The following is a 55,462-nucleotide window of genomic DNA, read 5'->3' on the forward strand; positions in this document are numbered from 1 at the left end:
TCGACCAAAGTGACCGCCGGCGCGGGCAGGGCCTTGCGCTGATTTTCCAGCCAGATTTCGGTCTTGAGCGGCAGGGCGGTCAGCGCGCTGTCGGCCAGCTTGTCCGGGCTGACCGCGCGCTCGCCCGGCAGCAGCGCGAAGAACAGCGTGGTGACCAGCAGCAGGCCAAGCACGATCATCACGCCACTGGTGCCCAGCGGCATGAACCAGCCTGCGATCATGGCCGCGATGATGATCGCGAAGGCGGCGCCGGCGATCCGGCCCAGCCGCCGCATGATCGACGCGTTGCGCCGTTCGCGCGCACGGCTGGTCAGGCTCTTGCCGCGCTCGCTATGGCGGCGCAGCACCGCCTCGGCATCGGCCAGCACGCGGTCGGACCGGCTCATACCATCAACTCCGGGAAAAAGGGCAGGGTGGGGCGCATCCTTATCCCTCGATCGCGCTCAGCAGCGGGTTTTCCGCGCGCGCTTCCTTGGCGGCCTGGGCCTGGCCCTCGGACCGGGCGATATAGCCCTTGGACTTTTCCACCTCGTTCGACAGCACAGTGACCGTCGTCTTCATATTCTCCAGCGCCTTGAGCTTGAACGTGTCGATATTGTCCATCGTGTCGTAGATATTCTGGAAGGCGCGCTGCAGCGTCTCGATCGGGATCGTGCTGCTGGCGGCCTGCTCGTGAATCTGCGCGGTCTGGCTCTTGAGCAGTTCGCCGGTCGAATCGATGATGTTGGCGGTGGTGGTGTTGAGCGCGGTGATCTGTTCCAGCACCAGGCGCTGGCCGACCAGCGCCTGCGCCACGGTGACGGCGGTGCGCAGCGCGGCGACGGTGGTGGTGCTGGCGCGATCCACGCCCTTCACCAGCTCGACATTATTCTTCTTCACCAGGTCCAGCGCCAGATAGCCCTGCACCGTGACCGCCATCTGGGTCAGCAGATCCTGGGTGCGCTGGCGGATGTAGAAGAGTGCGCTCTCGCGGATCGCCTTGGCCTTGGTCGGATCGGTCGAATCCAGCTCCAGCGCTTTGGACTCGAGGCGCGCGTCCATGGTCTTGCTGATGTGGATCATCTGCTCCAGCTTGCCCATGGTTTGCCACATATTCTGGCGTTCCACGTCAATCGCGGCATTATCCTTGATCAGCACGTCCTTGCCGCTGGCGAGCGATCCCAGGATCGAGTTGATGTGCGTCTGGCTCGACTTGTAGCTGTCGAAATAGTCGCGCATCTTGTTGCCGAACGGGATGATGCCGAACAGCTTCTTGGGCGCGGTCAGGCTGCCGCGCTTGCCGGGATCCAGATCCTCGACCGTGCGGCGCAGTTCAGCGAGGTCCGCACCGACCTTGTTGTCGCTGTCCATCGCGCGCACCGGCCGATCGAGAAAGCGGTTGCTGTGTCCGGCGGCCTCGGCAATTTCCTTGCGACCCATATTGGTCAGCTGGTCGACGCGCTGGCCGAAGGCGGGCGAGTTGGCATCCTGCGCGACCAGATCGTCGATGAAGGCATCGACCTTCTCGTCCAGCTTGGATCGCTTTTCCTCGTCGATCGGCACCAGCCCGGCCGCCTTTTCGGGCGCGACCACCGGCACCGGGTCGGGCGGCGTGAGGTTCAGCGTATCAGCGGTCGCGGTCGGCGCGGTCGAAGCCATGTCATCTCCCAGGGGCCAGATCGGCCTGACTGTCATATGTGCATAAAACAGTAAGGCCGCAAGTCTCTCTCCGTGCAGATATAGGCGCTCGGGCCATGCCATTGCAATCGGGGGGCGTCCGGTTAGCATGGCGCAAAGACCAGAGGAGAGTGAATGACGCAGCAGGAAGGGCATGCCCCGGCCGATCCACAGGCCGCGATGATCGCGGCGGTGGCGGCCGATCCCCGTTATGGTGAACTGGTGGCGCGGCGGGCGCGGCTGGGCTGGTGGCTGTCGGCGATCATCTTCATCGCCTTTGTCGGCTATCTGGCGCTGATCGCCTTCGACAAGGCGCTGCTGGGCATGCCGATCGGCGATGGCGTCACCTCGATCGGCATTCCGATCGGCCTGGGCCTCATCCTGCTCGCGATCGCCCTGACCGGCCTCTATGTCGCTTATGCCAACCGCCATCATGACGCACAGATGGCCGCGATCCTGAAGGATCATGGCGCATGAGGGCGCGGCTTGCCGGCGCGCTCGCCCCCGTTCTTGCCCTGATGCCCGCTCCCGCCTTTGCCGCCGCGCTGGAGGGGGAGGCGCAGCGTCAGCCGATCAACTGGGTGGCGATCGCGATGTTCGTCGCCTTTGTCGGCCTGACCCTGTGGATAACCAAGGCGGCGGCCGCGCGCACCCGCACCGCGTCGGACTTCTATACCGCCGGCGGCGGCATCAGCGGTTTCCAGAATGGCCTTGCCATGGCGGGCGACTATATGTCCGCCGCCTCCTTCCTCGGCATATCGGCGCAGATCTTCACCGACGGCTATGACGGCCTCATCTATTCCACCGGCTTCCTCGTCGGCTGGCCGATCCTGCTGTTCCTGATGGCGGAGCGGCTGCGCAACCTTGGCCGCTTCACCTTTGCCGACGTCGCCTCCTACCGCTTCGCCCAGCCGCCGGTGCGCAGCTTCGCGGCCATCTCCACCCTGCTGGTGGTCAGCTTTTACCTGATCGCCCAGATGGTGGGCGCGGGGCAGCTCATCAAATTATTGTTCGGCCTGCCCTATGCGGTGGCGGTGGTGATCGTCGGCGCGCTGATGATGCTCTATGTGCTGTTCGGCGGCATGCGCGCGACCACCTGGGTGCAGATCATCAAGGCGGTGCTGTTGCTCGGCGGCGCCAGCTTCATGGCGCTGATGGTGCTGGCCCAGTTCGGCTTCTCACTCGAAGCCCTGTTCGCCCGCGCGGTCGAGGTGAAGAGCGCGGCGGCACAGGCCGCCGGTGCACCCCCCGCCGAAGCCGCGGCAAGGGGGCGGGCGATCATGGCGCCGGGCGGCTTCATCAAGGATCCGGTCTCGGCTATCTCCTTCGGCCTCGCGCTGATGCTGGGCACGGCCGGCCTGCCGCATATCTTGATGCGCTTCTTCACCGTCCCGGACGCCAAGGAAGCGCGCAAGTCGGTGTTGTGGGCGACGGGCTGGATCGGCTATTTCTATATCCTCACCTTCATCATCGGCTTCGGCGCGATCATCCTCGTCGGCACGGATGCCGGCTACAAGATGGCCGACGGCACGCTGCGCGGCGGCGGCAATATGGCGGCGATCCATCTCGCCCATGCGGTCGGCGGCAATGCGTTCCTCGGCTTCATCTCGGCGGTGGCCTTCGCGACCATCCTGGCGGTCGTGGCGGGGCTGACCTTGTCGGCCGCCTCGGCGGTCAGTCATGACCTTTATGCCACGGTGCTGAAACAGGGCCGCGCCAACTCGGCCGACGAACTGCGCGTTTCGCGGATCACCACGCTGGCGCTGGGCGCGCTGGCGGTGCTGCTGGGGCTGGTGTTCGAGAAGCAGAATGTCGCCTTCATGGTCAGCCTCGCCTTCGCGCTCGCCGCGTCGGGCAATTTCCCGGTGCTGATTCTGTCGCTGCTGTGGAGCGGCTGCACCACGCGCGGTGCGGCCTGGGGCGGCACGATCGGGCTGTTGACGGCCTTCGTCCTGACGCTGCTGTCGCCGGCGGTGTGGACCACCACCTTCGGCCTCGGCCCGGCACCTTTCCCCTACAGCTCGGCGGCGATCTTCTCGGTCCCGGCCGGCTTCATCGGCATCTGGCTGATCTCCCGGCTCGACCGCTCGCCCCGCGCGGCGGTGGACAAGGCCGGCTATCCGGCCCAACGGGTGCGGGCGGAAACCGGCATCGGCGCCTTCGCAGCCAGCGACCATTGAACCTTCTCCTCCCGCGCCGCGTTCGGCGCGGGAGGAGAGAGGCTATGGACCAACAACTGACACCGGCCGCCGATATGGCGGCGCATCGCCAGCCGGCATTTCCCGGCGAAAGCGCGGACTATGCCAAGGCGCGGCAGCAACTGCTGGCGGCGGAGATCGAATTTCGCCGCCACATGACGCGCCTGACCGCCCAGCGCCAGGCGCTGCCGCCCGGCCCGTTGATCGAAAAGGATTATCGCTTCAAGGACGAGCAGGGCTTCGAGGTCGGCCTGATCGACCTGTTCGGCGACAAGGATGTGCTGGTCAGTTACTATTGGATGTACGGGCCGGAACGCGAGCGGCCCTGCCCGATGTGTACCAACTGGATCGGCGCGGTCGACGGCAATGCCGCCGACATCAAGCAGCGCGTCGCCTACAAGATATTGAGCCGCAGCCCGGTCGAACGGCAATTCGTCTTCGCGCAGGAGCGGGGCTGGCGCAACACCGACTTCATCCAGACGATCGGCGACGATTATGCCCGCGATCTCGACCTGCTCCAGCCCGATGGCGAATATCCTGCGCTGATCGTCTATCGCCGCGACGGCGATCAGGTGCGGCTCTTCTGGATGAGCGAGATGGGACGGGAGATGGCCGATCCGGGCCAGGATCCCCGCGACGCGCCCGACATCGCCGCGCTCTGGTCGATCCTCGACCTGACGCCGCAGGGCCGGCCGGCCGACTGGTATCCGAAGCTGCGCTATTGAGCGATCCAAGGATCGCAGGAAGTCTCCATCCTCCCCTGCAAGGGGAGGGGGACCACGAAGTGGTGGAGGGGTGTCTTCGCTATCGATAACGGAACACCCCTCCGTCAGGGCTTCGCCCTGCCACCTCCCCTTGCAGGGGAGGATGAAAGTGAGGTCAGCGCGCGCCCTCGGCGTAGTAGCGCTCCATGTCGAGGCGCATCTGGTGCAGCGCTTCCGGGTTCAGATAGACCATGTGGCCTGCCGGATAATATTTGAACTGCAGGTTCGGCCGCAGCGCCGGCTCCAGCATCATGTGCTTCAGGTCGCGCTCGGTCGAGAAGAAGGGCGTCGCCATGTCATAATAGCCGTTCAAGGACAGCACGCGCAGATGCGGGTTGATGCGCATCGCGGTGGAGAGGTCGGCGGTGACGTCCGCGACATTCTGCTTGCGGCCCGACGGCGGCTCATGGCTCCAGTCCCAGTTGAAGGCGCCGCCTTCCCGCGCGCTCAGCCGATAGCTGAGGTCGGTCTGATAGCCCAGCTTGTTGGTCAGCTGATCCAGGAAGCTGCCGACATAGAGGCCGCTGATCGCGGTATCGGACGGATCATATTCGGGATCCTCGCCTGCCGCATCCTCGTCGATCCCCTTGTAGCGGCTGTCGAACCGACCCAGCGTCTCGCGCCCGTCGCGCAGCAATTCCTTGCGGAAACGGCTGAGGCTGACGCGCAGATTGGCGCGCTTCAAATAATCGACCGACAGGCCGGTGAAGCGGCTCATCTGCTGGGCGACGGCGTCCTCTTCCTGGGCACTGATGTCCTGGCCCTTCAGCAGCGCGGCGGCATAGGGACCGTTGGCGAACTGGCGCGCTTCCTCGACAAAGGCTTCCAGGCTGGCCGGGCGGCCGCCAGGTACCCGGTTATGATACCAGGCGGTCGCCGCATAGCTGGGCAGATAGCCGATATGGATGGTGTCGAAGCCCGACTGGCGGATGCCGTAATTCATGATCGAGGACAGCAGGATGACGCCGTTCAGCGCCATGCCGCGATCTTCCAGCTGATAGGCCAGCGCGCCCGATCGGGTGGTGCCATAGCTTTCGCCGAAAATATATTTGGGGTCGCCCCAGCGGCCATTCTTGGTGGTGTAGCGCAGGATCGCCTTGGCAAAGGCATCGACATCCTGGTCAACGCCATAGAAATCGGCGCCCTTGGCATCGCCCAGCGGCCGCGAATAGCCCGATCCCACCGCATCCAGGAACACCATGTCGGTGCTGCCGATCAGGCTGTCGGGATTGGGGCCGACATCGAAGGGGGCGGGCGCGACCGCTTCGGGATTGCCGGTGCGGACATGGTCGGGCGCAAAGCTGCCCATGCGCAGCCACAGCGACGCCGAACCGGGACCGCCATTGTAGAAGAAGGTCAGCGGGCGATGCTTACCGGGCGCGGTATAGGCGGTGTAGAAGACGCTGGCGGTCGGCTTGCCCTGGGCGTCGCGGATGGTCAGCGTGCCGGCGGTCGCGGTGTAGGCGATCGACTTGCCGTCGACGCTGGCCGTGCCCTTGCTGGTCTTGGTCACTTCCTCGACCGGGGCACTGGCCCAGTTCTTGGCGATCTCGTCCGCCGTCTGCTCGGCATGCTGCTTGGCGGCGTCGGGCGCGCCATCCTTCTGGGCGAGGGCAGGGTGGGACAGGGAAAGGGCGAGGAGGGAAGCAAAGCCAAGGGTGGCGGTCAGCCGCATGGGGTGTCCTTTTCTTTTCAGGGTGCGAACCTGACGCGGTGTCATAGGCGGCTGCCACAGCGGGGCAAGGGAAACGTCATAACATGACAGGATATTCATCTGCGCTCCGGCCGATCCTTCTGCTGCCCTTGCCGCATCGCGTCATTTCCTGTAGGGGCGCGCCCGAAGCCTCTGCGCGGCCTTGTGTCGGCCAGGGGAGCCCCATATCCCAAAGGCAAGACATGTCCCTGCGTAATATCGCGATCATCGCGCACGTCGACCATGGCAAGACCACGCTCGTCGACCAGCTTTTCCGCCAGTCCGGCACCTTCCGCGACAACCAGCGCGTCGAAGAGCGCGCCATGGACTCGAACGACCTGGAAAAGGAACGCGGCATCACCATTCTGGCGAAGCCCACCTCGGTCGAATGGAACGGCACCCGCATCAACATCGTCGATACGCCCGGCCACGCCGACTTCGGCGGCGAAGTGGAGCGCATCCTCTCGATGGTCGACGGCGTGATCCTGCTGGTCGACTCGTCGGAAGGCGCGATGCCGCAGACCAAGTTCGTGACCGGCAAGGCGCTGGCGCTCGGCCTCAAGCCCATCGTCGTCGTCAACAAGGTCGACCGTCCCGACGAGCGCATCCAGGAAGTGCTGGACGAAGTGTTCGACCTGTTCGTGACGCTTGACGCCACCGACGAACAGCTCGACTTCCCCGTCCTCTACGCCTCGGGCCGCAACGGCTATGCCAGCGAGGATTCGCAGCGCCGTGAAGGCACGCTGGAGCCGCTGTTCCAGAAGATCGTCGACCATGTCCCGCCGCCGTCGCTGGATCAGGACGCGCCGTTCAGCTTCCTCGTCACGCTGCTCGACCGCGACAATTTCCTGGGTCGTATCCTCACCGGCCGCGTCCAGTCGGGCACGGTCAAGGTGAACCAGCCGATCCACGCGCTGGATGCCGAAGGAAACGTGATCGAAACCGGTCGCGCCTCGAAGATCATGTCGTTCCAGGGCCTGGACCGCGTGCCGGTCGAGGAAGCCAAGGCAGGCGACATCATCTCGCTCGCCGGCCTCACCGTCGCGACCGTGGCCAACACCATTTCCGACCCGCAGGTCAGCACCCCGATCAAGGCCCAGCCGATCGATCCGCCGACCCTGTCGATGCGCTTTGCCGTGAACGACTCGCCGATGGCCGGCCGTGAAGGCAGCAAGGTGACGAGCCGCATGATCCGCGATCGTCTGGCCCGCGAAGCCGAATCCAACGTTGCCATCAAGGTGACGGAATCGGACGACAAGGACAGCTTCGAAGTCGCCGGTCGTGGCGAACTCCAGCTGGGCGTGCTCATCGAAACCATGCGCCGCGAAGGCTTCGAACTGGGCATCTCGCGTCCGCGCGTGCTGTTCGGCGAAGACGAAAATGGCGGCAAGACCGAGCCGTACGAAACCGTCGTCATCGACGTGGACGATGAGTTCTCGGGCACGGTCGTCGACAAGATGAACATCCGCAAGGCCGAGATGACCGACATGCGTCCCTCGGGCGGCGGCAAGACCCGCATCACCTTCTCCGCGCCCTCGCGCGGCCTGATCGGCTATCATGGCGAATTCCTGTCCGACACGCGCGGCACCGGCATCATGAACCGCCTGTTCGAGAAGTACGGCCCCCACAAGGGCAAGATCGAAGGCCGCAAGAATGGCGTCCTGATCTCGAACGGTGCCGGCGAAGCCAATGCCTATGCGCTGGGTCCGCTGGAAGATCGCGGCATCCTGTTCGTCGGCGTGGGTGAAGCCCTCTATGAAGGCATGATCATCGGCGAAAACGCCAAGCCGGAAGACCTCGAAGTCAACCCGATGAAGTCGAAGGCGCTGACCAACTTCCGCGCCAGCGGCAAGGACGACGCTGTCCGCCTGACCCCGCCGAAGAAGATGACGCTGGAACAGGCGATCGCCTATATCGACGACGATGAAATGGTCGAAGTCACGCCCAAGACCATCCGTCTGCGCAAGCGCTACCTCGATCCGAACGAGCGCAAGCGCATGAGCCGTTCGAAGGCCGCCTGATTTATCAGGGCGGCCCTATTAAGGCCGCCTGATTTTCGGCTAGACAAGATATGAAAGGGCCGGTGTCGCGAGGCGCCGGCCCTTTTCCTTTATCCAGGAGGCTGCAATGGCCGATCTCTATCTCAAGGCGCTGGAATCCGAGCGGCGCAAATTATGGGCCGAATGCCGCCTCAAGGGCCTGCCCAAGGGCACGCCGGAACGCGAGCGGATCGTCGAGATCGACGCGCTGCTCAAGGCGCACAAGGCCAAGAAGGACGGCAAGTCCGCCAACCCGTGACGGCCGCCATTTTCCGGTCGGCTCAGCATAAATCCCGATAGGCGGGAAGGGCATGCTTCCTATCGTCGCGGTTCTCATGAGCCGAGGCGAAGCGGAAGGGCGTGCAAGTGACCAACGAAGCGGACGCGGAGGGGCACGACCTGTTCGAATGGGGGCCGCCGCGCGGGCTGCCTGGCCTTGTCCGCCTGTCGGTGCCGGCCCTGCCCACGGTGCGCGTCCGCGCCCTGCTTGCGCTGGCGGTCGGCTGGCTACCGCTCCTGCTGCTCATCCTTGTCCTGCCGGGCCATGACCGGGCCAGTGACCTGCGCCATTTCCTGCGCGACGTCGGGGCGCATGCCCGCTTCGCCTTTGCCGTGCCGCTCCTGCTGGTCGCCCATGTCGAAACCGCGCGGCGGCTGGGCGCGGTGGTGCGCCATTTCGCTATTTCGGGGCTGATCCCGCCTGATGCCGGGGACGGATTGAGGGCTGAACTGGCCAGGGCGCGCGCGGCGGTGCGTGCGCCGGTCGCCGAACTGCTGGTGCTGCTCGCCGCCTATGCGATCATCCTGTGGCTGTTCGCGACCGGCATTTCGAACCATGGCCTGCCGGCCTGGACCATCGCCGGGCCGGGGCGGCTATCGGCGGCCGGCTGGTGGCATATGCTGGTCAGCCTGCCGCTGTTGCTGACGCTGCTCATGGGCTGGCTCTGGCGTATCCTCATCTGGACGCGGCTGCTGCACAAGGTCGCGGCCATGGACCTGCGGCTGGTCGTCGCCCATCCCGACAATGCCGGCGGCCTGGGCTTTCTGGCCCAGTCGGTCCGGGCCTTCGGCACCTTTGCGCTGGGGATCGGCTGCATCACCGCGGGCCGTTTCGCCAACGTCCATCTCCAGGGCGCGGCGACGCCGATGACCGGCGGCTTCCTGATCGGCGGCACGGTGGTGCTGGTGCTGCTGCTGTGCGTGGCGCCGCTCGGCGTGTTCCGCCCGGTCATGGCGCGGGCCTGGCGGCGCAACGCGATGCATTATGGCGCGCTGGCGGTGACGCTTGGCCGGTCGTTCGAGGATCGCTGGTTCGATGGCAGCGCGAAGGAACAGCCCGATCTTCTCTCCGCGCCCGATTTTTCGGCGGCGGCCGACCTCTATGGCGTGGTCTCCAACGTCTATGCCATGCGCTTCCTGCCGGTCGACCTGCGCAGCCTGCTGATCCTGATCGCGGCGACGCTGGCGCCCTTTCTGGTGGCGATGTTCCTGTCGATGCCGACTGCGATGGTGCTGCAGGAACTGAAGGGGATGATGCTTTAGCGATCGAGCGGCAGGATCACCGTCGCGCGCAATCCGCCCTCGGCCCGGTTGGCAAAGCCGATGCTGCCCTCATGCCCTTCGGCGATGGTGCGGGCGATCGACAGACCGAGGCCCACGCCACCAGTTTCGCGATTGCGCGAGGCTTCGCCGCGATAGAAGGGCTCGCAGAGCCGGTCGAGAATCTCGGGCGGAACGCCGGGGCCGGAATCCTCTACATCGACGATCGCCCGGCTACCCTCGACGCGCAGGCAGACCCGCGCCGATCCGCCATAGCGCACCGCATTCTCGACCATGTTGCCGATGCAGCGGCGCAGCGCGAGCGCGTCGCCCTCTATCACGGCGCGCTGGCTGGCGGTGACGACGACATCATGGCCCATGTCGGCCAGGTCGTCGGCCAGCGTCTCGACGATCGCCGACAGGTCGATGCGCGCGCGCTGGCGCCCTTCGGTCCCTTCGCGCATGAAGTCGAGCAGGTCGGTGACCATCGCCCGCATTTCCTGCACGTCCGCCTGCGCCTTGGCGCGCGGGCCGTCGGGCAATTGTTCCAGGCGGAAGGACAGGCGCGTCATCGGCGTGCGCAGGTCATGGGCGATGGCCACCAGCATGGCGGTGCGTTCCGACACATAATCGGCGATCCGCGCGCGCATATGATTATAGGCGATGCCCATGGCGCGCACTTCGGGCGGGCCGCCGATCGGCAGCGGCTCGGCGCGCTCCGGCCGCTCGCGCGCGGCGCCTTCGGCCAGCAGGCGGATCGGCTGGGTGATGCGCCGGGCCACCCAATAGGCCGGCAGCAGCAGCAGGATGAAGATGCCCGCCATCAGCGACAGGGTGATCGCATACCAGCGCCAGTTCGGCCCTTGCCGCCCCAGCAGCACCGACCAGTTCCTGCCATCCTCGCGCACGGCCAGGGCAAAGCTGCCGCGCAGCATCATCCGGCCGGGGTCGAACTCCATCCCCATGTCGGGTCGGGGCCCGATCTCCGGTCCGGGACGCGGCATGCCGATCGGCGGCCGTTCCTGGATCAGCGCCACCGCATTGGCCGGCACGCCCAGCAGGCCGGCAATGCGCTCGGCTCCCGCACGGTTGCTTTCCTGCCCCGCGTCGGCCGTAGGCGCACGATCCGATTGATAGCGGCTGATCTGCCAGCTGCCGGGTGGCTGGGTGCCGCCGCGCAGCAGGCCGGTCGCCTCCACCAGCATCATTGGCCGGGCATGGGGCGGGGGGCCGCGAAAGGCGACCAGCATCATCGCGCCCAGCGCCAGCAACAGGGTGGCGGCGACCAGAAAGACGATCCGGGTCAGGATCGAGGGATTGTAGCGCCCCCGCTCGCCCGCGCCCGGCAGCATCGCCGGGCTCACGCCGGGCGGACCTCGGCGGTGAACATATAGCCTTCGTTGCGGATCGTGCGGACCAGTTCGTCGCCCATCTCGCCACGTTCCAGCTTGCGGCGCAGGCGGCTGACCTGCACGTCGATCGCCCGGTCATAGCTTTCCGCGTCGCTGCCGGCCGAATAGTCGAGCAACTGGTCGCGGCTCAGCACCCGGCGCGGATGCTCGATGAAGGCGCGCAGCAGGCGGAACTCGCCATCGGTTAAGGTGACGACGACATTGTCAGGGTCGGTCAGCAGGCGCACGCCCATGTCGACCTGCCAGCCGGCAAAGCGCAGCCGCTGCCCGGCGGGCACCTGCGGTTCCGATGTCTGGCGGCGATTGCGGCGCAGCACGGTGCGGACGCGGGCGAGCAGTTCGCGCGGATTGCACGGCTTGGGCAGATAATCCTCCGCCCCCATTTCCAGCCCGACGATCCGGTCGATATCGCCGCCGATCGCCGACAGCATGATGATCGGCAGGTCGCCGCTCGCGGCCAGCCGCCGCAGGATCGACAGCCCGTCCTCGCCCGGCATCATCACGTCCAGCACGGCGATGTCGAATGTCTGCGCCGCCAGCGCCTGATCCATCGCCACGCCGTCCGCGACCGCGGTCACGGCAAAGCCATGCTGCTCCAGAAAATCCGACAACAGGATGCGGATGTCCGCATCATCGTCGACCACCAATATGCGCGATCCGTCCATATTGGCGGTCAGCATATCGATTGAAGGCGATCCCTGCAAAGTCATCCGCATAATTCCTGTCAGATGGCGATGCCGACCGTCACCGTGCCGGTGAAGCCATTGGTCGTATCGCCGGTCATGGTGGGCGTCATCGCCGCGACCTGGGCCGACGTGTTGTCGCCGAACACATTGTCGCTGCTAGTGGTGATCTTGGCGAAGTTGGTCTTGCTGCTGGAATAGCCGCTGGTCGCATAGACCGTGTTGCAGGCATCCGTCGGCATCGCGAACTGCGACGTCAGCACGCGATTGGCATAGCTGGTCGCCTTGGCCAGGCTGGGATAGACCTCGAAATGGATATGCGGGTAGCGGCCGTCATAGCAGCCGGGGAAGATGCTGGTGAAGGTCACCTGGCCATTGGCATCGGTGACGCCGACGCCGCGCAGGTAATTTTCGCCCGGCACGGTGTAGAGCGAATAGAGGCCGTCGCGGGTGCAATGCCAGATATAGACGGCATAGCCCTCCAGCGGCGCGCAGCTGCCATTGACGTTCACCACCGTGATGGTCAGCTGCATATAGATGCCCTCGGCGGTGCCGCTCGACGATCCGAAGCTCGACCGTATGTCGGTGCGCACGATGCCGGTATCGTCCAGCACATTGACGACGCTGCCATTGCTGCTGTTCGATCCGTCCGCCGGATAGGGGCCGTTGGTTTCCTCCGGATCGGCGATGCAACTGCTCGACGTCGGGGTCGGCGTGGGTGTTGGCGTCGGGGTAGGGGTGGGTGTCGGCGTGGCGGTCGATGTGTCAGTGTCGCTGTCACTGCCGCCACCACCACAGGCGGTGATCAGCGCGGCGCTGCCGGCCGAAAAGAGCAGGCGCAACGTGCGGCGCCGGCCCATCGCCTCGCCGGCCAGCTTGCGCATCTGCGCCAGGTCATCGGCCAGGCCATGGCCATGGTCGTCATGCGCGCCATCCTGCATCATCTCGCTCTACCCTTCTGTCGTCTGTGGACTGTCAGAAGGGCAGGACTAGGCGCGCCATATATCCGCGCGATGTCTCGACGTGGCGGCTTTGTAGCGCTTTATGTCAATGGTCCCTTCAATGGCCGCGCGGCCGGGCAAAGGCCGGGCGCGGCAGGCTGGCAAGCGCCAGGCTGCTGCCGACCATCAGGACAAGCGTTATCCACAGGAAGGGCGCATAATTGCCGAAGCGGTCGAAAATCGCCGACGCGCCCAATGGCCCGGTGGCGGTGCCGACCGATAGTGCCATCAGCAGTCCGCCATAAAGGCCGCCAAAGGTCTTGAGGCCGAAATGCTGGGTGGTGAGATAGACGATCACATCGACCTCCGCACCCAGTGTCAGGCCGATCAGCGCTGCCGCCGCGATCAGCAGCGCGACATTATTCCCCGCGCCCAGCAACAACAGGCTGGCAGCCGCCGGCAGCAGGAAAACGCCGGCGCCGACCAGCGATCCGCGGAACCGGTCGAGCAGCAGCCCGGTCGCCAGCCGGCCGATGATCGAGCAAAGGCCCACGACCGAGGCTATGCCGGCCGCCCGCATCGGGTCCGCGCCGCGATCGGTCAGGATCGGCACGAAATGCACGACCAGCGCGATGATGGTGAAGGTGAAGAGCAGGCTGGCGAGCAGCAGGCGATGATAGATGGAGGATCGCACCCCTTCGGCCAGCCTGGCACCGATCGCGGGCGCTGCGGCATTGGCCGTCTCGGCCTCGCCGCGCCGCCGATCTCGCGCGCCGCGGAAGAAGAGGAAGATCAGCGGGAAGCTGCACGCCGCCCAGATCGCCGCCTGGATCGGCGCGGCGCGTTGCCAGCCATATTGGCCGATCAGCCAGCTGCCCATCAGCGGAAAGATGGCGACCGCGATCGATGCGCCGCACAGGGTGATGGCAAAGGCCAGGCCGCGTGACGCCTCGAACCGGGTGGCGACGGCGCTGGTCCAGATCGTCGCCTGCACCGGCAGGGTCGCGAGCGCCAGCAGTGCCCAGAGCAGATACCATTGGCCGGGGCTGCCGGTCGCCGTGCCCAGCAGGGCAAAGGCGCCGCAGGTCAGCAGCACGCCGACCAGCCCGAACAGGCGTGGCCCCAGCCGGTCGACCATCAGGCCGATCGGCACGGAAAAGACCGCCTGGACCAAGGTGGACAGGGTCAGGCCCACCGTCACCTGCGTCCGCGTCCAGCCAAACTGGTCGCTGATCGGCTGGATATAGGGGCCAAGCCCATAGATATGGATGACGCTGGTGGCATAGCCGAGCGCGGCCGCGATCGGCAGCATATAATGGCGCCGCCATTCCGTAGCGGCACCGGGCGTGTCGGTTTCCATCAGCATCGCCTCTCCTCATCGCATCTTCTGTGACGCCATCGTTCTGATCGATTTGCCGACAAAAAGCGAGGCTATCTCATTTACATCGCGGGGCGGGATTCCCTGCTGGTTTCCGCGCGCTGGCCCTGTATAGTCGCGCGGTTTGCCCATTCCCGCGAAAGCGCTTCATGCATCTTCTTATCGGCCTCGCCGGCATATTGCTGATTCTTGCCATTGCCTTTGCCCTCTCTTCCAACCGCCGCGCGATCCGGCTGCGCGTGGTCGGCGCGGCCTTCCTGCTGCAGGCGGGGATCGCGCTGCTGGTGCTCTATGTGCCGGCCGGACGCGCCATCATCGCGGGCATGTCGCACGGCGTCGCCAATCTGCTGGGCTATGCGCAGGCGGGGACCAATTTCATCTTCGGCCCGCTGGCCAAGCCGGAAATCGGCGGCGCCAGCTTCGCCATCGCCGCGCTGCCGGTGATCATCTTCTTCGCCAGCCTGGTGTCGATCCTCTATTATCTGGGCATCATGCAGTTCATCGTCCGCTGGGTCGGCGGCGCGATCGAGAAGGTGACGGGCGTGTCGAAGGTGGAAAGCCTGTGCGCCGCCGCCAACATCTTCGTCGGCCAGAGCGAAAGCCCGCTGGTGATCCGTCCCTATCTCGCCGGCCTCAACGGGCCGCAGCTGTTCGCGGTGATGACCAGCGGCATGGCGGGCGTCGCCGGCACGATCCTGGCCGCCTATGCCTCGATGGGGATCAAGATCGACTATCTGCTCGCGGCCAGCTTCATGGCGGCGCCCGGCGGCCTGCTGATGGCCAAGATCATGATGCCCGACGAACCGGAATGCGAACCGGAACTGCCGCTGGAGGATGATATCCACCTGCCCGAAACGCGCCGTGCGGCTGCGGTCGCGGCGGTGCTGAATGCGGAAACCACGCCGGGCGAACCCATGCCCGTCGCCACCCATGACGAGGAAAAGCCCGCCAACATCATCATGGCGGCGGCGCAGGGCGCCCAGACCGGCGTCAAGCTGGCCGTCGCGGTCGGCGCCATGGTGCTGGCCTTCGTCGCGCTGGTGGCGCTCGCCAACGGCATCCTCGGCGGTATCGGCGGCATCTTCGGCTATCCCGAACTCAGCTTCCAGCAGCTGCTCGGCTATGTCTTCTCGCCGGTCATGTATCTGCTCAACATCCCCTGGAACGAGGCGCAGGTGGCTGGCGGCCTGTTCGGCACCAAGGTCGTGCTCAACGAATTCGTCGCCTATATCAACCTTGGCCAGGTGCAGGACGGCCTCTCGCCCTCGACCATCGCCATCATCACCTTCGCGCTGTGTGGTTTCGCCAATTTCAGCTCGATCGCGATCCAGATGGCGGTGACCGGCAACCTTGCCCCCAATCAGCGGCCGATGATCGCCAAGCTGGGTCTGAAGGCGCTGGTCGCCGGCAGCCTGGCCAATCTGATGAGCGCCGCGCTGGCCGGGTTGATGTTAAGCCTTTAACCAAATCATTTCGATTACTTAACAGAGGCCCTACCCCCGGCTTAACAAATCGGTTATGGTTAACCGATGGGGGAACTTAGATTTTTCGCGGCCGTCTTAACGGCCATCGGCACCATTGGCATGGCAACGGCGCAGACCAACGCGCCTGCGCCCAAGCCTGGCACGCTTGAAACCTACAAGGACTGGACCATCGGTTGCGACAATCGCAACCGGTGCGAGGCGGTGTCGCTGCTGCCCGGTGGCGACTGGCCCGACAATCCGGTGATGGTCGGCGTCGCCCGTTCGGCTGGTCCCGATGCCGCGGCCGAAGTCTGGGTCAGCCGCGATGCCAAGGGTTCCTCCGACGTCAGCTTCCTGGTCGACGGCCGCAAGGTCGCGACGGTGACCGCGCGCGATGGCGATGCCACCCTGCGCGGGCCGCAGGCGTCGGCGCTGGCGATCGCGATGGCACGCGGCAGCACGATGGAAGTGCGCACCGGCAACCGGTCGCTCGGTCGTCCCTCGCTTGCGGGCGCGGGCGCGGCAATCCGCTACATGGATGCGCGCCAGGGCCGGGCCGGCACCACCACCGCGCTGGTAGCGACCGGGCCGCTCGGTCCGCTGGCGGTGCGCGTCGCGCCGCCGACGCCGGCGATTCATCGCGCGATCATCGCGACGGGCGATGCCCCGGCCGCACTGTGGCGCGAGGAGCGGACCGCGCTCGGCAAGTTCACCGGCTGCACCGACGAGATGGCGAACGGCCAGTCCGAACTGCATCGCCTGTCGAAGAATGACACGCTGATCCTGGTTCCCTGTGGCTCTGGCGCCTATAATTTCACCACCGTGCCGGTGATCGCCAGCGGCATTCCGGGTCGCCGCAGCTTCCGCTTCGCGCCGTTCGACTATGCGCCCGGCTGGGGCACGGAGGAGATCGGCCATCCCACCCTGGTCAATGCCGGCTGGGCGCCCGAAAAGTCGCTGCTGCAAAGCTTCGCCAAGGGGCGCGGCATCGGCGATTGCGGCACCAGCCAGACCTATGTCTGGGATGGCAGCCGCTTCCGCCTGACCGAAGCGACCAGCATGGGCGAATGCCGTGGCGCCTGGCGCTGGATCCCCGTCTGGACCGCGCAGGTCGTCGAATAGCACGCGGCTGCAATAGGAAAATTGCAGCCCCGATGGCGCGCTTTGCAATGGAAATATTGCAAAGCACACACCATATGAAGGGCATGGCAAGCATCGCATCCCTTTCCGACGCGCCGCCGCAAGCCGCCGCTGCGCTGCCCAACCCGATCCGCGCCGTCATCTTCGACATGGACGGCACGCTGCTGGACACGGAGGCCGCGCATCGCGATGCCTTCGCCCGCACCGGCGCGGCGATGGGCTGGCCGATGTCGGACGAGATGCTGCTGTCGATGGTCGGCATCCACCGCGACGAGAATCTGCGGATGCTGGCCGACCGCATGGGGCCGGACTTTCCGGTCGATCAATTCTATGCCGACAGCGACGCGCTGTTCGTCGCCGCGCTGGAGGCGGGCATTCCGCTGCGGCCGGGCGCGGAGGTCATATTGGATCATCTCGCCAGGGCCGGCATTCCGATGGCGATCGCGACCTCGACCATGGCCCCCTATGCCCAGCAGCGGCTGGAGAAGGCCGGGCTGCTTCCTTATTTCCAGACCGTCGTCACCCGCAATGACATCGACCGGCCCAAGCCCGACCCGCAGCCCTATCTGCTGGCGGCCGAGCGGCTGGGCGTCGATCCGGCCGATTGCGTCGCGGTGGAGGACAGCCATGCGGGCGTCCGCGCCGGCGTGGCGGCGGGCATGGCGACGGTGATGATCCCCGACCTCCTGCCGCCGACCGAGGAACTGGTCCTAGCGGCCAGCGCCGTCCTGCCCAGCCTGCACGACCTGCGCGACCTGCTGCTCGCGACGGAATAGGCTGGGGGCGTCATTCCGCTGGGATGGTGGAGTTGGGTGGATTCCTACCATTCCCCTCCCGCTGGCGGGAGGGGCAGCGAGACTTATGCGCGCAGCGCATTAGTCGCAGCGGGGTGGGCTTTCGCGACGTCCAGCCCACCCCCTAACCCCCTCCCGCCTGCGGGAGGGGGAACGGGTCCGCTCATGGCCGCCAACCGTCAAACCCCCCGCATGACGGGAATGGTCGAAACAAGAGTTTCGCCCTCGCTTTCCTACTCAGCCTTTCTCTGATTTATCATCGGCAATGGAAGCCGCGCTCTATTCCCACCCCGCACCGTTGCGCTCCAGCCGCCCAGTGTCGCTTCACTGTCGCCTCGCTGTCGCGTCCGTGTCGCGTCGAAGGCGCGTCGCCCTGACCCGATTGTCGCGCGACTGTCGCTTCACCGGCGCGGGGCAGGCGCATGGCCGGCGCATTTGGCCGGAATCAGCCCCACGACACTGTGAACTTCGACTGTCGCGTGAAATTCCCCGGCAGATTCTACCCCGCCTTCGCCAGCACCAGTGCGAACAGGCCGTCCGGGTCCATCCATTCGGTCGTGGGTTCCCATCCGCCCGCGCGCAGCAGCAGCCGTTCGTCGCGCGCGCCATATTTATGGCTGCTCTCGGTGTGGATCGTCTCGCCGGCCTTCATGTGAAAACATTGGCCCGCGACATGGAAATGCAGCGGTTCGGTCGCTTCCAGGTGCATCTCGATCCGCGCCTTCTCGTCATTCCAGATGGCGCGATGGGCAAAGGCCTCGACCGGCAGGTCACCCTCCAGCTCGCGGTTGATCCGCACCAGCAGGTTGCGGTTGAAGGCGGCGGTGACACCGGCTTCATCGTCATAGGCGGCGATCAGCCGATCGCGGTCCTTGATCCGGTCCATGCCGATCAGCAGCATCGCTTCGTCGCCCAGCAGTCGGCGCATCGCGCGCAGCAGGTCGACGGCGGTGTCGGGTTCGCTGTTGCCGATCGTCGAGCCGGGGAAGAAGCCGAGCCGCGGCAGTCCGTCGATCGCATCGGGCAGGGCCAATGTGCCGGTGAAGTCGCCGACCAGCGGTAGCACCGGCAGGCCGGGAAAGGCGCTCGCCAGTTCGGCGCTGCTGGCGCGCAGGAAATCGCCGCTGATGTCGATCGGCACATAGGCGGCGGGATCGATTGCCCGCAGCAGATGCGGTGTCTTGCGCGCGCTGCCGGCGCCGAATTCCACCACCGCCCGACCGGCGCCGATGGCGGTGGCGAAATCATCGCCATGGCCGGCCAGCAGCGCGGTTTCGGTGCGGGTCGGATAATATTCGGGCAGGTCGGTAATATCCTCGAACAATTCCGATCCGCGCCGGTCGTAGAACCAGATGGGCGGGGTCGCCTTGGGCGATCGGGCAAGGCCGGCCAATATGTCGCGGCGGAATGCCGGGTCGATGGTGCGGGCGGCGGGCATGTCATGTGTCAGCAGCATGGGGCTTACAGATCCTTGGCCAGCCGCAGTCCCGTGAACTGCCAGCGTTGATGGGGGTGGAAGAAATTGCGATAACTGGCGCGGACATGGCCGCGCGGGGTGGCACAACTGCCGCCCTTCAGCACGAACTGTCCGGACATGAACTTGCCATTATATTCGCCGACTGCTCCGGGGGCGGTGCGAAAGCCGGGATAGGGGCGATAGGCGCTGCCGGTCCATTCCCATACATCGCCGAACATCTGGGTCAGGCTGGTGCCGTCTTCGGCGGCGCGGGGGCGGGGGCAGGCGGCGCCGTCCAGTTGTTCGCCACTGGTCGGCGCGATGTTGAGCGCCGCGCTTTCCCATTCCGCCTCGGTCGGCAGGCGCGCGCCCGCCCAACTGGCATAGGCGTCGGCTTCATACAGGCTGATATGGCAGGCCGGGGCGGCGGGATTGACCGGCTGGCGTCCATCCAGGCCGAAACGGGTCCAGCCCTTCTCGCTGCGCTGCCAGTAGAGCGGCGCCTCTATCCCTTCCGCCTGGACCCAGGCCCAGCCATCCGACAGCCACAGCGCCGGGTCACGATAGCCGCCATCCTCGATGAAGCTGATCCATTCGCCATTGGTGATCGGCCGGTGGGCCAAAGCATGGGGGCGCAGGAAGGCCTTGTGGCGCGGCCCCTCGCAATCGAAGGCGAACCCGGCCTTGCCATCGTCGCCGATCTCGACCAGCCCCTCGCGCCCCTCGATCCAGTGCAGCGGTCCGGGCACCGGCGCGGGCATCGCCCTGGGTGCATCGAACAGGGCGGGGGCGATGGGATTGAGCGAAAAAAGATGCTGCAGGTCCGTCAGCAGCAATTCCTGATGCTGTTGCTCATGCTGCAGTCCCAGCGCCACCAGCGTGCAGGCGGCCTCCGGCAGATGCGGCATGGCGGCCAGCAGCGCGGCATCGACATGGGCGCGATAGGCGCGCACCTCGTTCAGGCTCGGCCGGGTCAGCATGCCCCGCATCGGCCGGGCATGGCGCGGCCCTTCGGCCTCATAATAGCTGTTGAACAGATAGGCGAAGCGGTCGTCGAAGGGGCGATACCCCTCGACATGATCGCGCAGGACGAAGGTCTCGAAGAACCAGCTGACATGGGCCAGATGCCATTTGGCGGGCGATGCGTCGGGCATCGACTGCACCGTGGCATCCGCGTCCGACAGGGGCGTCGCCAGCGCCTGCGTCAGGGCGCGGACGGCGCGATAGCGTTCCGCCAGCGCGTCCTGTCCGGGCTGGATCCAGATTTTGGCCATGCACGCCCCTTTCGATACGGTTGCACCGCTCTCGCAAGGGGTAAGCGCATGACCGGGCAGGTCGGTTCCTTGCCGGCCCGCTGCGGCACAGAATCAGGCGGCGGTGCGCTCCGGCCGGGCACGGCGCAGCTGGTTGCGACCATTGGCCTTGGCTTCGTACAGCGCCTGGTCGGCAAGGCGGAGAACCTCGTCCATCTCCTCTCCCTTCCAGCGACAGATGCCGGCGGAAAAGGTGATCGGCCGGCCATCGACATCGCCCAGCGGATGCTCGCGAATCTGTTCGGCCAGGCGCGCCAGCGACCAGCTCGCCTCATCCTCGATGCAATGTTGGAAGAAGACGGCAAATTCCTCGCCGCCCCAGCGCGCGACCATGTCGATGCGCCGGATCTGGGCGGACAGGCGGGTGGCGAAATCGCGCAGCACCCGGTCGCCCTCGTCATGGCCCAGCCGGTCATTGACCTGCTTGAAATGATCGATGTCGATGATCGCGATGCAGCCCTGGCGCTTCTCGACCGGCAGCTCGTCGATCTGGGCCAGCAGGCCGCGCCGGTTGGCGATACCGGTCAGCGGATCTTCATGCGCCGCCACCTGCAATTCGTCCATCTGCGCGCGGGTCGATGTCGCTGCGCGATGAACGCCGGCATAGAGGGTGCGGATCACGTCGCCGACTTCGGGCAGGACCGGTGCCTCGGGACTGTCGGGGCGCAGCGTATCGGCCAGCGCATGGATCGGGCTCAGCAGCGCGCCGATCCCCATCAGCGCCATGATCGTGCCGACCAGCGTGGCGCCGAGCAGCAGCAGGAACTCGGCCAGTGCGATCCGGCCGGTGGCCATGCCCCAGCTGATATAGCCGATCAGCGGCAGATGGGTCGCAACGAAACAGAGTGCGAACAGGCGCAGGCGCAGGCTGCGCGGAAAGATGAAGGATGTTGCCAGATAGAATTGCATCTTGGCCCTCTCACTAATTGCGAATAACCCGCAAATTTGGAGAATTGGCTAAACGCGCTCTGAATGAATAGGGTTAATGTTGCGCTGCAAGGCAAAGCGTGGCCGATGGTAGCCAGGCCGTTGAAATCATACCTGTCTTGACGCGCCCGGCACCCATTTAACATCGCGCGCGCCATTGTCGTTCAGCCGGCGGGCGAGCACGAACAGCAGATCGGACAGGCGGTTGAGATAGGCCAGCGCCTGCGGATTGAGCGCGACATCGGCGGCGGCTGCCGTCGCGCTGCGCTCGGCCCGGCGGGTGATCGCACGGGCGAGGTGGACGGCGGCAGCGGACGGACTGCCGCCCGGCAGGATGAAGCTGTCGAGCGGAGCCAGATCGGCGTTCATGTCGTCGATCTGCTGCTCCAGTCGCGCGACCTGGCCGGCAATGATGCGCAGCGCCCAGGGCTCGTCCGCGCCGTCCGGGATCGGCGTGGCGAGGTCGGCACCCAGATCGAACAGGTCGTTCTGGATGGTCGTCAGCCAGCCCCCCTCGGGCCTGTCGCCGATCGCCAATATGGCCAGACCGATCGCACTGTTCGCCTCGTCCACGTCACCGACCGCCTGCATGCGGGGCGCATGCTTGGGCAGGCGCGATCCATCGACCAGGCCGGTGGTGCCCGCGTCCCCGGTGCGGGTGTAGATCTTGTTGAGCTTGACCATCAGGCCTCAGCCATTGCCCTTCATCATCAGCAACAAGGCGATGATGATGACGGCGCCAGCCTGGAACAGGATGCGGTTCATCATCATCCGGTTCTGCTTCAGGCTGGACGGGCGCGGCGCCCCTTCCGGCAGGTTCAGTTCCTCCTTCGTCGCCTGGAGGAAGGCGATGATGCCGCGGACTAGCGCGAACAGGGTCGCGGCCATGGCAAGGATGAGGGCGATGACGAGCACAGTGGTCATGGGAGGATGCTAGGCCGCTCCGGCGGTGATGCCAACCGGAAAGCGCCCGGCGCGCAGATCATCGGCCAGGCGCTGCGGGTCCATGCCGGCGCCGCGCAGTTCGGCGAGCGCGATCGCGCCATCCCGCTTCGCCAGCCGCTTGCCATCGGCGCCCAGCAGCAGCGGGTGGTGGATATAGGCGGGGTTTGGCAGGTCGAGCAGCGCCTGCAGCAGGCGATGGATGTCGGTCGCGGCGCGCAGATCATTGCCGCGCAGCACATGGGTGACGCCCATCGCCGCATCGTCCAGCGTGCAGGACAGATGATAGCTGGCCGGCGCATCCTTGCGCGCCAGCACGACATCGCCTGCCGCCGCCGGATCGGCAGGGCTGTCGATGGCGTGCGCATCTGGGTCGATGGGATAGGGCAGGGCAGCCCAGCGGAGCGTTCCCGCCCGTGCGACCGCCGCCTGCATGTCGATCCGCCAGGCATGGGGCATGCCCGCCGCGATACGTTGTGTGCGCTCGGCGTTCGGCAGGGCGCGACAGGTGCCGGGATAGACCGGGCCTTCGGGACCATGCGGCGCGGTCAGGCTCGCCTGGATATCGGCGCGCGTGCAGAAGCAGGGGTAGAGCAGGTCCATCGCCCGCAACTGGTCGAGCGCCGCGTCATAGTCGGCCAGGCGCTGCGACTGGAAGATGATCGGACCATCCCATGCCACGCCCAGCCAGCGCAGATCCTCGACAATCCCGTCGACATGTTCGGGTCGGCTGCGGGTGCCGTCGATATCCTCGATCCGCAGGCGAAAGGCGCCACCCGCGGCCCGTGCCAGGTCCATCGCCATCAGCGCCGACCAGCCATGGCCGACATGCAATCGACCGGTGGGGCTTGGCGCGAAACGACTCACAAGATGCTGTGGTGCGGTGGATTGAGTCATACAGGCTCTTGACGGCGGATATTCGTTAATGCTGTCATGCTCTTGTCACGTTGTTGGTCGATCAGCGGCGTCGGCAAGGGGGTAGAGGCGACTATGTACCATCCCGACCTGATACGGCATCCGGAAAACTGCCCGGCGCTGGTTTTGAATGCGGACTATACTCCGCTCAGCTATTATCCCCTGAGCCTGTGGCCCTGGCAGACCGCCATCAAGGCGATTTTTCTGGAGCGGGTGGATATCGTCTCTTCCTATGAGCGGGAAGTCCACAGCCCCAGCCTGCAGATGCGCATCCCCTCGGTCATCGCGCTCAAGCAATATGTGCGACCCTCGGAGCATCCGGCCTTCACCCGGTTCAACCTGTTCCTGCGCGATCGTTTCAGCTGCCAATATTGTGGCACGACGCAGGATCTGACCTTCGACCATGTCGTGCCGCGCCGCGCGGGTGGCCGCACCACCTGGGAAAATGTCGCGACCGCCTGTTCGCCCTGCAATCTCAAGAAGGGTGGTCGCACCCCGCGTGAAGCGGGCATGCAATTGCATGTCCAGCCGATCCGGCCGACCAGCTGGCAGCTGCAGGAACATGGCCGCGCCTTTCCGCCCGGCTATCTCCACGAAAGCTGGCACGATTGGCTCTATTGGGATGTCGAACTGCTGGCCTGACCGGCCGTCAGCTCATCGCGGGCAGCCAGTCCAGGTCCATATGCTTGTGCCGGTTGGTATAATGGCCGATCTCTTCCAGCCGGGCCATGTCGACCAGCGTGATCCGGCCATTGGCACGGCTGATCAGCTTTTCCTGCTCCATCTGCCGGATCATCCGGTTCACATGAACCGACGTCAGGCCGATCGCGTCGCCAATCTCCTCCTGCGTCAGCTTCAGGTCGAAACTGTCGGTGATGCTGTCGTCCGTCACGCGCAGCCGATCGAACATGTCGAGCAGGAAGGACGCGACCCGCGCCCTGGCCGATGTGCGGCCGAGCGAGGCAAGCCGGTCGGTCATCGCCACCCGCTCCGCATTGGACAGCAGGAACAGCAGGGCAGCGACGCGCGGATATTCCTCCAGCAACCGGCGCAGCGCATGCTTGTCGAACGGGCAGACGATGGCGTCCGACAGGGCGACCAGTGATTCCGGGGCCTTGCTGTAAATGGTGCTGGCCGAACCGATGAAATCGCCGGGGAAGTAGACGCGCAATATCTGGCGGCTGCCATCGGGCAGGATGACATAGCTCATGACCCGACCTTCGCGCAGCACGAACAACTCAGTGATCGTCTCGTTGACGCGCTGGATCATGGCCCCGCGTTTGATCTTGCGGGGATTTTCTTCCAGCCGAGCCAATGCTGCTTTTTCTGCGTCGGACAGGGGAACCGTCTTGGCCAGTCTTTCCGCGAAACAGCTCGTCGCCACCAATACACCTTCTTCTTGAAATTGTTGTTACGATGGCAGAACGCCCCAACCTCCTTTTGGCTGCATTTCGGCAAGGCGCACTAAACTCGATCAAGGTTGCGGCGATCCGCGAAAATAGTCTTCCGCCGCGCCCGTCCCTGCCCGTTTTTCACGCCGAACGACCGCGCGCGCGCCTTGCACGGCGCGCAATAGACGCTATGAAACCTAGCCAATGGACCGCATTCACATTCGCGGCGGCAAGCAACTCAATGGCCGCCTTCCCATCTCCGGCGCTAAGAACGCTGCCCTGACGCTGCTGCCGTGCGCGTTGCTGACCGACGAGCCCGTCGCGCTGCGCAATCTGCCGCGCCTGGCCGACGTCGACAGCTTCGGCCATCTGCTCAACCAGCTTGGCGTGTCGACCATGATCGAGGGCGCCCGTCCGGAGGATTTCGGCCGCGTCATGACGATGCGTGCCGGTCGCGTGACCTCGACCGAGGCGCCCTATGACATCGTGCGCAAGATGCGCGCGTCGATCCTGGTGCTCGGCCCGCTGCTCGCCCGCGCCGGCGAGGCACGGGTGTCGCTGCCCGGCGGCTGCGCGATCGGCAACCGCCCGATCGACCTGCACCTCAAGGCACTGGAAGCCTTCGGCGCGATCATCGAGATTGCGGCCGGCTATGTCCGCGCCAGCCTGCCCGATGGCGGCCTGCCCGGCGGCATCTATACCTTCCCGGTGGTGTCGGTGGGTGCGACCGAAAATGCGCTGATGGCGGCCTCGCTCGCCAAGGGCACCTGCATCCTCGAAAATGCCGCGCGCGAGCCGGAGATTGTTGATCTCTGCAAGCTGCTGATCGCGATGGGCGCCGATATCGAGGGCGTGGGCACCGACAAGCTGGTGATCCATGGCCGCGATCGTCTCCACGGCGCGACCTACAGCGTCATGCCTGACCGTATCGAGGCGGGCAGCTATGCCTGTGCTGCGGCGATCACCGGCGGTTCGCTCGACCTGATCGGCGCCAATGCCGACGATATGCACGCCATCCTGGCCGCGCTGCGCGACGCGGGCGTGCAGGTCGACGAGCATCGCGACGGCATCCGCGTTTCGTCCGACGGCAAGCTCAAGCCGCTGACCCTGTCGACCGCGCCTTTCCCGGCCTTCCCGACCGACATGCAGGCGCAGTTCATGGCGATGCTGACCAAGGCGGAGGGCGCATCGGTCCTGACCGAGACGATCTTCGAGAATCGCTACATGCATGTGCCTGAACTGGCGCGCATGGGTGCCGACATCAGCGTCAACGGCCGCACTGCGGTCGTACGCGGCGTCGACAAGCTGGTCGGTGCGCCGGTGATGGCGACCGATCTGCGCGCCTCGATGAGCCTGATCCTGGCCGGCCTTGCTGCCGAAGGCGAGACCATCGTCAGCCGCGTCTATCATCTCGATCGCGGTTATGAGCGGTTGGAGGAAAAGCTCTCGGCCGTCGGCGCCGACATCGAGCGGGTCAGCGATGGCTGACGGACGCGGCCTGGCAACGGATCGGGCGGCGCTGCTGGCGCTTTATGATCTCGACGCCGGCGGTTTCCGTACCCTGGACGACATCACCAGCTTCGCCGCGCAACTATGCGGGGCGCCGATCGCGCTCGTCAGCATTGTCGAGGATGTAAGGCAGCGCTTTCTGGCGCGGGTTGGGCTGGATGCGGAGGAGACGCCGCGTGACGTCTCCTTCTGCGCCCTTGCCATGCTGGGCGACAATATCTTCGTCGTGCCCGACGCGACCCAGGATGCGCGCTTCATCGACAATGCGCTGGTCACCGGTGCGCCGCATATCCGTTTCTATGCCGGGGCGCCGCTGGTCGGCGGCGATGGCGAGCCGCTGGGTGCGCTCTGCGTCATCGATACGGTGCCGCGCGATGACCTGACCCCGCTGCAGCGCCAGGGGGTGTCGCTGCTGGCGCGGCAGGTGATGGTGGAACTGGAAGGACGCCGCCGCGATCGCGACGTGATCGCCCAGCAGCGGCTCGACGCGGCAGCGGTGGCGGACAGCGATCGCATGTTCCGTACCCTGGCCGACACCATGCCGCAAATGGTCTGGTCGACCCTGCCCGACGGCTATCATGATTATTATAATGCGCGCTGGTATGAATATACCGGCGTGCCGGCGGGATCGACTGATGGCGATGCCTGGAACGGCATGTTCCATGTCGATGACCAGCCCAAGGCCTGGGAGAAATGGCGCCATTCGCTGGCGAGCGGCGATCCCTATGAAATCGAATATCGGCTGCGGCACCGCGACGGCCTCTATCGCTGGACGCTGGGGCGCGCCCTGCCAATCCGTGACGCGCAGGGGCAGATCATCCGCTGGATCGGCACCTGCACCGAGATTCACGAACAGAAGCTGATGCTTGAAGAGCGCGAGATGATCGCGCATGAGCTGTCGCACCGGATCAAGAATATCTTCTCCGTCATTGCCGGCCTTATCGGCCTGTCAGCGCGCGAGCGACCGGGCATGCAGGAAGGGGCGGACGACCTGCGCGATCGCATCCTGGCGCTGGGGCGGGCGCATGACTTCGTCCGGACCCATGGCGGCGGCGTCAGCATGGCGGAGGAGCAGGCGTCGCTGCATGGCGTGCTGGAGGAGATTTTTGCGCCCTATGGCGGCCGGGAACGACTGCAATTGTCGGGCGACAATCCGCCGATCGATGATCGCTCGGCGACGCCGCTGGCGCTGCTGTTTCATGAGCTGGCGACCAATGCCGCCAAATATGGCGCGCTATCGACGCCTAATGGCTTCATCGCGCTGCATGTGGTGACGCAGGATGAGGATATCCGGCTCGACTGGCGCGAAGAGGGCGGGCCGAGTGTGGCGCCGATCGCCAGCGAAGGCTTTGGCAGTCGCCTGATCGCGCTCAGCGTCGAGCGTCAGCTGGGTGGTCAGCTCGAACGGCAATGGTGCCCCGACGGGCTTCGGCTCAGCCTGCGGATACCGCGACGCTCGATGCACCGCGCGGCGGCGGGAAGGGTGTAAAGCCGGCAATCTCCGCCGTGGCGAGGTCGGCTGCTTCGGTGGCGGCCAGGCGCACGGTCTGGGCAATGCTCTGTGCGCGGAAGGGCTTGGTGACGACGCCCAGCGCGGCAACGGAAGCCGTGCCGATCTGCGCCGGATTGGCGGTCACATAGATGACCTTGATGCCGAAGCGGCTGGCCAGTTCCATGCCGATGGCGGGGCCGGTGGGGCCATCACGCAGGTTGAGGTCGACCAGGGCGATGTCGCAGGATTCGGCGGCGGCCATCGCCGCCTCGCGGTCGGCCGCGATGCCGCCGACATCGAAGCCGGCATCCTGCACAATCTGTTCGATTTCCAACGCGACGAAAATCTCGTCCTCGACGATCAGAATCTTCTTGCTCATCCCTGCGCCCGCTTATGCTGGTGTCGATAAATGCGGAAAGGGACGAAGAGTTCCCGAAATATGTAAAAATCAGGTATCGTCGTTTTCGATGCTGGTCCAGGCGGTGTCGAATGCGGTGCCGTTCATCAGCAGGACCGATGCGGGATAGCCGCCTGCCGCCGCCTTCTTCGCCGTTTCGGTGGCGCTGTCGATGGCCGCCTGCTGCGTCGCAAAGGGGCCGTAATAGCTGTTGTTGAGGTTGATCTTCCACGCGCCGTCATGCGGGACGATGATGTAGCGGGCGTGGGGCAGGTCGGTCATGGTCGCGATGGTCTCCGATGGCAGGTCAGCGCGCGGGCATCCGCCGGGCGCTCGCCAGATGATGGGCATGGGTGATCGCCACCGCAAGGGCATCGGCCGCGTCGGAGCCGACGATCTTGGCGCCGGGCAGCAGCCGCTGGACCATGGCATGGACCTGGTCCTTCGACGCGTTGCCGACGCCGACGACCGATTTCTTGACGAGGCGGGCGGCATATTCACCCACTTCCATGCCGGAACGCGCGGCATTCAGCAGGATGACGCCGCGCGCCTGGCCCAGCTTCAGCGTCGATTGCGGATTGACGTTGACGAACACCTCCTCGACCGCAGCACCATCGGGCCGATGTTCGAGGATCAGGTCGGTCAGCGCCAGATCGAGGGCCATCAGCCGCGTCGCCAGCGACATCGCGCTGTCGGTCTTGATCTGGCCGTTGCCGACATGGGTCAGGCGATTGCCATCGGCGGCGATCAGGCCCCAGCCGGTGGTGCCGAGGCCGGGGTCGAGGCCAAGTATGATCATGGGTGCAGGATCGTCCGCATCGGGCAAGACCGGCGCGCATCGGCGCTGCGCGATCTCGCCCGAAGCGAACGGGAGCCGGGCATCTTAGCCCAGCTTCTCCATCACGGCGTCGGAGACTTCATAATTGCCCCAGACGGTCTGGACGTCGTCATCATCTTCCAGCGTGTCGACCAGCTTCAGCAGCGTTGCGGCATTGGCTTCGTCGACTTCCAGCGTGGTCTGCGGCTTCCAGGCGAGCTTGGCGCCCTCTGCCGGACCCAGCTTGGCTTCCAGCGCCTTGGCGACTTCGTGCAGCGCGTCCATCGCGGTCCAGATCTCATGCTCGTCTTCGTTCGACGAGACATCGTCCGCACCCGCTTCCAGCGCGGCTTCGAAGACCGCGTCGGCATCGCCGGCGCTGGCGGGATAGGTGATGAGGCCCAGGCGGTCGAAGCCATGGCTCACCGCGCCCGATGCGCCCAGATTGCCGCCATTCTTGGCAAAGGCGGTGCGGACATTGGTCGCGGTGCGATTGCGATTGTCGGTCAGTGCCTCGACGATGATGGCGACGCCGCCGGGGCCATAGCCCTCATAGCGGATTTCCTCGTAATTCTCCATGTCGCCGCCGATCGCCTTGTCGATCGCGCGCTGGATATTGTCCTTGGGCATCGACTGGGCCTTGGCGGCGTTGACCGCCAGGCGCAGGCGTGGGTTCATGTCCGGATCGGGCATGCCCATCTTGGCCGCGACGGTGATTTCGCGCGACAGCTTGGAGAACATCGACGAGCGCTTCTTGTCCTGCGCACCCTTGCGATGCATGATGTTCTTGAATTTGGAATGGCCGGCCACGGCCTTCTCCTGACATTTCTGTGAAACCGAAGCGCGCTCTCTAGCGAGCGCGTCGCCATCCTGCAACGCTAGAGGATGGCGGAGGCGCGGCGATCAGTAGCGGATCGCGGTGCCCGAGGCGGAGACCATCAGCATGGAGCCATTGGCGCCGATCACTTCATAGTCGAGGTCGACGCCGACCACGGCATTGGCGCCGAGCTTGCGGGCATTGCCCTGCATCTCCTCGATCGCTTCGCTGCGGGCGCGTTGCAGCACATCCTCATAGGCGCCCGATCGGCCGCCGACGATGTCGCGCACGCTGGCGAACAGGTCACGGAAGAGGTTGGCGCCGACAATCACTTCGCCGGTGACGATGCCCAGATAATCCTGGGCGGGACGGCCTTCCAGGCGGCTGGTGGTGCTGACGATGATGTCGGTCATAAGGGGCGTCCTCTCATTTTGGTGGCGCCCCTGGCGCGAGGGGGCTGGACCAGATGTAGGTCGACAGCACCCCTCGGCAAGGTCCGGTGGCATGCACCGGTCGGGAATAAGGCGTGGACCGCCTTATTCCATGCCCAGCGCGGACAGGTAGGTCTGCAGGATCGCTTCCATTTCCTGGCGGTCATGCGGCTGCATCTTACGCAGGCGGATGATCTGGCGCATGATCTTGGGGTCGTAACCGGTCGCCTTGGCTTCCAGATAGACGTCCTTGATGTCGTCGCCGATGCCCTTCTTTTCTTCTTCCAGGCGCTCGATGCGCTCGATCAGAAGGCGCAGCTGGTCGGCTGCGATATTGCCCTCGCTCATGGGAATCTCCGTGTCAGTGTGAATCGGTTGGCGGATGCTCCTAGAGCCTGATCGGTTGAGGTGGAAGCGCTTTGCGCTTCCGCTGATACCGTGAATCAGGCTCTAATTGAGAAATGCCGGGTCGCGCAATGCACCCCAGGCTGATCCGGCAGGGTCGCCCGGAGCCTGATGCCAAAGCTTAGTGGTTGTCCGCGTTCTTCGCCACACTCTCCTGCATCTTTGCGATCTGCTCGGGCGTCGCTTCGTTCTGATGGCGGGCCTTCCATTCGGCAAAGGGCATGCCGTGGACGATTGCACGGGCCTCGTCGCGGGTCAGATGGCCGTCGGCCTCGGCAATCCAGTCGGCCAGACAGTTGCGGCAGAAGCCGGCCGTACCCATCAGGTCGATATTCTGCACGTCGGTCCGATGCTGCAAATGCGCGATCAGCCGACGGAAGGCGGTTGCAGCGACGGCGTCACTGAGTATGGTAGCGGACACAGGCGGAACCTTTCGCTTAATCTACATCATCCTGTCGTGCAGCACGGATAATCGATAACGACGCCCTGGCAAGCCAGAGGCGATCAATACGGCCAGGAGAAGACATGACACGACTATCGCCCCGCTCGCGCAAGGTTCGCATTCTCGCGACCCTCGGTCCCGCCAGCGAGAGCGCAGAGATGATCCGCGCATTGTTTGTCGCGGGTGCCGACGCCTTTCGAGTCAATATGAGCCATGGCGCGCATGAGGATCATGCCGCCCGCATCGCCACGATCCGCGAGCTGGAAAAGGAATTTGCCCGGCCGACCACGATTCTGGCCGACCTTCAGGGCCCCAAGCTGCGCGTGGGCACGTTCGAGAAGGGGCTGGTGGTGCTGGAGACCGGCGCGGCCTTCGTCCTCGATCGGGACGACACGCCGGGCACCGTCGAGCGCGTGAACCTGCCGCACCCCGAAATCTATGCCGCGCTGGTCCCCGAGACCCGGCTGCTGCTGGATGACGGCAAGCTGGTGCTGCGGGTGAAGGCGGTGACCGATACGCGAATCGATACCATCGTGGAAATCGGCGGCACCCTGTCGAACCGCAAGGGCGTGAATGTGCCTGACGTGGTCGTGCCGGTGCCGGCGCTGACCGACAAGGATCGCCGTGACCTCAGCTTCGCGGTCGATCAGGGCTGCGACTGGATCGCCTTGAGCTTCGTGCAGCGGCCCGAGGATCTCGCCGAAGCGCGCAAGCTGATGGGCGGCCATGGCGCGCTGATGGCCAAGATCGAGAAGCCCTCGGCCGTGCAGCGGCTGGAGGAGATTATCGAGATGGCCGACGGCGTGATGGTCGCGCGCGGCGATCTGGGCGTGGAATTGCCGCCGCAGGCGGTGCCGCCGCTGCAGAAGCAGATCGTCGCCACCGCGCGCCGCATGGGCCGTCCGGTTGTGGTGGCGACCCAGATGCTCGAATCGATGATCAAGGCGCCGACCCCGACCCGCGCCGAAGTGTCGGACGTGGCGACGGCGGTCTATGACGGCGCCGACGCGATCATGTTGTCGGCCGAAACGGCGGCGGGCGACTGGCCGGTCGAGGCGGTGTCGATGATGGACAGCATCGCCCATAGCGTGGAGCGCGATCCGGGCTATTTCGCCCGTCTGCACTTCACCGAAACCCGGCCCGACCCGACCACCGCCGACGCCCTGGCGGAGGCTGCCGCGGGCATCGTGCCGGTCGTCGGCGCCAGCGTCATCACCTGCTTCACCTCGTCGGGCAGCACCGTGCGCCGCGTGGCGCGTGAGCGGCCGTCCGCGCCGATCCTGGCGCTGACGCCGCGATCCGATACTGCGCGCAAGCTGGGCCTGACCTGGGGCGTCCATGCGATCCGCACCAAGGATATCGGCAATTTCGAGGAAATGATCGGCAAGGCGCGCCGCATGGCGTTGCGCCACGACATGAGCGCCAAGGGCGGCAAGATCGTGGTGCTGGCCGGCGTGCCCTTCGGGACGCCCGGTTCGACCAACGTGCTGCATGTCGCGACCGTGCGTGGCGACGAGCTGAAGGGGCGTGACGAAGAACCGACCATGCTGGCCTGATTCGTCTTTTTCGACCGATTCGGCGCGGCGGCCTATCCGGGTTGCCGCGCCTTTTTGTTGGGTAGCCGAATCGATTCGCGCGAAAACAGCGCGCCAACACGTTGAGCGCCCGATCCATGGGATCGGGCGCTCAATAAGACCTTTGGAAGGTCCGGAGGATCGGCGGGCCGATCCGTCCGCGCTTTTAGCCCTGGCGGGCCTTGAAGCGACGGTTGGTCTTGTTGATGACGTAGGTCCGGCCACGACGACGGATCACGCGGTTGTCCCGGTGGCGGCCCTTGAGCGACTTGAGCGAGTTGCGGATCTTCATTGTCAGCCTTCTGGAATCATGTCTGATTGGAAAAATCGAAGCGCAGCCCCTATGGGGGAGGCGGCCGAAAGTCAAGCGCAGGCCACCGCCTTTTGCCACCGTTCATCCTGCATGCAGCCAAGTCATGGCTTCACCCGTTGGAAGGGAATGCTATGTCGGCGGCGTGTTGGACATAGTCCCGTTGGAGTGCAATCGCATGTTGAAACAGATCATCCTCTCCTCCTGCCTTGCCCTGTCGCTCGCCGCCTGCGCGACGGTGCCGTCGGTGGAGGTGACGCGATTCCACAATGGCAGCCCGGCACAGACCGGATCGATCGCGGTGCAGGAAATCCCCGGCAATCCGGACGTTGGCCTGGAATTTCGCACCTATGCCGGGGCGGTGAGCCAGGAACTGCAGCGCGTCGGTTTCACCAATGCGGGCGATGCGGGCAGCGACTATGTCGCGCTGGTCGGCTTCCGCCGCAGCTTCCGCCCGACCGGCACCGCGCGCAATGACAAGCCGGTCAGCGTGGGCGTTGGCGGGGCGCTGGGCAGTGGCGGCTATTCCGGCCTGGGGCTGGGCGTCGGCATCAACCTGTCGGGCAAGCCCAAGGATATCGTCTCCACCGAATTGCAGATCCAGATTCGCCGTCGCAGCGATCAGGCCGCCATCTGGGAAGGCCGCGCCTCGACCGAATCGCGTGAAGGCACGCCCGAGTCGCAGCCGCGCGCCGTCGCGCAAAAGCTCGCTGCCGCCCTCCTCGGGGGCTATCCGGGCGAATCCGGGCGCACTATAACGGTCAAATGACCATCTCCATTTCGAGCGCCTTCGACAGCGGCAACATCCGCGTTCTTTCCATCACCGACAGTCCAGAAGGCGTCCGCGCCGAGCTGGAAATCGTCAAGGACAAGGACAGCGACTTCTATCAATGGTTCCATTTCCGTCTGGCGGGCGCTGCCGGACGGGAGGTGGAACTGGCGATCGTGAACTGCGCGGGCTCGGCCTATCCCGACGGCTGGCCGGGCTACAAGGCGCGGATGAGCGAGGATCGCGAGAATTGGCTGCAAGCCGATACCGATTATGCCGACGGTACGCTGACGATCCGCCTCTCGCCCGACAGCAATGCCGTCTGGCTCGCCTATTTCGCGCCCTATTCGATGGAACGCCATCATGATCTGGTCGCCTGGGCCGCCTGCCAGCCGGGCGTCGAGCATCGCGAACTCGGCCTGACCTTGGACGGCCAGCCGCTCGACATGCTGAGCGTCGGCGAAGGCCCCAAGAATGTCTGGCTCTATGCCCGCCAGCATCCCGGCGAAAGCATGGCCGAGTGGTGGATGGAAGGCGCGCTGGAGCGCCTGACCGACGACGAGGATGCGGTGGCGCGCTATCTGCGCCAGAAGGCGACCTTCCACATCGTCCCCAACATGAATCCGGACGGTAGCCGGCGCGGTCATCTGCGCACCAATGCGGCGGGCATCAATCTCAACCGCGAATGGCATGAGCCGTCGATGGACAAGAGCCCGGAAGTCTATCTGGTCCGCGCCGCGATGGACGAGACCGGCGTCGATTTCGCCATGGACGTGCATGGCGACGAGGCGATCCCGGCGGTGTTCCTGGCCGGCTTCGAGGGCATTCCCTCGATCACCGACCGACAGCTCTCGCTCTATCATCGCTATCGCGACACGCTGGCGGCCCGCACGCCCGATTTCCAGACGCGCCTCGGTTATCCGGTGGCGAGCGGCGGCAAGGCCAATCTCGCCATGTCGACCAACCAGCTGGCCGAACGCTTCGGCGCGGTCGCGATGACGCTGGAAATGCCGTTCAAGGATAATGACGATCTGCCCGACGCTGATTTCGGCTGGTCGCCGGCCCGTTCGGCGCAGCTCGGCAAGGATTGCCTGGCGGTGCTGGCGGAGATGATCGAGGATATCTGACCGGGCTGATCGGGGGCAATAGATGGAGCATGGCGGCGTGACGCGACGGACGATCCTGCACGGCGCCGGTGGCGCCATGGCGCTCGGCATGGTCGGCGCGCCGGCCATTGCCAAATCCCGCCCGTCGCGCGAGCGTCTGGAAGCAGCGCTCGCGCGCATCGCCGACCCGGCGGGGGAGGGCAGGCGCACCTACCTCACCCTCTATGCGGACAGCGCGCGGGCGGCGGCGGACGCCGCCGATGCCCGCGCCGCTTCGCCGCTCTCGCCGATCGACGGCGCCATCGTCAGCATCAAGGATCTGTTCGATGTCGCGGGCGAGCCGACCCGCGCCGGTTCGCTGATCCTGGCCGATGCCCCGCCCGCCACCGTCGATGCGCCGGTCGTTGCCCGGCTGAAGCAGGCCGGTGCGGTGATCGTCGGCAAGACCAACATGGTCGAATTCGCCTTTTCCGGCGTCGGCGTGAATCCCCATTATGGCACGCCGGGCAATCCGGCCGACCGGGCCCGCGTGCCGGGTGGATCAACCAGTGGCGGCGGCGTCGCGGTGGCCGATCAGATGTGCGAGATCGCGATCGGCACCGATACCGGCGGCTCCTGCCGCATCCCCGCCGCGCTGTGCGGTGTGGTCGGCTACAAGCCGACCAAGGCGCGGGTGCCGACCGATGGCGCCTTTCCGCTGTCGCCCACGCTCGATTCGATCGGACCGATCGCGACCAGCGTCGATGCCTGTTTCCGCACCGATGCGATCTTGGCGGGCGAGGCGCCCCGCCGGCTCGACCTCGCGCCGCTCAAGGGGCTGCGCGCCGGCATTCCCCAGGGCCTGCCGCTGGCCGATCTGGACGCGACCGTCGCGGCCCGTTTCGCCGATGCGCTGGCGCGGCTGGGCCAGGCGGGCATGACGCTCAGCGACGAGGTTTTCCGGCAATTCGATGCGATGCAGGCGCTTCAGTCGCCGGTGCCGATCGCCTCGGTCGAGGCCTATGCCATCCATCGCGATCGAATCGCGACCCGCGCGCAGGATTTCGATCCGATCGTGCTGGCGCGGATGCAGGCGGGTCGCGACGTGACGCCCGAACGGCATAAGCAGATGCTGGTGGAGCGCGCCGCGCTGGTGCGGTCGATGGACGCGCGCCTGGCCGGATTGGACATATTGGTGCTGCCGACCACGCCGATCGTCGCGCCGACTCAGGCCGAGGTGGCGAATGCTGACGCCTTTGTCGCCCGCAACCGGCTGCTGCTGCGGAATACCGGCCTCGGCAACAGCTTCGACCTGTGCGCCATTTCCCTGCCGCTGCCGCGCGAGGGCGGCCTGCCGGTCGGTCTGATGCTGATGGCGCGGGCCGGGCAGGACCAGCGCCTGTTCGCGATCGCGGCAGCGGTGGAAAAGCTGCTGGCGGTTTAGCCGAACAGTTCGTCGAGGAAATTCACCATCGCGCGGAAGCTGCGGCGGTCGGCATCGGCGCTATAGGCCAGCCCCTTTTCGGGCATATGGACGCTCTCGTCGGTGAAGGCGTGGCCGGTGTGGCCATAGGCATGAATCTGCCAGTCGCAGCCCGCCTCGGTCAGTTCCTTCGCCAGGCCGACGGTCGCCTCGGGCGGCGCGATCGGGTCTTCCCAGCCGTGGCAGACCAGCAGCTTCGCGGTGATCGTGGCGTTGGGGAAGGGCGGTGCCTCATAGACGCCGTGGAAGCTGACGCCGCCGGCAATGTCGGCGCCCGCGCGGGCCAGGTCGAGCACGCATTTGCCGCCGAAGCAGAAGCCGATCGCGGCCGTGCGGGCAGCATCGACCGCCGGCATATCCTTGAGCAGCGCGTGGCCGCTCAGCATCCGGTCACGAAGCAGCGCGCGGTCGGCGTTGAGTTCGTTCATGTAGCGCCCGGCATCGGGATCCTCGCGGGTGGTGCGCTTGCCCTGCCCAAAGACGTCGGCGACCAGCACCGCATAGCCCAGCGCCGCGACCTTTTCCGCATAGAGGAAGTCGGCTTCCTTGGTGCCCAGGACATTGGGCACCAGCAGGATGCCCGGCACCGGGCCGGCGGCGGCATCGTCGACCACGGCGACGCTTTCGAACGGGCCGCCCGGACCGTCATGGATGATCGTCTGACGGGTGAGGACCATGAAAGCGTCTCCTGTGGATAAGTCGAAAAGTCAGATGCTGCCGAAGCCGGGGGCTTCGCCACGTGCGGCGGCATTGATGCGGCGGGGGCGTTTCCAGCCGATCTGCGGGCGCTTGCGCAGGCGCAAAGTCGGCCAATGGCCGCGATCGCTGCGTTCGGCGAGGCGCATGCCCTGCGCGCGATAGGCGGCGATCACCGCATCGGCCTGTTCGTTGAGCAGGCCGGCGAGCACGATCGTGCCGCCATCCTCCACCAATGCGCAGAGCGATGGCGCCAGTTCGATCAGCGGCCCGGCCAGGATATTGGCGATCAGCAGGTCATAGGGCGCGCGCCCGACCAGCGCGGGATGATCCACGCCGGCAGCGGTGCAGAGCGCCAACTGGCCGGCGCCCCCGCCCAGGGCAATGCCGTTCGCCACGGCGTTCTCGCGGCTGATGTCGACCGCCACCGGATCGATGTCGGAAGCAATCGCATGGGCGCGCGGCCACAATGTCATCGCGGCAAAGGCGAGCAGGCCGGTGCCGGTGCCGATATCGGCGACATTGCGGAAGCGCATGCCGACGCTGCGCATCCGGTCGATCATCGCCAGGCAGCCGGCGGTGGTCTCATGCTGGCCGGTGCCAAAGGCGCGACTCGCCTCGATCAGGAAATTGACATGGCCGGGCTGTTCGGGGTCGCTGGCGACATTGCGCACATGGAATCGGCCGGCGGTGACGGGCTCCAGCCCCTGCTGGCTCATCGTCACCCAATCCTCGTCGGGCAGCGCTTCCACCTGCGGCTTGATGCCCGATGCGCTGGGCACCAGGGTTTTGAGCAGCTTGATCGCCGCCGGGCTCGGCTTGCCCTCGAAATAGGCGTCGAGCTGCCACTTGTTCTCGTCGTCCGGCTCCGCCTCGCTGGTCATCAGCACCGGCGGATGCTCCATCAGGGCGAAGGCGGCGATGTCCCCGTCCAGCGCCTCCGCTTCGGCGCGGGTGCAGGGCAGGGTGACTTTCCAGCTCTGGGCGGCTGGCGCAGCGACATCATTCATGCCGCCGCCTTTAGACCAGCGGCAGCGGCAGGAAAAGGGTCAGGCGACCTGGCGGCCGAAGTCGCTGGAGGCATGCCGCAGGCTGGACAGCTTGCCCTCGACGCTCATGAAGCCGCGTTCCAGCTGGTCGATTTCCGATGCGACCACTTCGGTGTCCTGGCGGATCGCCGAAATGGTGGTCGACATCGAGTCGGCCGCCAGCGCGGTTTCATCGACGGCGGCGGTGATCATCGTCACGGTCTGGGCCTGGGCGTCCATGGCGTGGCGAATGCGCTGGGCACTGGCCTGCACTTCGCCGACGGTGTCGCGGATGCGCTCGTTGGTCTCCACCGACTGGCGGGTCGATGCCTGGATGGCGGCGATCTTGCCGGCAATCTCGTCGGTGGCGCGGGCGGTCTGGTTGGCCAGGCTCTTCACTTCCTGCGCCACCACGGCAAAGCCGCGACCGGCGTCACCGGCACGGGCGGCCTCGATCGTGGCGTTGAGCGCCAGCAGGTTGGTCTGGCCGGCAATGTCGCGGATCAGGCCCAGGATCGATTCGATCGACTTGGCATGGTCCGACAGGGTGGCCGACATGGAAACGGCGTCGCCCGATTGCGACGCGGCGCGCTGTGCCACTTCGGCGGCGCTTTCCACTTCGGTGCGCGCGTCCTCGATGGCGCGGATCAGGCCGGCCGAGGTGCGGGCAGCCTCGCGCATCGCAAGGGCGGATTGTTCGGCGGCTGCGGCGACTTCCGACGCCTTGCCCAGCATGCCGCGGGTCGCGGCGGAGGCATCCTTGGCCTGTTCGCGCAGCGATTCGCCCAGCTGCGACGCGCCGTCGATCTCGCCCATGATGCGCTGTTCGAACAGGACGCCGAACTGCTGGCGCGCATTGCGCTGGCTTTCGGCATCGTCGATCGCGATCACATTGGCCATCAGCCCGGCATCGACCATGCCGACCTGCGCCATGATGTCGACCAACCGGCGCCGGGTGGCGTCGTCGGCTGCGCGTTCCCAGATGATATCGGTCAGTTTCTCGTTGGCCGCGGCGACGGGCAGCAGCACGCCGCGCACCGAAATGCCGTGCTTGCGGGCGTGGCGGACGCAGGCGGTGGAGGACAGCGCCCAGTCGCCGGCGCTGTAATGGCGCAGCTTCTGGCGGACATATTCATGCGCGGCGGTCTCGATCTTCGCCAGCGTCGTGGGCTGCAACCGGTTTCGCAGGCCCGAACTGTCCATATAGGTGGAAAAGAAGGTGCGAGCGGCGACGACCGCATCGTCGGCAACCAGCTGCTCGATTTCGGCCATGCCACGGGCCAGATCACCGCGGGGGTCCACTTCGGCCAGCATGTGGGCGATGGCGTTCCTGGGCGTGGTGGCGGAAGTCATGGATTGCAGAACCCCAAATAGGTGTCAGGACGAACCAGGCGGTGATAGCGCCATTTGGTTAATCACTTCTTATTTGGGCGCGCGCATCGACATGGTCCGCGCGGCTTGCCCTTCGGCGTCTTCGCTCCTAAGGGGAGCGGACTCAAAGGACATAGCAGGGACCTGGGTAGACATGGCGCGAACCACAAGCCGGCCGCTCTCGCCGCATTTGACGATCTGGAAATGGGGGCCGGCAATGGCCGTCTCCATCATTCACCGCGTGACGGGCAATGGCCTGGCCACCGCCGGTGCTCTTGGCCTCATCTGGTGGCTGATGGCCGCCGCGACCGGCCCGGAAGCCTATGCCACCTTCGTCACCTGCGCGACCTCGCCGATTGGCTATCTGGTCATGGCGGGCCTGTCCTGGTTCTTCTTCCAGCACCTCTTCTCGGGTCTGCGTCACTTCGTGCTCGACATGGGTGCGGGCTATGATCTCAAGACCAGCAAGACCTGGTCGATCCTGACCTTCGTGCTGTCGACGATCGCCACCGCCGCCTTCTGGGCCGCGATCTGCCTGGGGAAATTCTGATGGGTACCGGAACCGGAATCGGCCGCGTCCGCGGTCTTGGCTCGGCCAAGCATGGCGCGCACCACTGGCTGGCACAGCGCTACACCGCCATCGGCAATCTGCTGCTGGTGCTGTGGCTGCTCTTCAGCCTGATCGCACTGCCCGGCCTCGATTATGAGAGCGTGGTCAACTGGATCCACAATCCGCTGGTCGCCGTGCCGCTGATGCTGATGGTCGTCAGCATCTTCATGCATCTGCGTCTGGGCATGCAGGTCATGCTGGAGGACTATGTCCACGACAAGGGCCTGGCCTTCTTCTCGATGCTGCTGCTGAACTTCTATGCCTATGCCGGCGCTGCCGCGGGCGTCTTCGCGATCGCCAAGATCGCCTTCATCGGGGTCGTCAAGTAATGAGCGAAGCCTACAAGATCATCGACCATACCTACGACACCGTCGTCGTGGGTGCTGGCGGCTCGGGCCTGCGCGCCACCATGGGCAGCGCCGAGGCGGGTCTCAAGACCGCCTGCATCACCAAGCTGTTCCCGACCCGCAGCCACACCGTGGCGGCGCAGGGCGGCATCGCCGCCTCGCTCGGCAACAACAGCCCCGACCACTGGACCTGGCACATGTACGACACCGTCAAGGGGTCGGACTGGCTGGGTGACCAGGACGCGATCGAATATATGGTGCGTGAAGCACCGGCGGCCGTGATCGAGCTGGAACATGCCGGCGTGCCGTTCAGCCGCAACCAGGACGGCACCATCTATCAGCGTCCGTTCGGCGGCCACATGCAGAATATGGGCGCCGGCCCGCCGGTGCAGCGCACCTGCGCCGCCGCCGACCGTACCGGCCACGCCATGCTGCACGCTCTCTACCAGCAGAGCCTGAAGTATGACGCCGACTTCTACATCGAATATTTCGCCATCGACCTGATCATGGAAGATGGCCCGAACGGCAAGGAATGCCGCGGCGTCATCGCCATCTGCATGGAAGATGGCAGCATCCACCGCTTCCGCAGCCATGCCGTCGTGCTGGCGACCGGTGGCTATGGCCGCGCCTATTTCTCGGCCACTTCGGCCCATAGCTGCACCGGCGACGGCGGTGGCATGGTGCTACGCGCCGGCCTGCCGCTGCAGGATCTGGAATTCGTCCAGTTCCACCCGACCGGCATCTATGGCGCGGGCGTGCTGATCACCGAAGGCGCGCGCGGCGAAGGCGGCTACCTCACCAATTCCGAAGGCGAGCGTTTCATGGAACGCTATGCCCCGTCGGCGAAGGATCTGGCGTCGCGTGACGTCGTGTCGCGCTCGATGGCGATGGAAATGCGCGAGGGCCGTGGCGTCGGCGAGCACAAGGATCATATCTTCCTGCACCTCGACCATATCGATCCCAAGGTTCTGGCCGAGCGCCTGCCGGGCATCACCGAAAGCGGAAAGATCTTTGCCGGTGTCGACCTGACCCGCCAGCCGCTGCCCGTGACCCCGACGGTCCATTACAATATGGGCGGCATCCCCTGTAACTATCATGGCCAGGTGGTGACGAAGGTCGGCGACGATCCGGAAGTCGTGGTGCCGGGCCTGTTCGCGGTCGGCGAAGCGGCCTGCGTGTCGGTCCATGGCGCGAACCGCCTGGGCTCCAATTCGCTGATCGACCTTGTCGTGTTCGGCCGCGCGACCGGCCTGTTCCTCAAGGACAATCTGAAGCCCAACACCCCGCACAAGCCGCTGCCGGCCAATGCGGCCGATCTGGCGCTGTCGCGCCTCGATCACTATCGCAACGCCAACGGCACCACCTCGACGGCGGACATCCGCATGGACATGCAGCGCACCATGCAGAAGCATGCCGCCGTGTTCCGCGACAGCGAATTGCTGGCCGACGGCGTCGTCAAGATGCAGGCGGTCAACAAGCGCCTGCAGGACGTCAAGATCGCCGACCGCTCGCTGATCTGGAACACCGACCTGATCGAGACGCTGGAACTGGACAATCTCATGAGCCAGGCCATCTGCACGATGGAAGGCGCCGAGGCCCGCAAGGAATCGCGCGGCGCCCATGCGCATGAGGATTTCCCGAACCGCGACGACGAAAACTGGATGAAGCACACCATCAGCTGGTTCGAAGGCTGGGGTGGATCGAGCGGCAAGGTGACGCTCGATTATCGTCCGGTCCACGATTACACGATGACCGACGAGGCCGAGTATATCAAGCCGAAGGCGCGCGTATACTAAGCCTCTGGCATCATGCCGGAAATTTGAAGAGGGCGGGCCATCTGGTCCGCCCTTTTTCTTTGCCCATTGCCAGCGCGCGATCAGGCTCTAGCTTGGGTGCCGATCGATCAAGGAGGTGCCGGCGATGCGGAAACCTGTTGGACGTCAGGGGATGATCCTGCTGCCCTTGCTGCTGACGGCAGCGGCTCCCCCTAAAGATGTGGACGCGGTGCTGGCGCTGACGCGGACAACGAAAGCGACATATGCGGTCTGCACCTGGAATGTGGTGACGCCCAGCGAGGAAGTGCAGCTCAAGGAATGGGCGGCCGAATATCATCAGGGCGACCGTCACCGGGTCGAAACCCCGCGCGACCGGATCGTCGCCAATTGCGCGACCGGGGAGGCGCAGCATCTCGACGTGCGCACTGGTGAAGTGTCAACTTCGCCGTCACTCGCGGCCGCCGCTTGTGGCGTCGATGCCAACCGCAAGCTGGTCGCTAAGGAGTTTCTGGGGCGGGAGACCGGCGGTCGCTATGGCCCGGTTTCGCGCATCGCGGTGGCCGATGAAGGCAATCTGCGCACCTATGATGTGCTCGACGACGGCGCGATCATCGCGGCGACGATCCATGACGCCAATGATGACGCGACGGAGCGGCTGACCAGCGCGGTCCTCACCTACAGCCACAGCCTGCCCGAAGCCGATATCTTCTCCACCGCCTCGCTCAGCCGCAGCGTCGTCCCCGACGGCTGCCGCAGCGGCCATGGGGGATGAGGGGAGCGATCAGGTCATGGCAAAAGGCAACAGCGCCCGATAAACGTCGATCCCCGGCTTGCCTTCCACCCGGCCACCCTGGCGCAGGATGAAGGCATGGCGGACGATTTCGGCCTGCTGCTCGATGCCATATCGGGCGAACGGCTTGCCCGGCTCGATCGCATAGTCATAGCGGCAGAAGGGGTGTCGCATCAGCGGCAGCCAATATTTGCCCGATCGCTGCGCCTGCCAGACATGAGTCATCTCATGGATGAACAGGCCCTGCAGGCTGAGCGGGCTGGCGCAGAAATCGTCGCAGAAGAGGCCGCCTTCGGGATGAAACCACAGGTCGCCATCGGGCGCCATGGTCACCGCGCGCGGCTGGAAAGGCCACCATTTGCGGTTGTGGACGCGCACCCGGTCATAGGCGATCGCGTCACCGAACATCGTCCGGGCGAGCGCGGCCTCCTCAAATGTCAGCGGACGGCTGGTCAATGTGCCTTATGCTCTTCCGTCGCATTGCCCGCAGCAGGGGCCGTCGGTGCGCTGCCGTCGGGCTTGCGGATCACCGCGTCGACCAGCAACCGGTCGCCGTTCGACATCAGGAAGGTGAGTTGCATCTTGCCCCGGCTGATCGCGGTATCGTTGACGCCCCAGATCATCAGATGCTTGCCGCCCGGCGCGAACGCGACCGTGCCCTTGGCCGGCACGTCGACGCTCTCGATCGGCTGCATCGACATCATGCCGTCCTTGCCGACGCTCTCATGCATCTCGACCTTGAGCGCATAGTCGGTCATCACTCCGCGCAACTGCACCCCGGCGTCGCCGCCATGGGCCACGAAATAGCCCGCCGACGGCGTATCCTTGTTGGGTGACAGCCGGACCCAGGCCTGGTCGACATAGCTCGGCGCAGGGTCGCCACAGCCGGCAAGGGCCAGCGGCGCGGCGAGGGCGATAAGGGCAAGGGGCGCACGCATGGATCAGGGCTCCGTGACTGTCTCGTTTCCGGTCAATGCCTGACTAATCGCGCCTGATCCTTGTGCCAAGCGAAAGCGCGCCTATATCCCTTGCGCAAACCGGCCTTGCCTTGGCGCTTACGTGAGGTATGGGGCCGTCAACCGCTGAATTTATTTTGGGGTTCAAAGAGGACACAAATGGCAAAAGTTATCGGTATCGACCTTGGCACCACCAACAGCTGTATCGCTGTGATGGACGGCGGTAAGCCCAAGGTGATCGAGAATGCGGAAGGTGCGCGCACCACGCCGTCGATCGTCGCCTTCGCCAAGGATGGCGAACGTCTGATCGGCCAGCCGGCCAAGCGCCAGGCTGTCACCAATCCGGACAACACGATTTTCGCGGTGAAGCGCCTGATCGGCCGCCGCTTCGACGATCCCATGACCAAGAAGGACATGGAACTCGTCCCCTATGACATCGCGAAGGGCCCGAATGGCGACGCCTGGGTCAAGGCCGGTGGCGAGGAATATAGCCCGTCGCAGATCAGCGCCTTCATCCTGCAGAAGATGAAGGAAACCGCCGAGAGCTATCTGGGCGAAACCGTGACGCAGGCGGTCATCACCGTTCCCGCCTACTTCAACGACGCCCAGCGTCAGGCGACCAAGGACGCCGGCCAGATCGCGGGTCTCGAAGTGCTGCGCATCATCAACGAGCCGACTGCGGCCGCGCTCGCCTATGGCCTCGACAAGCAGGACGGCAAGACCATCGCCGTCTATGACCTTGGCGGCGGCACCTTCGACATCTCGATCCTGGAGATCGGCGATGGCGTGTTCGAAGTGAAGTCGACCAACGGCGACACCTTCCTGGGCGGCGAGGATTTCGACGCCAAGCTGGTCGAATATCTGGCTGCCGACTTCAAGAAGGCGGAAAGCATCGACCTCACCAAGGACAAGCTGGCCCTCCAGCGTCTGAAGGAAGCCGCTGAAAAGGCGAAGATCGAGCTGTCCTCGGCCCAGTCGACCGAAGTCAACCTGCCCTTCATCACCGCGGACCAGAATGGTCCCAAGCATCTGGTGAAGACGATCACCCGCGCCGATCTGGAGCGTCTGGTCGCCGACCTCATCAAGCGCACGATGGAGCCCTGCAAGAAGGCTCTGGCAGACGCCGGCGTGACCGCCAGCGAGATCAGCGAAGTCGTCCTGGTCGGCGGCATGACCCGCATGCCCAAGGTGCGCGAAGCCGTGAAGGAATTCTTCGGCAAGGAACCGCACACCGGCGTGAACCCGGACGAAGTCGTCGCCATGGGCGCCGCCATTCAGGCCGGCGTGCTGCAGGGCGACGTCAAGGACGTGCTGCTGCTCGACGTGACTCCGCTGTCGCTGGGCATCGAGACGCTGGGTGGCGTGTTCACCCGCATGATCGACCGCAACACCACCATCCCTGCCAAGAAGTCGCAGGTCTATTCGACCGCCGACGACAATCAGCAGGCGGTGACCATCCGCGTGTTCCAGGGCGAGCGTGAAATGGCGGCGGACAACAAGCTGCTCGGCCAGTTCGACCTGGTCGGCATCCCGCCGGCACCGCGCGGCGTGCCGCAGATCGAAGTCACCTTCGACATCGACGCCAACGGCCTGGTCAACGTGTCCGCCAAGGACAAGGGCACCGGCAAGGAACAGCAGATCCGCATCCAGGCCTCGGGCGGCCTCAGCGACTCCGACATCGACCAGATGGTCAAGGATGCCGAGCGCTTCGCCGAAGAGGACAAGAAGCGTCGTGAAGCCGCCGAAGCCAAGAACAACGCCGAAAGCCTGGTCCACACGACCGAGGCACAGCTGGCCGAACATGGCGACAAGGTCGACGCCTCGCTGAAGGGCGAGATCGAAGCCGCGATTGCCGAAACCAAGTCGGCGATCGAAGGTGGCGACGCCGAAGCCATGAAGGCCAAGGCGCAGGAACTCGCGACCGTCGCGATGAAGCTGGGCCAGGCGATCTACGAGAAGGAGCAGGCTGCTGCAGCCTCGCCGGAGGCCGAAGCGCCGAAGGCCGATGACGGCGTCGTCGACGCCGAATTCTCCGAAGTGGACGACAACAAGGCGTAAGCCCCATGAAACGCTCCTCGACTTCGCTTCGGGCGGACAGGCTGGTTTCTGACCAGTGCATCCGTTCGGAGCGAGGCCGGGGACCGTGCGCGCCGAGGGCGAGATGACGACCGAAATCGACTATTACGAACTGCTCGAAGTAGAACGCACAGCCGACGGGGCCGCGATCAAGAGCGCCTATCGCAAGCTGGCGATGAAATATCACCCGGACAAGACCGGGGGCTGCACCGACAGCGAGGCCAAGTTCAAGGCCGTTTCCGAAGCCTATGACTGCCTGAAGGATCCGCAGAAGCGGGCGGCCTATGACCGGTTCGGTCATGCCGCGTTCAAGCAGCAGCAACAGGGCGGCGGTGGTGGCGGATTCCACGGCGGTGCCGGTGGTTTCTCCGACCTTGGCGATATTTTCGAGACGATCTTTGGCCAGGCCGGCTTTGGCGGCGGTGGTGGCGGACGCCAGCAGCAGCGCCGCGGCGCGGACCTGCGCTATGATCTCGAAATCTCGCTGGACGAAGCCTATCATGGCAAGAAGACCGAGATCGAGATCGAGGTGTCGGCCGCCTGCGACAGCTGCGAAGGTTCGGGCGCCCAGCCGGGCACCGGGGTCAAGACCTGCGGCACCTGCCATGGCCATGGCCAGGTGCGGGCGCAGCAGGGCTTCTTCGTGGTCGAGCGGACCTGCCCCAGCTGCCATGGCGCGGGCCAGGTGATCGAAAGCCCCTGCAAATCCTGTCGCGGCGAAGGCCGGGTCGATCGCCCCAAGACGCTGTCGGTCAATATCCCGGCGGGCGTTGACGAAGGTACCCGCATTCGCCTGTCGGGCGAAGGCGAGGCCGGCGCGCGTGGCGCGCCGGCGGGCGATCTTTACATCTTCCTGCATGTGAAGCGGCACAGCATCTTCGAACGGGATGGCACGACGCTATTCTGTCGCGTGCCGGTCAGCATCACGACGGCGGCGCTGGGCGGGATGATCGAAGTGCCGGGCCTCGATGGCCAGCGGCATGAGATCAAGATCCCGAGCGGCATCCAGTCGGGCAAGCAGATCAAGCAGCGCGGCGCCGGCATGCCGGTGCTGAACGGTCGCGGTCAGGGCGACCTGGTCGTCCAGGTCGATGTCGAGACGCCGACCAAGCTGACGGCCAAGCAGCGCGAACTGCTCGAAGCCTTCCGCGAGACCGAGACCGGCGAGGAATGCCCGCAATCGAGCGGCTTCTTCGGCAAGCTCAAGGAATTGTGGGGGGACTGATCCTCCCCACAGGACTTCAGGGCGTGGCGCTGGTGCGCCGCGCCCACCAGTAGAAGGGCAGGCCGCCTGCCATCAGCAGGAAGCTGGCGCCGCTGGGAATGAGGCCCGCACCCCATAAAGTCCAGCAGGCATAGGCGAGGCCAATCGCCGCCGCTGGCACGGCAATCCGCAGCCGCAGCGCGGCCAGCGCACAGCCCACATAGAGCCACAGGGTCGCCGATGTCGCGAGCAACGCCATGGCGGTGAACAAGGCCACCAGCCCCTGCAGGCTGTTGGCGACCAGCAGCAGGCTGGCAAGGATGCTCGACAATATCAGTCCGCGCACCGGCGTGCCGCGCGCATCCGTGCCCGCCAGCCAGGCCGGCAGTTCGCCGGCGCGCGCCATCGCCAGCGGCACTTCGCCTTGCAGCAAGGTCCAGCCATTGAGCGCGCCAAGGCAGCTGATGACGACGAAGGTCGCGATCAGGCTGGCGGGACCGGCCGACCAATAATGGGTGACATAGGCGCCGAAGGGCGATCCGGTCTGGCTTTCCGCGCCGGGCAAGGTGAGGGCGATGCCGGAACAGACGAACAGATAGAGCAGGCCGGTGATCGCCGTGCCGATCATCGTTGCGCGCGGGACGGTGCGGGCGGGATCCTTGACCTTGTCGGCGGCGACCGAGGCCGATTCAAAACCGAGCAGTGCCCACAGTGTCAGCGCGGCGGCGGCGGTGATGCCGCTGCCGGTAAAGCCCTGGGCTGGGAAGGGCACGATTTCCGCCGTGCCGCGCCCGATCGTCAGCGCCAGCAGCACCAGCACGACCAGGATCGGCACGACCTTGATGATCGTCGTCACCAATTGCGCCGTGCCGGCGGCATGGGCGCCGCGCAGGTTGATCGCGGTGGTCAGCCAGATGAAGCCGATCGAGCAGAGCGCGCCCATGCCCGGCCGGTTCAGCACCGGCAGCAGGCTGGACAGGTTGGCGGTGGCCGCGACCGCGATCGTGACATTGGTGATGATGATCGACAGCCAGTAGATCCAGCCGATCGCAAAGCCGGCCAACGGACCATAGGCGCGCGCGCTCATCTGCGCGGCATTGGCGTCGGGCATGGCGACGGTCAGCCGGGCGATCACGAAGGCGAGGATCAAGGAGCCGGCGATGGTGAAGACCCAGGCGGCAACCGCATCCCAGCCGAAGGGGGCGAGCGCAGCGGGCAGCAGGAACACGCCCGATCCGATCATATTGCCCATGACGAGCGCGATGCAGGCGGCCAGCCCCAGCGTCCGCACCGGGCGGTGGGGGATCACATCCTGTGCCGGCGGCGGGCTGTCCATCATCCCTGTCTATCGGTGAAAACGGGGCAGGGCCAGAGCGGATCGTTGCGCCTTCGTTCGGACTTGCATGGCGGCGCGCATCGGGTGATCCTTGGTCAAGAATAGAGCAGGAGAGCCGGGACATGCGACCGATCGCGATAGGCGTATTGATGCTTCTGTCCTCGTCACTTGTCGCGGCCGATGCGGATGATCCGATCGTCGTCACTGCCGCCAAGCTGCGCAAGGTCGGTATCGACTATGATGTGCGCGGCCGCGATCTTGTCCGCTGCACGATCACGCGCAGCAGCGGCGAGGATCGGGTCGATCAGGCGATGTGCGAGTTCGTGCGCCAGTGCGTCGCCGATGGTCATGGCCGACGGCGCGAGGCACAGGCCTGCGTCAGCGACCGGATCGCGGCGCTGGTCGATGCGGATATGGAGGCGGAGGATGTGGTCCTCGTTCGTCCCGCGGCGCTGGAACAGGCGCGACAACCGGTGGCTTCGGTCGCGCTGCCCGGTCCGCAGATCAGCCTGCCGCCGGCCGAGCGGGATGCGGACATCCTCGTCACCGGATCGCGCTACCGGATCAGGCCGGGCCTGTGGGAGATCGAGAAGGGGCGGATATTCAGCCAGACGCGGGGGCTTCCAACGACTGGCCCCCGCCCGTCACGGGCGCCGCCGCCGCCGCCACCGGGCTATCGCTATCAGCTATGCCTCAGCCGCAGTGATGCGGAGACATTGCGGCAATTTGTCGACGATCATTTCGAGCGCGAGGGACACCAGGGCTGCATGATGGCGCGCATGGAGGTGGAGGAGGGGCGGCTGAGTGTCACCCGCTCCTGTCCTTCACGTTATGGCACGATCGATATGCGATTGAGCGCGCAGTTGACGGCAGAGCGGATTGAAGGGGTGATGCTCGCCAACACCGACACCGGTCGTTTTCAAACCGAGGGCCGCTATCTGCTCAATGGTCGCCGCATCGGCGAATGCCCGCCCTCCCGGCCCGAAGGCGCGGCAGGGCGGGATTAAGCCTGATTAGGCCGCCAGGAACATGTCCGGGTCGAGCGCCATCAACGTGTCGGCGCCGCCCTCGATCTTGCGACGGAGCGAACCGGCGTCGGGCATGATGCGCTCGGCAAAGAAGCGCGCGGTGACCAGCTTGGCTTCCAGGAAGCCGGCATCGCCTTCGCCCGCGTCGAGCAGGCCGGTGGCGGCCTTCGCCATGCGCAGCCACATCAGGCCGGTGGCGACGATGCCCAGGATGTGCATGTAATGATGCGCGCCGGCCCCGGCATTGTCGGGGTTCTTCATCGCGTTCTGCATCAGCCACATGGTCGCCGCTTCAAGCTGGCCCTTGGCCTTTTCGAGCGCATCGGCGAAGCTCGCCAGCTTCTCGTTGGTCTTGGCCTCGGCGATTTCGGTGGCCAGGATCTTGAGGAAGGCCTGGAGCGCGCGGCCGCCATTCATCGGCAGCTTGCGGCCGACCAGGTCCATCGCCTGCACGCCATTGGTGCCTTCGTAGATCTGGGCGATGCGGGCGTCGCGGACATACTGCTCGACACCATTTTCCCAGATATAGCCATGGCCGCCGAAGACCTGCTGGCTCGACACCGCAACGTCGAAGCCCTTGTCGGTGCCATAGCCCTTGATCACCGGGGTCAGCAGCTGCAGCAGATCGTCGGCCGCCTGGCGCTCTTCCTCGGTCGCGGCGCTGTGCGACAGGTCATGCTGCAATGCGCCCCACAGGATCAGCGCGCGCAGGCCTTCGGTCAGCGCCTTGCCTTCCATCAGCATGCGGCGGACATCGGGGTGGACGAACAGCGTGTCGGCCTTTTCTTCCGGCTCCTTGGGGCCGGTGAGTGCGCGGCCCTGGCGACGGTCCTTGGCGTAATGGACGGCGTTCTGGAACGCGATCTCGCCCTGGCCCAGGCCCTGCAGGCCAACGCCCAGGCGCGCGGCGTTCATCATGATGAACATGGCGGCCAGGCCCTTATTCTCCTCGCCGACCAGCCAGCCCTTGGCGCCGTCATAGTTCATGACGCAGGTGGCGTTGCCGTGGATGCCCATCTTATGTTCGAGCGAGCCGCAGGACACGGCATTGCGGTCGCCCAGCGAGCCGTCTTCATTGACGATGAACTTGGGCACGACGAACAGCGAGATGCCCTTGCTGCTGTCGGGGGCGCCCGGCGTCTTGGCGAGGACGAGGTGGATGATATTCTCCGCCAGGTCATGTTCGCCGGCCGAGATGAAGATCTTGGTGCCGCTGATCGCGAAGCTGCCATCGCCGTTCGGCACGGCCTTGGTCTTGATGAGGCCGAGGTCCGTGCCGGAATGCGGCTCGGTCAGGTTCATCGTGCCGGTCCAGACGCCCGACACCATGTTGGGCAGATAGGTGGCCTTCTGCTCCTCGCTGCCCTTGGCGATCAGCGCGGCGATCGCGCCGGCGGTCAGGCCATGATACATTTCGAACGCCTGGTTGGCCGACAGCACATATTCGGTGACGGCGGTGGCGACGACATTGGGCAGGCCCTGGCCGCCAAATTCGGTCGGCGCGTGCAGCGTGGTCCAGCCGCCCTCGACAAACTGGTCATAGGCCGCCTTGAAGCCGGTCGGCGTGGTGACGCTGCCGTCGGCATGACGGGTGCAGCCTTCCTTGTCGCCCACGGCGTTGATTGGGAACAGCACTTCCGAAGCGATCTTGCCGCCTTCGGTCAGGATCGCCTCGACCAGGTCGGGGGTCGCATTCTCGAAACCGGGCAGATTGGCGTAGCGTTCCAGCCCGACGACATGGTCGAGCACGAAGCGGGTGTCGCGGACAGGGGCGTTGTAGCTGGGCATGAATCTTCTCCAGGCGTTTTTGTTCTGCTGCGGGGGAGCCGACGATGCGGCTCCGGCTTATTTCTCGATCGTTCCGATGAAGCTCGCCAGTTCGGCGATGGCGGCATCGATATCGTCCTTCTGGCGGGTCAGAAGGTCGATGCGCGCGCGGCACTTGTCGATCGTCACGCGGCGCTGTTCCTCATGCCCCTCGTCGGCGTCATAGAGGTCGATCATCTCGCGAATATCGTTGAGGCTGAAGCCCACGCGCTTGCCGCGCAGGATCCAGGCGAGGCGGGCGCGGTCGCGGCGCGAATAGACGCGGGCCAGACCCTGGCGCTCCGGTGCGATCAGCCCTTCATCCTCATAGAAGCGCAGGGCACGGGCGGTGACGCCGAACTCCTCGCTGAGGTCGGTGATGCTGTAGCTCTGCTGGTCACGGTCATCGGGAAGCTCGATGCCGGCAATGCTGGTGCGCGTGTTCATGAGCAAAGACTATGACGGCTTTACGTTTACGTCAAGGTTAGAAGATGCGCAGGGCGATCGGCCGTGCCACGGCCTCGGGGAATAGCATTTCGGGCGATTTGCGACTATGGGCGGCGCCATGATCCGTCTTTCCGGTTTGAAATTGCCCCTCGACCATCCGGCCGAGGCGATGCCCGTCGCCATCTGCGAACGCCTGGGGCTGGAGCCGCAGCAATTGCTTGGCCACAGCGTTGTGCGGCGCGGCAATGATGCGCGCCGCCGCAGCGCGATCCAACTGGTCTATACGCTCGACATCGACGTGGCCGACGAGGCCGCGGTGCTGGAGCGCTTTGCCAAGGACCATGATGTCCGGCCGACGCCCGACACCAGCTACAAGTTCGTCGCCCATGTGCCCGACGGCTGGCAGGGCAAGCGCCCGGTGGTGATCGGGGCCGGGCCGTGCGGCCTGTTCGCCGGCCTGATCCTGGCGCAGATGGGATTCAAGCCGATCATCCTCGATCGCGGCAAGGTGGTGCGCGAGCGGACCAAGGACACCTGGGGCCTGTGGCGCCGGGCCGAACTCAACCCCGATTCCAACGTCCAGTTCGGCGAAGGCGGCGCCGGCACCTTCTCCGACGGCAAGCTTTATTGCCGGGTCAAGGATCCCCGCTTCCTGGGCCGCAAGGTGCTGGAGGAATTTGTCGCCGCCGGCGCGCCCGACGATATCTTGTGGGAGGCGCACCCCCATATCGGCACTTTCCGCCTGGTTTCGATGGTCGAAGCGATGCGCAAGCAGATCGAGTCGCTGGGCGGCGAATATCGCTGGCAGCACCGCGTCGATGACCTAGTGCTGGAACGGCAGGGCGACGGCACGCAGAAGTTGCGCGGGCTGGTGCTGCACGACGGCAGCGTGATCGAGGCCGACCATGTCGTGATGGCGGTGGGCCACAGCGCCCGCCCGACCTTCGCGATGCTGCACGGCAAGGGCGTGCATATCGAACCCAAGCCCTTCTCGATCGGCGTGCGGATCGAGCATCCGCAAAGCTGGGTCGACAAGGCGCGCTATGGCAATTGCGCTGGCCATCCCGACCTGGGCGCGGCCGCCTATAGCCTCGCCCATCATTGCGCCAATGGCCGCACCGTCTACAGTTTCTGCATGTGTCCGGGTGGCCGGGTGGTCGCCGCCACCTCGGAAGAAGGCCGCGTCGTCACCAATGGCATGAGCCAGTATAGCCGGGCCGAATTCAACGCCAATTCGGGGCTGGTCGTCGGCATCGATCCGGCGCGCGATTTTCCCGAGGGGCCGCTGGCCGGAATCGAACTGCAGCGCCATTGGGAAAGCCTGGCCTATGTCGCGGGCGGTTCTTCCTACTGGGCGCCGGGGCAGACGGTCGGCGACTTCCTCGCGCGTCGGCCTTCGACCCAGCTGGGATCGGTCGTGCCGTCCTACAAGCCGGGGGTCACGCCGACCGATCTATCGCTCTGCCTGCCCGACTATGTGATCGAGGCGTTCCATGAGGCGCTGCCGGCCTTTGGTCGCCAGATCGCCCGCTATGACGATCCCGATGCGGTGATGACCGGCGTGGAAACCCGCACCTCCTCGCCGATCCGCATCACGCGCGGCAAGGATTTTCAGAGCCTCAACGTTGCCGGCCTCTACCCGGCGGGTGAGGGCGCGGGCTATGCCGGGGGTATCCTCTCGGCGGCGATCGACGGCATCAAGGTGGCCGAGGCGGTGGCGGTTCAGATGGTCCAGTCCTGATCTGCGACGGGTTTGACATCGCCCGGTCATGAAGCCGTCACGGCCCTGACCCGTCTTCGTCCCTTCGGCGTCATCGCACCGTCAATCCAGCGTAACGGGCGCGCGTTATTGCGGCGCCATGCTGAACCCGATCGACCGTTGCATGCGCATCTCCCCGGCCGACAAGGCCCGGCTGCGCCTCCTGTTCCTGGCCAAGCATGCCTGCAAGGGCGGCGGCGCCGACAGCGTGGATGGCAATCATGCCGTCTATCATCATGAGATGCGATCGACGCTGGAGGCGATCGGCCTCCATGTCGCGGTCGCCGACAGCTATGATGCGCTGTTCGACAAGCCCGATGTCGACTTCGTCGTCACCCTGCTCAATCGCGGGGGATTCCAGAATAGCGAGATGCTGGCGCCGCTCCTGCTGTCCTGGCGCGGTGTGCCCTTCCTGGGGGCAAGCCCGATCGTCCGTGGCGTGTCCGACGACAAATATCTCTCCAAGCTGATCGCCCGCGCCCATGGCGTGCCGACCATGCCAGCGCGCATCCTGCGCCGCGGCGCGATGCCGGCCGGCCCGGAATTTCAGGCGGAACGGCTGGTGGTGAAGCCCAACGCGTCCTCGGCCTCCTGGGGCCTCGCAATGGTCGACAGCTGGGCGGAGGCCCATGCCCATGCCGATCATCTCCATGGCCTGGGCCATGACGTGCTGGTCGAGGCCTGGGCGCCCTTGCTCGACGTGGCCGTGCCGGTCGTCGGCGGCAGCGGTGGCCAGCCCTGGATTCTCCCGCCGATGATGTATGTGCCGGCCGATCCGCATCGCGAACGCAGCTATGAGGAGAAGCGCGGCTTGATCGATGCGGGCGATGATCCGCTGATCCTGGTCGAGGACCATGACCTGCGGACGCGGCTGGAGGATATGACCCGCCGCCTGCTGCCCGAACTCTGGCCGTTCGACTATGGCCGGTTCGAGTATCGCTACGATCCGGCGTCGGGCGAGCTGCTGTTCATGGAAGTGAACCTGTCCTGCAATCTCTGGTCGAAAAAGACGATCTCGCGCTCTGCCGCGTCGATGGGCGTCGATCATCAGAGCCTGGTCGAAACCATCGTCGCGCACAGCCTGGCCCGCCATGGCCTGCTGACCGGAATGCCGGTGCTGGAGGCCGCCTGATGCCCGGCACGGCAACGGCGCTGGTGCTTGCCGGCAAGCGCGACGGCGCAACCGATCCGCTCGCGCAGGCGGCGGGCGTTACCCATAAATGCCTGGTCCCGGTGGTCGGCCAGCCGATGTTGGTCCATGTGATCGAGGCGCTGGCGGCCAGTCCGCGCATTGGCGAGATCCGCGTCGCGATCGAGGATGTGGCGGTGCTCGACACCCTGCCGCAGCTGCGGGGGCTACGGAACACCGGGCGGCTGGTCGCGATTCCGGCCCGGCCCAATCTGGTTGATTCCGTGCTGGCGGCGACCGATGGCGCCCGCTTCCCGTTGCTCATCACCACCGCCGATAATGTGCTGCTGACGCCCGATGCCCTGGCCGAAATGCTGGACGGCTGCGCGGCGCAGGGTGCGAACGCCGCCGTCGCCTTCACCCGGCGCGCGTCGGTGCTGGCGGCGCATCCGCAGGGGCAACGCAAATTCTATCGCTTCGCCGACGACGAATTTTCCAACTGCAACACCTATTGGCTGAAGGATGCAAAGGCGCTGGCGGCGGCCGAGACCTTCCGCTCGGGCGGGCAATTCGTGAAGCATCCGATGCGCATCATCGGCGCCTTCGGCCTGCTCAACCTGATCCGTTTCCGCTTCGGCATCGGCACGCTGGGCCAGGCCTTTGCGCGCTTCTCCCGCCGCTTCCGCATGGTGATCGCGCCGGTGATCCTGAGCGACGGCGCGGTCGCGATCGACGTCGACAATGCGCGCAGCCATGGCGTGGCAAGCGAATTGCTGGAGCGGCGGCTGGCACGGGTCGAGGCGGCCTGACCCTTGTTCACGCTGCGTGCGCTGCCCCCGGCTGACGGCAATGTCCTGCTGGCGGCCTATCATGACGGATTGCGTCGCCACTGGCCGCTGGGCCGGCGAACGGTTGCGCGGCTGATCGCG

Annotated in this window: 57 protein-coding genes (2 of these 57 running past the window's edge); 27 read left to right on the forward strand and 30 right to left on the reverse strand. The window is 65.7% G+C overall.

All coding sequences use genetic code 11. The features are described 5' to 3' along the window. A protein-coding gene (locus tag U0025_RS23415; protein WP_004210134.1) for a hypothetical protein crosses the window boundary here: on the reverse strand, positions 1-386 show its 5' portion. 325 nt of this gene lie to the left of the window's left edge; 386 of the gene's 711 nt are visible here — the first part of the coding sequence; the start codon lies at positions 384-386; the stop codon falls past the left edge of the window. A gap of 40 nt (positions 387-426) precedes the next feature. Then, a complete protein-coding gene (locus U0025_RS23420) occupies positions 427-1,638 on the reverse strand; it encodes a toxic anion resistance protein (RefSeq protein ID WP_004210135.1) in 1,212 nt (403 codons plus the stop codon). Positions 1,639-1,791: 153 nt separating this feature from the next. On the opposite strand from U0025_RS23420, the gene U0025_RS23425 reads away from it, so the two are divergent. The 3 genes from U0025_RS23425 to U0025_RS23435 are packed head-to-tail and all read left to right on the forward strand — an operon-like array spanning position 1,792 to position 4,579. After that, the gene (locus U0025_RS23425) at positions 1,792-2,133 is read left to right on the forward strand and encodes a DUF485 domain-containing protein (protein WP_004210136.1); all 342 of its coding nucleotides are present in this window, start codon (positions 1,792-1,794) and stop codon (positions 2,131-2,133) included. After that, a complete protein-coding gene (locus U0025_RS23430; RefSeq protein WP_004210137.1) occupies positions 2,130-3,836 on the forward strand; it encodes a cation acetate symporter in 1,707 nt (568 codons plus the stop codon). Before U0025_RS23425 ends, U0025_RS23430 begins: the two co-directional genes overlap by 4 nt. Before the next feature lie 44 nt (positions 3,837-3,880). Continuing rightward, on the forward strand, positions 3,881-4,579 hold the full coding sequence (locus U0025_RS23435) for a DUF899 family protein (protein ID WP_004210138.1): 699 nt from the start codon (positions 3,881-3,883) through the stop codon (positions 4,577-4,579). A 154-nt stretch (positions 4,580-4,733) separates the two neighbouring features. Here the strand turns inward: U0025_RS23435 and U0025_RS23440 are convergent, their stop codons facing one another. Beyond that, positions 4,734-6,293, reverse strand: coding sequence for a S10 family peptidase (locus U0025_RS23440; RefSeq protein ID WP_004210139.1), 1,560 nt, complete (start codon positions 6,291-6,293; stop codon positions 4,734-4,736). Positions 6,294-6,514: 221 nt separating this feature from the next. Between U0025_RS23440 and typA the strand changes: the two genes are divergently transcribed. The 3 genes from typA (at position 6,515) to U0025_RS23455 (ending at position 9,892) form a co-directional block, all read left to right on the forward strand. Beyond that, complete coding sequence (gene typA / locus U0025_RS23445; protein WP_004210140.1) at positions 6,515-8,332, forward strand: translational GTPase TypA; 1,818 nt, start codon at positions 6,515-6,517, stop codon at positions 8,330-8,332. Between the two features lie 106 nt (positions 8,333-8,438). Beyond that, positions 8,439-8,609 carry a hypothetical protein gene (locus tag U0025_RS23450; protein WP_004210141.1) on the forward strand — a complete coding sequence of 57 codons (171 nt, stop codon included), beginning with the start codon at positions 8,439-8,441 and terminating at the stop codon, positions 8,607-8,609. Between the two features lie 107 nt (positions 8,610-8,716). Further along, positions 8,717-9,892 (forward strand): hypothetical protein, encoded by a 1,176-nt coding sequence (locus tag U0025_RS23455; RefSeq protein ID WP_254792228.1) that lies wholly within the window; start codon positions 8,717-8,719, stop codon positions 9,890-9,892. Here U0025_RS23455 and U0025_RS23460 read toward each other — a convergent pair. The 4 genes from U0025_RS23460 to U0025_RS23475 form a co-directional block, all read right to left on the reverse strand. Beyond that, positions 9,889-11,241 carry a sensor histidine kinase gene (locus U0025_RS23460; protein WP_004210144.1) on the reverse strand — a complete coding sequence of 451 codons (1,353 nt, stop codon included), beginning with the start codon at positions 11,239-11,241 and terminating at the stop codon, positions 9,889-9,891. The two genes, U0025_RS23455 and U0025_RS23460, sit on opposite strands and share 4 nt — an antisense overlap. Before the next feature lie 8 nt (positions 11,242-11,249). Next, the gene (locus U0025_RS23465; protein ID WP_004210145.1) at positions 11,250-12,011 is read right to left on the reverse strand and encodes a response regulator; all 762 of its coding nucleotides are present in this window, start codon (positions 12,009-12,011) and stop codon (positions 11,250-11,252) included. A gap of 14 nt (positions 12,012-12,025) precedes the next feature. Then, positions 12,026-12,928: a dioxygenase family protein gene (locus U0025_RS23470; RefSeq protein ID WP_004210146.1), complete on the reverse strand. Its 903-nt coding sequence runs from the start codon at positions 12,926-12,928 to the stop codon at positions 12,026-12,028. A 115-nt stretch (positions 12,929-13,043) separates the two neighbouring features. Next, on the reverse strand, positions 13,044-14,291 hold the full coding sequence (locus U0025_RS23475) for an MFS transporter (protein WP_004210147.1): 1,248 nt from the start codon (positions 14,289-14,291) through the stop codon (positions 13,044-13,046). 161 nt (positions 14,292-14,452) lie between these two features. Between U0025_RS23475 and U0025_RS23480 the strand changes: the two genes are divergently transcribed. The 3 genes from U0025_RS23480 to U0025_RS23490 all read left to right on the forward strand — a co-directional run bounded on the left by U0025_RS23480 (position 14,453) and on the right by U0025_RS23490 (position 17,682). Further along, positions 14,453-15,766: a NupC/NupG family nucleoside CNT transporter gene (locus U0025_RS23480; RefSeq protein ID WP_004210148.1), complete on the forward strand. Its 1,314-nt coding sequence runs from the start codon at positions 14,453-14,455 to the stop codon at positions 15,764-15,766. 66 nt (positions 15,767-15,832) lie between these two features. Next, complete coding sequence (locus U0025_RS23485; protein WP_004210149.1) at positions 15,833-16,888, forward strand: DUF1176 domain-containing protein; 1,056 nt, start codon at positions 15,833-15,835, stop codon at positions 16,886-16,888. A gap of 74 nt (positions 16,889-16,962) precedes the next feature. After that, a complete protein-coding gene (locus tag U0025_RS23490; protein WP_306452546.1) occupies positions 16,963-17,682 on the forward strand; it encodes an HAD family hydrolase in 720 nt (239 codons plus the stop codon). Positions 17,683-18,199: 517 nt separating this feature from the next. Here the strand turns inward: U0025_RS23490 and egtD are convergent. The 6 genes from egtD to gluQRS form a co-directional block, all read right to left on the reverse strand. Beyond that, positions 18,200-19,156, reverse strand: a complete 957-nt coding sequence (egtD, locus tag U0025_RS23495) for an L-histidine N(alpha)-methyltransferase (protein ID WP_004210151.1) — start codon at positions 19,154-19,156, stop codon at positions 18,200-18,202. A 5-nt stretch (positions 19,157-19,161) separates the two neighbouring features. Beyond that, complete coding sequence (gene egtB / locus U0025_RS23500) at positions 19,162-20,430, reverse strand: ergothioneine biosynthesis protein EgtB (RefSeq protein ID WP_004210152.1); 1,269 nt, start codon at positions 20,428-20,430, stop codon at positions 19,162-19,164. Between the two features lie 93 nt (positions 20,431-20,523). Continuing rightward, positions 20,524-21,378, reverse strand: coding sequence for a GGDEF domain-containing protein (locus U0025_RS23505; RefSeq protein ID WP_004210153.1), 855 nt, complete (start codon positions 21,376-21,378; stop codon positions 20,524-20,526). Positions 21,379-21,504: 126 nt separating this feature from the next. Next, positions 21,505-22,080 carry a cob(I)yrinic acid a,c-diamide adenosyltransferase gene (locus U0025_RS23510; protein ID WP_004210154.1) on the reverse strand — a complete coding sequence of 192 codons (576 nt, stop codon included), beginning with the start codon at positions 22,078-22,080 and terminating at the stop codon, positions 21,505-21,507. Positions 22,081-22,086: 6 nt separating this feature from the next. Continuing rightward, on the reverse strand, positions 22,087-22,320 hold the full coding sequence (locus tag U0025_RS23515) for a twin transmembrane helix small protein (RefSeq protein ID WP_004210155.1): 234 nt from the start codon (positions 22,318-22,320) through the stop codon (positions 22,087-22,089). A 9-nt stretch (positions 22,321-22,329) separates the two neighbouring features. Beyond that, positions 22,330-23,235 (reverse strand): tRNA glutamyl-Q(34) synthetase GluQRS, encoded by a 906-nt coding sequence (gluQRS, locus tag U0025_RS23520; RefSeq protein WP_004210157.1) that lies wholly within the window; start codon positions 23,233-23,235, stop codon positions 22,330-22,332. 93 nt (positions 23,236-23,328) lie between these two features. Here gluQRS and U0025_RS23525 point away from each other — a divergent pair, with 93 nt between their 5' ends. After that, entirely contained in the window at positions 23,329-23,895 is a 567-nt protein-coding gene (locus tag U0025_RS23525) for an HNH endonuclease (protein ID WP_004210158.1), read from the forward strand. A 7-nt stretch (positions 23,896-23,902) separates the two neighbouring features. Here the strand turns inward: U0025_RS23525 and U0025_RS23530 are convergent, their stop codons facing one another. After that, positions 23,903-24,640: a Crp/Fnr family transcriptional regulator gene (locus U0025_RS23530; RefSeq protein WP_004210159.1), complete on the reverse strand. Its 738-nt coding sequence runs from the start codon at positions 24,638-24,640 to the stop codon at positions 23,903-23,905. A gap of 208 nt (positions 24,641-24,848) precedes the next feature. Here U0025_RS23530 and murA point away from each other — a divergent pair, with 208 nt between their 5' ends. Together murA and U0025_RS23540 are read left to right on the forward strand one after the other, a co-directional pair. Then, complete coding sequence (gene murA / locus U0025_RS23535; RefSeq protein ID WP_004210161.1) at positions 24,849-26,132, forward strand: UDP-N-acetylglucosamine 1-carboxyvinyltransferase; 1,284 nt, start codon at positions 24,849-24,851, stop codon at positions 26,130-26,132. After that, positions 26,125-27,642, forward strand: a complete 1,518-nt coding sequence (locus tag U0025_RS23540; protein WP_004210163.1) for a PAS domain-containing protein — start codon at positions 26,125-26,127, stop codon at positions 27,640-27,642. The genes murA and U0025_RS23540 overlap by 8 nt, the downstream gene beginning before the upstream one ends. Here U0025_RS23540 and U0025_RS23545 read toward each other — a convergent pair. The 7 genes from U0025_RS23545 to U0025_RS23575 all read right to left on the reverse strand — a co-directional run bounded on the left by U0025_RS23545 (position 27,587) and on the right by U0025_RS23575 (position 30,933). Beyond that, positions 27,587-28,024, reverse strand: coding sequence for a response regulator (locus U0025_RS23545; protein WP_004210166.1), 438 nt, complete (start codon positions 28,022-28,024; stop codon positions 27,587-27,589). The genes U0025_RS23540 and U0025_RS23545 overlap by 56 nt on opposite strands. Before the next feature lie 69 nt (positions 28,025-28,093). Further along, positions 28,094-28,324, reverse strand: coding sequence for a DUF2188 domain-containing protein (locus U0025_RS23550; protein WP_004210167.1), 231 nt, complete (start codon positions 28,322-28,324; stop codon positions 28,094-28,096). 25 nt (positions 28,325-28,349) lie between these two features. Next, a complete protein-coding gene (gene ruvC, locus U0025_RS23555; protein WP_004210168.1) occupies positions 28,350-28,841 on the reverse strand; it encodes a crossover junction endodeoxyribonuclease RuvC in 492 nt (163 codons plus the stop codon). Positions 28,842-28,925: 84 nt separating this feature from the next. Beyond that, positions 28,926-29,669 (reverse strand): YebC/PmpR family DNA-binding transcriptional regulator, encoded by a 744-nt coding sequence (locus U0025_RS23560; RefSeq protein ID WP_004210169.1) that lies wholly within the window; start codon positions 29,667-29,669, stop codon positions 28,926-28,928. Positions 29,670-29,762: 93 nt separating this feature from the next. Further along, positions 29,763-30,089, reverse strand: coding sequence for a heavy metal-binding domain-containing protein (locus U0025_RS23565; RefSeq protein ID WP_004210170.1), 327 nt, complete (start codon positions 30,087-30,089; stop codon positions 29,763-29,765). 123 nt (positions 30,090-30,212) lie between these two features. Then, a complete protein-coding gene (locus U0025_RS23570; RefSeq protein WP_004210171.1) occupies positions 30,213-30,455 on the reverse strand; it encodes a DUF2312 domain-containing protein in 243 nt (80 codons plus the stop codon). 178 nt (positions 30,456-30,633) lie between these two features. Beyond that, a complete protein-coding gene (locus tag U0025_RS23575) occupies positions 30,634-30,933 on the reverse strand; it encodes a DUF1244 domain-containing protein (RefSeq protein WP_004210173.1) in 300 nt (99 codons plus the stop codon). Positions 30,934-31,037: 104 nt separating this feature from the next. Here U0025_RS23575 and pyk point away from each other — a divergent pair, with 104 nt between their 5' ends. Continuing rightward, positions 31,038-32,510: a pyruvate kinase gene (gene pyk / locus U0025_RS23580; RefSeq protein WP_004210174.1), complete on the forward strand. Its 1,473-nt coding sequence runs from the start codon at positions 31,038-31,040 to the stop codon at positions 32,508-32,510. A gap of 184 nt (positions 32,511-32,694) precedes the next feature. Here the strand turns inward: pyk and ykgO are convergent, their stop codons facing one another. Further along, the gene (gene ykgO, locus U0025_RS23585) at positions 32,695-32,820 is read right to left on the reverse strand and encodes a type B 50S ribosomal protein L36 (RefSeq protein WP_004210176.1); all 126 of its coding nucleotides are present in this window, start codon (positions 32,818-32,820) and stop codon (positions 32,695-32,697) included. A gap of 196 nt (positions 32,821-33,016) precedes the next feature. Between ykgO and U0025_RS23590 the strand changes: the two genes are divergently transcribed. Genes U0025_RS23590 through U0025_RS23600 form a run of 3 tightly spaced genes read left to right on the forward strand, consistent with a single transcriptional unit; the run spans position 33,017 to position 36,136 of the window. Continuing rightward, positions 33,017-33,607: a DUF4136 domain-containing protein gene (locus tag U0025_RS23590; RefSeq protein ID WP_004210178.1), complete on the forward strand. Its 591-nt coding sequence runs from the start codon at positions 33,017-33,019 to the stop codon at positions 33,605-33,607. Next, a complete protein-coding gene (locus U0025_RS23595) occupies positions 33,604-34,734 on the forward strand; it encodes a M14 family metallopeptidase (RefSeq protein ID WP_004210180.1) in 1,131 nt (376 codons plus the stop codon). The genes U0025_RS23590 and U0025_RS23595 overlap by 4 nt, the downstream gene beginning before the upstream one ends. Positions 34,735-34,771: 37 nt before the next feature. Beyond that, complete coding sequence (locus U0025_RS23600) at positions 34,772-36,136, forward strand: amidase (protein WP_004210181.1); 1,365 nt, start codon at positions 34,772-34,774, stop codon at positions 36,134-36,136. Here U0025_RS23600 and U0025_RS23605 read toward each other — a convergent pair. The 3 genes from U0025_RS23605 to U0025_RS23615 are packed head-to-tail and all read right to left on the reverse strand — an operon-like array spanning position 36,133 to position 39,252. Beyond that, positions 36,133-36,852, reverse strand: a complete 720-nt coding sequence (locus U0025_RS23605) for a dienelactone hydrolase family protein (protein WP_004210183.1) — start codon at positions 36,850-36,852, stop codon at positions 36,133-36,135. The genes U0025_RS23600 and U0025_RS23605 overlap by 4 nt on opposite strands. Positions 36,853-36,882: 30 nt before the next feature. Then, on the reverse strand, positions 36,883-37,881 hold the full coding sequence (locus U0025_RS23610; protein WP_004210185.1) for a 50S ribosomal protein L11 methyltransferase: 999 nt from the start codon (positions 37,879-37,881) through the stop codon (positions 36,883-36,885). 39 nt (positions 37,882-37,920) lie between these two features. Continuing rightward, on the reverse strand, positions 37,921-39,252 hold the full coding sequence (locus U0025_RS23615; protein ID WP_174320753.1) for a methyl-accepting chemotaxis protein: 1,332 nt from the start codon (positions 39,250-39,252) through the stop codon (positions 37,921-37,923). Positions 39,253-39,487: 235 nt separating this feature from the next. Between U0025_RS23615 and sdhC the strand changes: the two genes are divergently transcribed. From sdhC to U0025_RS23635, 4 genes are all read left to right on the forward strand, one after another. Then, the gene (gene sdhC / locus U0025_RS23620) at positions 39,488-39,820 is read left to right on the forward strand and encodes a succinate dehydrogenase, cytochrome b556 subunit (protein WP_004210189.1); all 333 of its coding nucleotides are present in this window, start codon (positions 39,488-39,490) and stop codon (positions 39,818-39,820) included. Continuing rightward, a complete protein-coding gene (gene sdhD, locus U0025_RS23625; protein WP_004210192.1) occupies positions 39,820-40,209 on the forward strand; it encodes a succinate dehydrogenase, hydrophobic membrane anchor protein in 390 nt (129 codons plus the stop codon). The genes sdhC and sdhD overlap by 1 nt, the downstream gene beginning before the upstream one ends. Then, complete coding sequence (sdhA, locus tag U0025_RS23630; protein WP_004210194.1) at positions 40,209-42,023, forward strand: succinate dehydrogenase flavoprotein subunit; 1,815 nt, start codon at positions 40,209-40,211, stop codon at positions 42,021-42,023. The genes sdhD and sdhA overlap by 1 nt, the downstream gene beginning before the upstream one ends. Before the next feature lie 124 nt (positions 42,024-42,147). Continuing rightward, on the forward strand, positions 42,148-42,774 hold the full coding sequence (locus U0025_RS23635; RefSeq protein ID WP_004210196.1) for a hypothetical protein: 627 nt from the start codon (positions 42,148-42,150) through the stop codon (positions 42,772-42,774). A 9-nt stretch (positions 42,775-42,783) separates the two neighbouring features. On the opposite strand, the gene U0025_RS23640 is transcribed toward U0025_RS23635, so the two are convergent. Next, entirely contained in the window at positions 42,784-43,248 is a 465-nt protein-coding gene (locus U0025_RS23640; protein ID WP_004210198.1) for a hypothetical protein, read from the reverse strand. Beyond that, on the reverse strand, positions 43,245-43,730 hold the full coding sequence (locus tag U0025_RS23645) for a copper chaperone PCu(A)C (RefSeq protein WP_004210199.1): 486 nt from the start codon (positions 43,728-43,730) through the stop codon (positions 43,245-43,247). The genes U0025_RS23640 and U0025_RS23645 overlap by 4 nt, the downstream gene beginning before the upstream one ends. Before the next feature lie 177 nt (positions 43,731-43,907). On the opposite strand from U0025_RS23645, the gene dnaK reads away from it, so the two are divergent. Both dnaK and dnaJ read left to right on the forward strand, forming a co-directional pair. Beyond that, positions 43,908-45,806 (forward strand): molecular chaperone DnaK, encoded by a 1,899-nt coding sequence (gene dnaK / locus U0025_RS23650; protein ID WP_004210200.1) that lies wholly within the window; start codon positions 43,908-43,910, stop codon positions 45,804-45,806. A 103-nt stretch (positions 45,807-45,909) separates the two neighbouring features. After that, positions 45,910-47,049, forward strand: a complete 1,140-nt coding sequence (gene dnaJ, locus U0025_RS23655) for a molecular chaperone DnaJ (protein ID WP_037491988.1) — start codon at positions 45,910-45,912, stop codon at positions 47,047-47,049. Positions 47,050-47,065: 16 nt separating this feature from the next. On the opposite strand, the gene U0025_RS23660 is transcribed toward dnaJ, so the two are convergent. After that, positions 47,066-48,364 carry an APC family permease gene (locus U0025_RS23660; protein ID WP_004210203.1) on the reverse strand — a complete coding sequence of 433 codons (1,299 nt, stop codon included), beginning with the start codon at positions 48,362-48,364 and terminating at the stop codon, positions 47,066-47,068. A 122-nt stretch (positions 48,365-48,486) separates the two neighbouring features. On the opposite strand from U0025_RS23660, the gene U0025_RS23665 reads away from it, so the two are divergent. Beyond that, complete coding sequence (locus U0025_RS23665) at positions 48,487-49,371, forward strand: DUF3617 domain-containing protein (protein WP_004210204.1); 885 nt, start codon at positions 48,487-48,489, stop codon at positions 49,369-49,371. Between the two features lie 6 nt (positions 49,372-49,377). Here U0025_RS23665 and U0025_RS23670 read toward each other — a convergent pair whose 3' ends face one another. Beyond that, positions 49,378-51,180 (reverse strand): acyl-CoA dehydrogenase C-terminal domain-containing protein, encoded by a 1,803-nt coding sequence (locus tag U0025_RS23670; protein WP_004210205.1) that lies wholly within the window; start codon positions 51,178-51,180, stop codon positions 49,378-49,380. Positions 51,181-51,237: 57 nt separating this feature from the next. After that, positions 51,238-51,645, reverse strand: a complete 408-nt coding sequence (locus tag U0025_RS23675) for a MerR family transcriptional regulator (protein WP_004210206.1) — start codon at positions 51,643-51,645, stop codon at positions 51,238-51,240. Between the two features lie 118 nt (positions 51,646-51,763). On the opposite strand from U0025_RS23675, the gene U0025_RS23680 reads away from it, so the two are divergent. The 4 genes from U0025_RS23680 to U0025_RS23695 form a co-directional block, all read left to right on the forward strand. Then, positions 51,764-53,386, forward strand: a complete 1,623-nt coding sequence (locus U0025_RS23680) for an NAD(P)/FAD-dependent oxidoreductase (protein ID WP_004210207.1) — start codon at positions 51,764-51,766, stop codon at positions 53,384-53,386. A gap of 118 nt (positions 53,387-53,504) precedes the next feature. Then, positions 53,505-54,536, forward strand: a complete 1,032-nt coding sequence (locus tag U0025_RS23685; protein WP_004210208.1) for a D-alanine--D-alanine ligase family protein — start codon at positions 53,505-53,507, stop codon at positions 54,534-54,536. Then, a complete protein-coding gene (locus U0025_RS23690; RefSeq protein ID WP_004210209.1) occupies positions 54,536-55,342 on the forward strand; it encodes an NTP transferase domain-containing protein in 807 nt (268 codons plus the stop codon). The genes U0025_RS23685 and U0025_RS23690 overlap by 1 nt, the downstream gene beginning before the upstream one ends. 3 nt (positions 55,343-55,345) lie before the next feature. After that, a protein-coding gene (locus U0025_RS23695; protein WP_004210210.1) for a sugar-transfer associated ATP-grasp domain-containing protein crosses the window boundary here: on the forward strand, positions 55,346-55,462 show its beginning. It continues 975 nt past the right edge of the window; only the first 117 of its 1,092 coding nucleotides appear in the window; it begins with the start codon at positions 55,346-55,348; its stop codon lies off the right edge, out of view.

It is taken from the genome of Sphingobium yanoikuyae (assembly GCF_034424525.1).
GTDB classification, from domain to species: Bacteria; Pseudomonadota; Alphaproteobacteria; order Sphingomonadales; family Sphingomonadaceae; genus Sphingobium; species Sphingobium yanoikuyae.

Excerpts from the sequence above, each read along its gene's own strand:
- U0025_RS23420 (WP_004210135.1), bottom strand. The coding sequence starts at position 1,638 with ATGGCTTCGACCGCGCCGACCGCGACCGCTGATACGCTGAACCTCACG.
- U0025_RS23425 (WP_004210136.1), top strand. The coding sequence starts at position 1,792 with ATGACGCAGCAGGAAGGGCATGCCCCGGCCGATCCACAGGCCGCGATG.
- U0025_RS23430 (WP_004210137.1), top strand. The coding sequence starts at position 2,130 with ATGAGGGCGCGGCTTGCCGGCGCGCTCGCCCCCGTTCTTGCCCTGATG.
- U0025_RS23435 (WP_004210138.1), top strand. The coding sequence starts at position 3,881 with ATGGACCAACAACTGACACCGGCCGCCGATATGGCGGCGCATCGCCAG.
- U0025_RS23440 (WP_004210139.1), bottom strand. The coding sequence starts at position 6,293 with ATGCGGCTGACCGCCACCCTTGGCTTTGCTTCCCTCCTCGCCCTTTCC.
- typA (WP_004210140.1), top strand. The coding sequence starts at position 6,515 with ATGTCCCTGCGTAATATCGCGATCATCGCGCACGTCGACCATGGCAAG.
- U0025_RS23450 (WP_004210141.1), top strand. The coding sequence starts at position 8,439 with ATGGCCGATCTCTATCTCAAGGCGCTGGAATCCGAGCGGCGCAAATTA.
- U0025_RS23460 (WP_004210144.1), bottom strand. The coding sequence starts at position 11,241 with ATGCTGCCGGGCGCGGGCGAGCGGGGGCGCTACAATCCCTCGATCCTG.
- U0025_RS23465 (WP_004210145.1), bottom strand. The coding sequence starts at position 12,011 with ATGACTTTGCAGGGATCGCCTTCAATCGATATGCTGACCGCCAATATG.
- U0025_RS23470 (WP_004210146.1), bottom strand. The coding sequence starts at position 12,928 with ATGATGCAGGATGGCGCGCATGACGACCATGGCCATGGCCTGGCCGAT.
- U0025_RS23475 (WP_004210147.1), bottom strand. The coding sequence starts at position 14,291 with ATGCTGATGGAAACCGACACGCCCGGTGCCGCTACGGAATGGCGGCGC.
- U0025_RS23480 (WP_004210148.1), top strand. The coding sequence starts at position 14,453 with ATGCATCTTCTTATCGGCCTCGCCGGCATATTGCTGATTCTTGCCATT.
- U0025_RS23485 (WP_004210149.1), top strand. The coding sequence starts at position 15,833 with ATGGGGGAACTTAGATTTTTCGCGGCCGTCTTAACGGCCATCGGCACC.
- U0025_RS23490 (WP_306452546.1), top strand. The coding sequence starts at position 16,963 with ATGAAGGGCATGGCAAGCATCGCATCCCTTTCCGACGCGCCGCCGCAA.
- egtD (WP_004210151.1), bottom strand. The coding sequence starts at position 19,156 with ATGCTGCTGACACATGACATGCCCGCCGCCCGCACCATCGACCCGGCA.
- egtB (WP_004210152.1), bottom strand. The coding sequence starts at position 20,430 with ATGGCCAAAATCTGGATCCAGCCCGGACAGGACGCGCTGGCGGAACGC.
- U0025_RS23505 (WP_004210153.1), bottom strand. The coding sequence starts at position 21,378 with ATGCAATTCTATCTGGCAACATCCTTCATCTTTCCGCGCAGCCTGCGC.
- U0025_RS23510 (WP_004210154.1), bottom strand. The coding sequence starts at position 22,080 with ATGGTCAAGCTCAACAAGATCTACACCCGCACCGGGGACGCGGGCACC.
- U0025_RS23515 (WP_004210155.1), bottom strand. The coding sequence starts at position 22,320 with ATGACCACTGTGCTCGTCATCGCCCTCATCCTTGCCATGGCCGCGACC.
- gluQRS (WP_004210157.1), bottom strand. The coding sequence starts at position 23,235 with ATGACTCAATCCACCGCACCACAGCATCTTGTGAGTCGTTTCGCGCCA.
- U0025_RS23525 (WP_004210158.1), top strand. The coding sequence starts at position 23,329 with ATGTACCATCCCGACCTGATACGGCATCCGGAAAACTGCCCGGCGCTG.
- murA (WP_004210161.1), top strand. The coding sequence starts at position 24,849 with ATGGACCGCATTCACATTCGCGGCGGCAAGCAACTCAATGGCCGCCTT.
- U0025_RS23540 (WP_004210163.1), top strand. The coding sequence starts at position 26,125 with ATGGCTGACGGACGCGGCCTGGCAACGGATCGGGCGGCGCTGCTGGCG.
- U0025_RS23545 (WP_004210166.1), bottom strand. The coding sequence starts at position 28,024 with ATGAGCAAGAAGATTCTGATCGTCGAGGACGAGATTTTCGTCGCGTTG.
- U0025_RS23550 (WP_004210167.1), bottom strand. The coding sequence starts at position 28,324 with ATGACCGACCTGCCCCACGCCCGCTACATCATCGTCCCGCATGACGGC.
- ruvC (WP_004210168.1), bottom strand. The coding sequence starts at position 28,841 with ATGATCATACTTGGCCTCGACCCCGGCCTCGGCACCACCGGCTGGGGC.
- U0025_RS23565 (WP_004210170.1), bottom strand. The coding sequence starts at position 30,089 with ATGACCGACATCATCGTCAGCACCACCAGCCGCCTGGAAGGCCGTCCC.
- U0025_RS23570 (WP_004210171.1), bottom strand. The coding sequence starts at position 30,455 with ATGAGCGAGGGCAATATCGCAGCCGACCAGCTGCGCCTTCTGATCGAG.
- pyk (WP_004210174.1), top strand. The coding sequence starts at position 31,038 with ATGACACGACTATCGCCCCGCTCGCGCAAGGTTCGCATTCTCGCGACC.
- ykgO (WP_004210176.1), bottom strand. The coding sequence starts at position 32,820 with ATGAAGATCCGCAACTCGCTCAAGTCGCTCAAGGGCCGCCACCGGGAC.
- U0025_RS23590 (WP_004210178.1), top strand. The coding sequence starts at position 33,017 with ATGTTGAAACAGATCATCCTCTCCTCCTGCCTTGCCCTGTCGCTCGCC.
- U0025_RS23595 (WP_004210180.1), top strand. The coding sequence starts at position 33,604 with ATGACCATCTCCATTTCGAGCGCCTTCGACAGCGGCAACATCCGCGTT.
- U0025_RS23605 (WP_004210183.1), bottom strand. The coding sequence starts at position 36,852 with ATGGTCCTCACCCGTCAGACGATCATCCATGACGGTCCGGGCGGCCCG.
- U0025_RS23610 (WP_004210185.1), bottom strand. The coding sequence starts at position 37,881 with ATGAATGATGTCGCTGCGCCAGCCGCCCAGAGCTGGAAAGTCACCCTG.
- U0025_RS23615 (WP_174320753.1), bottom strand. The coding sequence starts at position 39,252 with ATGACTTCCGCCACCACGCCCAGGAACGCCATCGCCCACATGCTGGCC.
- sdhC (WP_004210189.1), top strand. The coding sequence starts at position 39,488 with ATGGCCGTCTCCATCATTCACCGCGTGACGGGCAATGGCCTGGCCACC.
- sdhD (WP_004210192.1), top strand. The coding sequence starts at position 39,820 with ATGGGTACCGGAACCGGAATCGGCCGCGTCCGCGGTCTTGGCTCGGCC.
- sdhA (WP_004210194.1), top strand. The coding sequence starts at position 40,209 with ATGAGCGAAGCCTACAAGATCATCGACCATACCTACGACACCGTCGTC.
- U0025_RS23635 (WP_004210196.1), top strand. The coding sequence starts at position 42,148 with ATGCGGAAACCTGTTGGACGTCAGGGGATGATCCTGCTGCCCTTGCTG.
- U0025_RS23645 (WP_004210199.1), bottom strand. The coding sequence starts at position 43,730 with ATGCGTGCGCCCCTTGCCCTTATCGCCCTCGCCGCGCCGCTGGCCCTT.
- dnaK (WP_004210200.1), top strand. The coding sequence starts at position 43,908 with ATGGCAAAAGTTATCGGTATCGACCTTGGCACCACCAACAGCTGTATC.
- dnaJ (WP_037491988.1), top strand. The coding sequence starts at position 45,910 with ATGACGACCGAAATCGACTATTACGAACTGCTCGAAGTAGAACGCACA.
- U0025_RS23660 (WP_004210203.1), bottom strand. The coding sequence starts at position 48,364 with ATGGACAGCCCGCCGCCGGCACAGGATGTGATCCCCCACCGCCCGGTG.
- U0025_RS23665 (WP_004210204.1), top strand. The coding sequence starts at position 48,487 with ATGCGACCGATCGCGATAGGCGTATTGATGCTTCTGTCCTCGTCACTT.
- U0025_RS23670 (WP_004210205.1), bottom strand. The coding sequence starts at position 51,180 with ATGCCCAGCTACAACGCCCCTGTCCGCGACACCCGCTTCGTGCTCGAC.
- U0025_RS23675 (WP_004210206.1), bottom strand. The coding sequence starts at position 51,645 with ATGAACACGCGCACCAGCATTGCCGGCATCGAGCTTCCCGATGACCGT.
- U0025_RS23680 (WP_004210207.1), top strand. The coding sequence starts at position 51,764 with ATGATCCGTCTTTCCGGTTTGAAATTGCCCCTCGACCATCCGGCCGAG.
- U0025_RS23685 (WP_004210208.1), top strand. The coding sequence starts at position 53,505 with ATGCTGAACCCGATCGACCGTTGCATGCGCATCTCCCCGGCCGACAAG.
- U0025_RS23690 (WP_004210209.1), top strand. The coding sequence starts at position 54,536 with ATGCCCGGCACGGCAACGGCGCTGGTGCTTGCCGGCAAGCGCGACGGC.